This window comes from Psychromonas aquatilis (genome assembly GCF_038155185.1).
Taxonomy (GTDB): domain Bacteria; phylum Pseudomonadota; class Gammaproteobacteria; order Enterobacterales; family Psychromonadaceae; genus Psychromonas; species Psychromonas aquatilis.
Window position 1 is genome coordinate 1 of sequence record NZ_JBAKAZ010000017.1, and the last position, 53442, is coordinate 53442.

Genomic DNA, 53442 nt, shown 5'->3' on the forward strand with positions numbered 1-53442 from the left:
AAGTTATTTTAGCAAGTAAAATAGATCAGTTAATTAGTGTGATTGGTATTATTAATAAGCTCCAAAGCGACAGGAGTTCAATGAAGCTTACCATCTAGAAACGAAGAACTTTAGTCTGAGCTATCATAGGTAGATATTAGTTTGACTCAAGCCACAACAGGGGTGAATCAGTCACTAAGTCAAGGCTACAAAACTAGCTGATAGTATCGACGCGAGATCTTGTGCATTTAATTGAATCTCTAAGCCACGCTTACCCGCACTAACATAAATATCGGAATACGACTTTGCTGTTTCATCAATCACTGTGGTTAATTGTTTTTTTTGACCTAAAGGGCTCACCCCACCTAAAACATAACCCGATGAACGTAACACATCATTTTTATTGGCCATTTGTGCCTTCTTACCCTTTAATGCATTGGCAACGGCTTTCAAATTCAACTGTTCAGTCACAGGTAATATTGCCACAACCAACTTTTTATCTAGCTCAACCACTAACGTTTTAAATACTTGCTTGGGATCGACATTCATCTTCTCAGCGGCTTCTAGCCCATAAGACTCATGTTTTTTATCATGTTTATATTGATGAACTTGGAATGTGATTTTATGTTTCTCTGCCACTTTTATCGCTGGAGTCATGTTGCATCCTTTCTTTACTGTCTGTATTTTCGCGGCAACAAATCACTTTGATTACCGCATTTTAATCATTATCGACTTAATCGTTCTGTTAAACGACTGTTTCGACTGGCTCTATTTCTTACTGAACTCGCCACCAAGGCAAGATCAGCAATCAAGGTTAAACGTTTTTTAGCACGTGTGATGCCTGTATAAACCAACTCACGATTCATCACTGGTAATGCATAATCAGGTAATGCTAACAAAGTGTGTTTAAACTCAGATCCTTGACTTTTATGCACCGTCATTGCAAATACTGTCTGATGTGCTGGTAAACGGCTGGGTTGAAAATCAGAAACAGTGCCATCGGGCATCACAAAATAAACTCTCAATTGACCGTGCTCATCCTCTAAACACAACCCAATGTCTCCATTAAATAAACCAAGGTGGTAACTGTTTTCAGTCACCATCACTGGACGACCCACATACCATGTTTGTGTCATATCAAAACGACGAACCAGTAATCCCGCTTTTTGTAAAAGTTTTTCACAACGATGGTTGAGTGTATCAACACCCCATTCTTGTTCGCGCGTTGCACACAATATTTTAAAGTCATTAAATGCACTCAACAACTTTTTAGCTTGCTCACGGTTATTTTTGTTAATCACACATAACTCAGATAAATATGGCGTATACCCTTCGACCACTAGACGCTCAAAATCGGCAGCGCTTTCACTATCATTAGCATAATAAGCAAGGTCATCATATTGCTCACATAAGGCGGCCAATTTTGCTGCGGTTACGCCGCCTTTATTCACAGCACTGGCTAAATAACCAATACCAGAAAACTGATCAAAGCGATAACTTTTCCTTAACAGACATAAATTATCAGCCATAGTCGCTTGTGCATAAAAGCCTTGTGATAACAAACAATCAAAACCGGTTAATTCGGCTAATTGCTGTGCTTTTTGTTGGCTATAACCTGATTCAATAAAAGAGCAAATATCACCAAGTACCGCGCCAGCTTCAACTGAAGCTAATTGGTCTTTATCACCCAACAAAATTAAACGCGCATGGTCGGGTAACGCACTCAATAATTTAGCCATCAATGGTAAATCAACCATCGAGGCTTCATCTACTAACAATAAATCCAAGGTTAATAAATTGCCTGCATGATGGCGGAAATGCGCACTATTATTACGTACGCCTAATAAGCGATGAATGGTACTCGCATCCGTTGGAATGTTGGGAGCTTGTTGCCCCTCTATCAAATTACCTAAGTCTAATTCATCTAAAGCATTGGTGATTGATTCAGTAAGACGTGCTGCCGCTTTACCCGTGGGCGCCACCATCTTAATGATTAAGTCAGGTTGTGCATTTAATAATAGCGCTAACAATTTTACTACTGTCGTAGTTTTGCCAGTGCCCGGTCCACCGGAAATAATGCAACGAGCAGACGTCAAAGCTAACGCAGCACTGATTTTTTGCCAATCACAGCGCACTTTATTGGGAATTAATGACTCCAATAAAACTAAGTCTTCAGCTGATTTAGCATTATTAAAACATTGAGTAACGGCAGACCAGTCAACTGGCGCTTGCTCGATCACATCCAAATATTTTTCACATAACATTTGAATCGATTGATCAGTATCCGTTTGCCATGCATCCCATAAATAGCGATACTGCGGCGTAAATAACTTCTCTAGATACCCTTTGCTAGCCACATCAACTTGTACTGGGATAGGTTGTAATAATTTATCGGAAATCAACTGTTCAAACTCAGCATAACGCGCCATAAATAGCGCATTATATTGCAACCTTAGCGGAGCACCGTCACCACAACAGGCACTTTCATTGAGCTGATAATGCGTTTGCTGTTGGTCATGAAAAATACATGACACATTTAAATGCTCACTTTGTTGTTGAGAGTCCAGAGCCAACTGCAAACAGTGTTGATGAAATAGTCCACCAATTTTATCAATGGGTAAACAAATATGACCACCACCTAATTGCTGGCTGGTTAATGCCGCAGCCAATTGCATCAAATTATCTGCACCTAATTCAGCCATAAACTTTGCAAAATGAAAGTCGATTGGTCGAATTTGTTGATTTAGCTGACATTGCTTTAACAGTGTTAACATACTATTGTCCGTTGTCGTAGCTGTTGCCGGCTCACGGCCTGATGGTATTGATTGGTCTAACATGACAACTCCTCTTGCAACATCTCAGCCGTTAATTCACCGCTTAATAACTTATCTAATTTATCAATTAATTCAAATTTAGGTTTAGTAAAATATACCCCTTCGTCTGCACTGCCTTGCATCCCTCTTAAGAAAGTATAAAACACGCCTCCGAGGTGTTGGTCATAGTTATAGTCGGTAATACGTGATCGTAATAATCGGTGTAAAGCCAAGGTATAAAGCTGATATTGAAAATCATATCGATGCTCAATAATGGCTTCAGACATCGCTTGTTGACTGTAATCAGCTAACTCATCACCTAAATAATTTGATTTATAATCGAGTACAAAATATTGTCCTTGATACTCAAACGTTAAATCGATAAACCCTTTTAACATGCCTTGCACTTGTTTGAATTGCAATGCGCCTGCTTGGGCGGATAACGGATCATAATAAGCAATTAAACGATTAACCGATGTCGCCTCAATAGGTTGCATTGGCAAAAAGAATTGCATCTCAACTTTCTTTTGATCTTCACTCAATTGAGATAAGGATAAATCAGGATAAAGATCTGATTTTAAAGGGTGCGCTAAAATATTATGGACCCATTGGCCTACAATAGGAGCCCACTGTTCAGCCTCTTCGTAGTTATTTACCGTTAACCTGTCCTGTAACCAAGGGAGCAACTCTTCAGTAGGACAATCTTGAAAATCTATCTCTTCAAATAACTCATGTAAAAATGTACCGTGTTTCGCCCCTCTTGGAAAACTAAACACACTTTTTTCGGGCACATCTTTAACTAGCTGCGATTCCTTACTGGCCTCTGCTAACGCTGCTCGCTCCTCAGGAATTTTTTTGGTTTGCTTATCCTCGATAGTTGGGGCGCTATGAAAGCGTGATAGTGCAGAGTAACTGGTTACCCACCAATTTTTTTCGATCTCGCCAGAAAAGGTTTTCGGAGCGACTAATTGATCTAAAGATGGTGTCGCCACCTGATAGGTTTCACTAGGTAAATCAGGTGCATGACGAATACCAATATTCTCTGATTGCTGACACACTCCTTGTAATAACCGCAGCAAGTTTTGGTCATCGCCAGCTTGTAACTCTTCTCCTGCTTGAATGGTTAAATACCCTAAAGCACTTTTCGTTAATGGCGTAGCTTTCGCACGGCCTTTTTTGTAAGGACCAATACCTAAATAACAACGGTAGACACTGCGTGTTAAACCTACATATAATAAACGAATATCTTCTGCTAACAGCTCTTTTTGAGTCTGCTCTTTACTGCTATCACTGCTTTCTAAATCAAACACTAAACGCTGTTTTTGATCGTGAAATAAATACTCTTTTGGTTCACGGTACAAACCACTAAAAGGAATAAATACGATATCGTACTCCAACCCTTTCGATTTATGGAGCGTACTCACTTGCACTAAAGATTTTTCACTTTCTAAACGTTGCTTTTGCTCCCCTTGCTCACTTTTAGCATGGCTAATTTGCTCACTAAACCATCGCACTAAGGCAAAAGCCCCTTCATACACCATGCTATTTTTTTGTAACAACTCTGCAAGGTGTAATAAATCCGTTAAAGCGCGCTCGCCTTGATTTTGTGTTAATAAGTGCGCGCTAATTCCTTGCTCATGAAAACATTGTTGCAGCATCACTAGAATACCGCTCTCTTCCCATACCGTTTTATAACGAGCAAAATCAGCAATTTTAGTTTCCCAACTAGCCGTTTCAGAAAACGTATTATGAACTTCTAATGGGGTTAAAGAAAAAAGTTTACAGGCGATTGCCGAACGTAAATAACGCTCATTACTTGGGTGTAAACAAGCATTGAGTAAACGTAATAAATCCTGCGCTAAAGTGCTCGCAAATACACTCTCTTTAAGAGATAAATACACACTATTAATATTCTCTTCCAATAGTGCTTTACGAATGATATTTGCCTCATTACCGGTTCTCACTAGCACTGAAATATTATTAGCGTGAATTGGATGATGGTTACCCTCAACATCTTCTAGGTAAGCCTGTTTTTGTTGAGATAACAATAATAATGTTTTAATTTCATTAACCGTCGCTTGTGCACTTTGATGGCGGAAAGCATCACTGCTCAATGCACCTTTAACATGCAAAAACTGTAAAGCAGTTTGTTGATCATCATCTGGGTTATTCACCACTAACTTTTTACGTTTAATCGCTGGCGCTTGTACAGGGTGAAAAGGAATATCCTGATCATAAATAAATGGCGCAATTTTATGTTGGAAAAAACCATTAACAGCATCAATCATCTGTGCGCTAGAACGATAGTTATTATCTAAACTATAATGGGCAGACACGGCATTACGTGCCTTCATGTAAGTGAAAATATCTGCGCCACGGAAACTATAAATCGCCTGTTTAGGATCACCAATCATAAATAAGCCAGATTGATTCAAGCGTTGTGGTTGCTCGACACTGGCTTCTTCCAGATCAGTTTCGGTGTCGCAAGCATCACTATAAATTGTATCAAATATACGGTATTGCACTGGGTCGGTATCTTGAAACTCATCGATCAAGGCAATCGGATATTGTTGTTTTATTTGCTTGCCTAAATGCCCTTCTGCTGACACTTGTAATGCGTGATCTAAACGGGTTAATAAATCATCAAACCCTAATAGCATATGTTGCTGCTTAGTTGTTTGTAAGTTAGCTTTTATCCAATGCGTCGCTTTAATCAATAAGGTGTTTTTGATGGAAATATCTTGTTTAAGCAGGTCTTCAATTAACACAAAAGTGGCATGCGTAGGTGCTTCACCCTTTTTGGTTTTGGTGTATAGCTCTTCCTGCGAAAATTTAATTAAATTTTTAGGCAGCGTTAAATCAAAGCTATCGGAACAAGCCCAATCACTCACCTGCTGAAACCAATTAGGTAAGTTCTTTTTGCTGTAACTGCGTTTATCAACACCTGAGTGAGTAATGATATCTTGATAATCATCTTTACCCGCATTCCAAGCTTGCTTAACCTCGTCAATGGCGTTCAGCCCCTGCTCATATTTACTTTGGAAGTCAAAGTCTGTGATATTAGGAATAAAAGTTAAGTCATTACGTGATAACCACTGCTGAAGCTCTTTTTTAAGTGCTTCTGGATGCGCCCAATAACTATAGATAACCGCAGTTAATGGCGTTGATAATTGATAAAAATGTGCTCGCCAAAAGTCATTACAGGCCTGACTTAAAATATCTGCATCATCTTCTAATAGGGTTTGCTGAAATAAACTGCCAGATTCAAAAGCGTTTTGCTGCAACATACGTTGACAGAAACCATGAATAGTAAAAATTGACGCTTCATCCATCTGCAGTTCAGCAAAACGTAATAAACGAATGTCATGCTCAAGGTTACTGCTATCATCAATCAACTGTTGGCAATAATCATCTTTACTACTGCCTTGTACAAAAGCTAACCGTGTTTCACGAATACGGTCACGAATTCGCCCTCTTAACTCGGCAGTGGCCGCTTCAGTAAAAGTTACCACTAGGATTTTATCGACGGTTAATGGCGTTTGATGTGCCGTTTGCTGGGTTAAATCTGCGCGATCATCTACATGTTTACCGTGTCCTAGTAATAGGCGAATAAATAAACTGGCAATAGTATAGGTTTTTCCAGTACCCGCAGAGGCTTCAATTAAACGACGCCCAAACAATGGAAACGTTAGCGCCTGTAGTGGCGTAACAGCAATATCAGCCACAGAGGTGCTAGTTTTTTCCTGTGCTGACAAGTTATCAGCTTCAATCAACGATAATTGTGTTTCTTCAACCATGATTACGCCTCTCCCCATTGTTCGTAAATTAAATCATTTAAGTTGCACAATAATGGCATAAACACTTGTAATGCAATGCTTTCAAATTGTGCCCAATGGTCTTCAATATTTTCATAAACACGATTAATATAGGGATCACTGGCTTCAGAATAACCTCGACTATTATTAAAGGTTTTTAAGGCCTCTTGTTGTCCAGCCGCGCGCGTTTCAAAACTCAACTCATCCAACATATAAACGCCAGGTTGAACTTTACATACGGCATCACACCACTGAAATGCACTTTCAACGAAGAAAGGCAACGCTTGCTGTAATCCTTGTTGATATAACGCAATCAATTCAGAAAGACGTTGATGCGCATAATCCGCTGGGATCTCTTCAAAATAATGTCCTTTAGTTTGTCCAAATAAAGTGGCATTAAGGTGTTGTCCGTGGACAATGCAATAACACAAATGCTCTACCCAGAGTTTAAGGAGATCTTTGCCTTTTATATTACCTGGTTTTATGCGTACTAAACCATTTTCACAGTGATCATCTAAGGCCCCGATTAAGCGTTTATCATCAAAGGGGATATCTACCGTAACCTGCTCAATATTGCCAACAAAGTAACTACTGTAAATACTGGCTAAATCCACCATCACCTGTAAATCTTTATTAAAAATAAGCTTAGCAAATTCACCTACAGGTAACTTACCTTCTGCTTGCAACCCCACATATAAAGAGGTCAAAGCTTGATCATCCAAACCATGCTTAAACTGTTCTGTCTTTAATAGGTATTGTTGTAAATTATCTAAAGCAAAAGGTTCATCATTTTCTTGTTCAATATCATCCATCTCAAAGTAAACATTTAAACCTTGATTAAAAAAGGCACGACAAGGGTTTTGTAAAAACCGAATTAATGCAGCGAGCTCTATTTGCTCACTTTGCAATAAAGGTAAAGGACTAAACAATTCATCTTCACTGCTCACTTCTTTATTGAGGGCTGCCCACCAGCCCTGCTGATAAGTCACGTGCTTACCTTGAAAATATTGCTCACTAAAGCTTTGCATTGGATAGTGATGAGTCAAAGCCGATAATAGGTCATCCTCTAACTTGCCATTGTCCATGCTTAAATCACACTGACTGCTTAACCTAAAACTTTGTTGAATATAATTAAGTAATTCACTGACTAATACACTGGGCATTTTTTCACTGTTATCACTGATATCTTTACCAATGTAACTAATATAAAACTGCGATTGTGCTGAAAGCATGGCTTCTAAAAATAAATAGCGATCTTCATCTCGACGAGAGCGATCACCACGCTTACGATGACCGACCATTAAATCAAATCCCATAGGTAATAATGAACGAGGGTATAAACCATCATTCATTCCTAGTAAACACACCACTTTAAAAGGAATAGAACGCATCGGCATTAAGGTACAGAAGTTTACTTGTCCAGCTAAAAAGCGCTGGCTATTAGACTGGCTAGATAAGTGTTCTTGTAAGTATTCAACTAAGACTAATAATGATAAAGGTTGTTCAAATCTAGCTTGTGCCGTTTGCTCTACTAACATTTGCATTTGCTGGCGGATTTGACTGAATAAAACGCTGTTATCCTCATCTTCAAGATAGAAATCATCAATCAAGTGATTAATGAATAACTGCCACTCGGCACAACTTACTTGTTTATTTAGGCTAGCTTCTAATGCAATCAAGGTATCGACAAACTCAATGAATCGACCGAGTAAATCCCCCTGTAAACCTTGCACTTCATCATAAGGTGCGATGCCTTCAAAAAGCTCGCCACTCATGGCATAGCCAAGTAACATGCGTTTTAAACCAAATAACCAGTTATTTTGTGTTAATGCAGGCAATTCCCATTGTGTCGCAGATTGATCATTTAACCCCCATCGAATACCGCTTTCAGTGATCCAATGTTGCAATAAATCAAATTCAGATTGCTTAATAGAGAATCGATTTAAAATAGCAGGTACTTCTAATAAAGCTAAGATATCTTCTCGTGTATAGCGACTTTGTTGTAAATTCAATAGTTGTAAAAAGCTCGCTAATATCGGGTTTTCTTGCTGCGCACTCACATCAGAGATAGAGAATGGGATGCTTGTTCCTGCACCTGAGCGGCTAAATACAGCTTCAACATAAGGTGCATAAGCATCAATATTAGGCACCATCACAATGATATCTTTAGGAGTGAGTGTCGAGTCCTGCTCAAACATGGTTAATAAATTATCGTGTAATACTTCAACTTCTCGCATGACACTATGGCAAGCATGCAAGCTCAGTGAATTATCACCATCATCAATTTCAATGCGAAGTGATGGATCTTTTAATGTCTCTGTTGAGCTATCCGTTAAGTCTAAAATATCAGCCTGTAGATTATGCAATAAGCTATCGCGGTCAATATCCACAAAAGCATCAATTTCTTGTTGTTCTAGGCTGTACAATTGGTATAAAAAATCACGTCCCATTTTACCCATCGAAGCTAATAAAGGATTGCCTACTTCACTTTCAATATCACCACTACTTGCCCAAGCTAAATGGGCTTCATCTTTTTGCCAGCTGCTTGCTGTTAGTTGTTCCACTTCGCCCTTGTTAACACTCACCTTAGGGCGAGACTGTGCAAAACGTTTTGCTAATAATTTAGGGTCAACAATATCCCCCCAATAATAACGGCAAGGGTTAGTTAATAGAAAATGTACATCACAATGCTCCGCTAAACCTAGCAATGCTTGTAGATAAGATTCTGGTAAAGAGGATATCCCAAAGACAAAAATACGTTTAGGTAAATGTGTTAACTGCTCAGTCGTTTTAGTCTCTAAAGTACTTAAAAAATCTTGGTATAAACCCGCTCGATGGTAAGCTTTTCCTTGAGATTGGAAACCTTCTTTGATGCTACTCACCAATAAACGCCATAACTTAGCTTGCCAAAGGTGCGTATCTAACCATTCTGGCTGAAGATTCTCTAAACTGACTTGACTGTCTTCTAATGTTTCCCAGTTATCAATCCATTCTGGTCGATACACTAAATATTGGTCAAAAATATCGGCCACTTTACCACTTAACTGGAAACGTTTACGTAGGTGTTGATCGTCTTCTAAATACTCTTTTAACGCACTAAAGTCTTCATCTTCTAAGCAATCAGGCAGCAACTTCATTATTTGCCAAGTCATCGCTTGTTTATTGAATGGGCTATTATCAGGCACATCATCTAAAACATGTTTAAATTGCTGCCAAATAAAGCTAGCTGGTAAAGGGAAATCAATGTTTGCAGCAATACCCGTTGATTGTGCGATCTCTAATTGCAACCATTGAGCCATCCCCGGGCTTTGTACTAATACTGTTTCATTTTCAAAGGGATGACTTAAAGGGGATTGCTTCATAAGGGCAAGCAATAACTCTTTCAACAAGCTGATTTGATTGGAATGGTATACTTTAAACACAGGCAGTCACCTTTTAAAAATATATTTCAATAATACCCTTAAAATAACATAACTAAGAATATAGTATCTAAGATAGTGCTTAATTTAATGCAGAAAAGTAAATTTAATCATTGAGTTGAGTGAAAAAAGGTACGCAATTCAAGTTGGGGCTCCATATTGAGAAAGTTAAAAATAAAAGTACCTCGTGACTAAAGTGAATTAAATCCACTATAGAAGCACTCATCACCCTGCTCGCTTTATTCCGCACATTAAGCAACATCGTAAATATAATATGGGAATTGGCTTCAATATAGATAACCTTTCTAAAACGATCAGTAATTTATTAATAAACAAACTGTGCTAACAAACCTTCAATTCTGTTTCATCAATAAAGGGCTGACGAAAAACATAAAAAAGAGAATTAAGCTGGAGTAGCTAATATTTAACGGTAACGCACTCTGTGGATTAATAACAAGCAAAAAATGTAGAAGTTAATCGACAAAGCGATTATGAAAAGCTTTATCAATTAAAGCGCCCTTTAGTGGACATTCGACTAAATTACAGTCGCTATTTAAGCAGTACTAATAAAGTGTATGTCGTAAGTTGAACACCATTATTAATGATGATGACCACCTCCACGACCAGGTTTTCCACGACTAGGCTTTCCATGACCAACAGGTCCACCATGATGCCCGCCTGGTACCACAATCACACCAGAGTTATGACCTCCCCCATGGTGTGGAGGTGCAACACATCCCGCAAGCAGTAATGTTGTTAGTGCAGCTCCAGCCACCATTAATCGTGTTAATTTTTTCATAAAAACCTCAAATCTCATCCAAATTGAAAAATATACTGTATAAAATAACATAATCTAAGATAAGAACAGTAAATAAATTATAAAAATAGGAAGTTGAAACAACCTAAATCTGCATCATTAACAGTGATATTAATAAAGCTATTCACACTGCTTTAGCAGCGCCAAAAGATGCATTAAGTAAATGGTAAATTACCCACTAACCTAGCTTACGACTGCCTACCAAAGTAATGTAACCGCCCTCAATCTAATTGTGTTTGCTAACGCTAGAATGCAGAAATGCTGATACTTTATGAGTAACTTAGCACATTAAATAACTAGTGTTTTCCATGTCCTGCTGAGGCATGCTTCCCAACACCAGGTTTACTCGCGCCTCCGTCGTGATGTGAATGACCAACACACCCAGCCAGTATAAATGTTGATAAAATAGCACCAGCTATCATTAATTTTGTGAATTTTTTAATAAAAGCTCCAAATATAACCGAAGTTCAAAACGATACTTTGCAAAATAATATAAAATAAGGCAAAAATAGTAAATAAATTATAAAGTAATATACTCAAATAACCTAAAAGCCGGTTATTGTATAAACGTTATTTTTGAATAAGGGCGATCTGACTAGTTAAAAATAAACTGTAAAGGATTTAACAATGGGACGTTATTATTGGGTTAACAAAAGCGATCTCATTTTACGCAAAAACAAACTGAGAAATATCACCTTGCATTGATTTTAAAATGGCGTTGCCATTAACAATTACGTATTTTATTTACCCTTAAATAAAAAAATCCGCACTTGTAACAAGTACGGATTTTCAAAAATATATTACCAGCTTTTATTACCGCTAATAATTTTCTTAATGTCTAAACTTAAGCGTAAACAGGGTGTGCATCACAGAATTTTGCAACTTTAACTTTAACAGCTTCAATTGTTGCAGCTAATTTTTCTTCATCTTTGATTGCATCAAGAATATCACAAATCCAAACAGCTAGTTCAGCAGCATCAGCAGTGTTAGCACCACGACGAGTGAATGCTGGCGTACCAATACGTAAACCAGATGTAACAAATGGAGAACGTGGATCGTTTGGTACAGAGTTCATGTTCACAGTAATGTGAGCAAGACCTAATGCCGCATCAGCTTCTTTACCAGTGATGTCTTGAGCAATCAAGTCAACTAGGAAAAGGTGGTTTTCAGTACCGTTAGATACGATTTTGTAACCGCGATCTTGGAACACTTTAACCATTGCTTTAGCATTATCTAATACATTTTGTTGGTACTCTTTAAATGCTGGTTCAGCACATTCTTTGAATGCAACCGCTTTAGCAGCGATAACATGCATTAAAGGACCACCTTGACCGCCAGGGAAAACAGCTGAGTTTAATTTTTTCTCAAGTGCTTCATTAGCTTTAGCAAGAATAAGACCGCCACGTGGACCGCCTAATGTTTTATGAGTTGTTGTTGTAACAACATCAGCAAATGGTACAGGGTTAGGGTAAAGACCTGCAGCAACTAGACCAGCAACGTGTGCCATATCAACAAATAGGTAAGCACCTACTTTATCAGCAATTTCACGGAATTTAGCCCAATCAACAATACCTGAGTATGCAGAGAAACCTGCAACAATCATTTTTGGTTTATGTTCAATCGCTAAGCGCTCAACTTCAGCGTAGTCTAAAACACCTGTTTCTGGGTTAATACCGTATTGAACAGCTTTGTAAACTTTACCAGAGAAACTAACTGATGCACCATGAGTTAAGTGACCACCGTGAGCAAGGCTCATACCTAAAACAGTATCGCCAGGCGCACATAATGCAGCATAAACAGCGCTGTTTGCTTGAGAACCAGCATGCGGTTGTACATTTGCATAATCAGCACCAAATAAAGATTTAGCACGTTCGATTGCTAGCGACTCAGCAACGTCAACATACTCACAACCACCGTAATAACGTTTACCTGGGTAGCCTTCCGCATATTTATTTGTTAACTGACTACCTTGTGCTTCCATTACACGTGGGCTAGTGTAGTTTTCTGACGCAATTAACTCTATGTGTGCTTCTTGACGAGCAACTTCACCTGTCATTGATTGCCATAATTCTGGATCGTAATCAGCAATATTCATATCGCGGTTAAACATGTGTATCTCCTGCTAAGAATGAAAATGTAAATTTGATGCTGCGCATTTTACGCAATCTTTGTGGTAATGCCTAGTGAAAATCGACTCTAATTATAGGAAAGTAAATAAGTAAAAATATTGATAGAAAAAGTGAATCCATTAATAACAATACTCAAAAAAATAAAAAAGGATCAGAACAAAAGGAAAGTAACTGGATAAAAGTAGCTATCAAGGACAAGTATTATCGAAAATGAGACAATACTTACCCTTTATTATTAAGCCATCAAGCTAATTACACGATACGTTGTTGTGCCTGTTCTTGGGCAGGAGTAATAACAATAGCAATCGATTTAGAGTTCGGTGTAAAAGTAAAGTCACCGTGATTCGCTAATGCAACTAGCGGGTTCGCTTCAGGATAATAAGCCGCTGCATTTCCCGGCGGAATATCGAATGCAATCAATGTAAAGTTAAAGACTTTTCTGGTTACCTCATCTCCCCACAACGCCTCAATATCTACTTTATCACCTGATTTCAAACCTAATGCTTCAATATCCTTTTCATTAAGTAAAATGATATTTCTATCACCACTTAAGCCACGGTATCGGTCATTAAAACCATAAATAGTCGTGTTGTATTGATCATGCGAACGCAGTGTTTGTAAAACAAAAATAGCATTATTGGTTAATGCACGTTGCGAAGCTGAAACAATGGCATCAGGTAAATCATAATCATGGAACTGCGCTTTTTGGCTTTCAGTATTCCATTTATGCTCCGCAGCTGAATTTCCTAGATAGAAACCACCAGGCGCCGTTAAACGTTCATTCATATCAGAAAAACCAGGAATAGTTTGACTAATTAGATCGCGAATTCGGTCATAGTCATTAATCAATTCCAACCAATTTACCGGAGCGTTCCCCAATGTAGCATGAGCAATACCGGCGATGATTGCTGGTTCTGAACGCATCTGTCTGACATCACTTTTAACAACACCTTGCGATGAATGAACCATAGAAAATGAATCTTCTACTGTTATCTTTTGTGCGTTGCCCTCTTGTAAGTCAACATCAGTACGCCCTAGACAAGGGAGAATTAACGCTTCTTTACCAGGGTAAAGGTGGGTTCTATTGAGTTTAGTAGCAATATTCACTGTTAAATCACAATTGCTCATCGCACTTTGCGTGATTTCTGTATCCGGCATTGCCGCAGCAAAGTTGCCACCTAACCCCATAAAGAATTTACTATCGCCTCTCAACATTGCTTCTACTGCTTGCACTGCATTATGGCCATGCTCTGTTGGTGGGGTGAAATCAAAGGTTTTTTCTATGCAATCTAATAAAGCTTGATTTGGTTTTTCATCAATCCCCATCGTACGATCGCCTTGTACGTTAGAGTGCCCACGAACAGGACATAAACCAGCACCTTTTTTACCAACTTGACCAAATAGAAGCTGTAAACTAGCCAATTCATTAACCGTCGCAACAGAATGTTTATGCTGTGTAATGCCCATTGCCCAGGTGATAATGACGTTTTTAGCATGTTGATAAATATCAGCGGCTGATTTTATTTGCTCTTTTGATAATCCAGATTGCTCGGTAATTAAAGACCAAGTGGTATTTCGGACTTTATCTAAATAAGCCTCTAATCCTGAGGTATGTTGTTCAATAAATTTAACATCAAAAACATGGTCGCCTCTTTCAAGCGCTTGCTCATGACGCTTCAACAAGACTTTTACCATCCCGCGGACTGCCGCCATATCGCCACCTAAGTTAGGGGTGAAATATTGACTTGTTAATTTTGTAGAGCTACCAAACACCATATCAACAGGTGATTGAGGATTTGCAAAGCGCTCTAACCCTCTTTCTTTTAATGTATTAAAGGTAACAATATTCGCACCACGGTGAGCAGCATGATTTAGAGTGTGTAGCATACGCGGATGATTTGTTCCCGGGTTTTGTCCGAAAATAAAAATAGCATCTGCATGCTCAAAGTCCTCTAATGTAACGGTTCCTTTACCAATACCTATTGATTGCTTTAACCCTGTACCACTCGCTTCATGGCACATGTTAGAACAATCAGGAAAGTTATTGGTGCCGAATTTTCTAACAAACAATTGATATAAGAAGGCTGCTTCATTACTTGCACGCCCTGAAGTGTAAAACTCAGCTTGATTAGGTGATGCTAAGCTGTTTAATTTGTTTGCGATTAATGCGTAAGCGTCATCCCAGCTAATAGGGACAAACTTATCAATATCAGCTTGATAAGACATAGGTTCAGATAAGCGGCCTTGATCTTCAAGGAAGTAATCCGTTTGTTTGCGCAGTGATGATACGGAGTATTGGTCAAAAAAATCAGCTGTCAAACGACGTGATGTCGCCTCCCAGTTAACCGCTTTTGCACCATTTTCACAAAATTTAAAACGATCTTTTTTGCCTTCTTCACCCCAAGCACAACCAGGGCAATCAAAGCCGTGATCTTGATTGGTCTTTAACAGGTTTAATACATTTTTTGCTACATTTTCACTGTGTAATAAATGTTTACCTGTACTAACCAGAGAGCCCCACCCACCTGCTGCTCCTTTATATTTTTTAACTGCCATCAAAGCCTACCTATCATTATTTAGAATGAGATTTAATTAAACGAAAATCACCATGATAAACATTGCAAGTGGCATTACTTACAAATCCTATCAAGGTGATGTTAAATTGTTTTGCAACGGCAATTGCGAGACTTGATGGAGCCCCTATTGCCACAACCACGGGGATTTTTGCCGCTACCGCTTTCTGCATCAATTCAAAGCTTACTCGACCGCTTAGCATTAATATATTATGGGCTGTCAATAAACCATCGACCATGGTTTCGCCAATCACCTTATCAACAGCATTATGTCGCCCAACATCTTCTTTTACCGTGATACAATTAAGCGTATCAAATAGCCCAGCACTGTGTACCCCACCTGTTGCTGTGAATAACGTTTGATGCTCTCTTAGCCTCGCTGAAAAAGTAAAAATCGTTGATAAAGGTAACCATTCACTTGTTTCATCAATATCCATTGCAAATGTTTGCGCCAATTTTTTGATATTACTGGTTCCACAGATGCCACAACCAGAATGACTAATAAACTGCCGTGTTAAAGCGCTCCAATCTAATTGAACGGATTCATCTAAACTGACATCGCACTGGTTAAGCTCTTCACAAACAATTGCGGTTATTTGTTTAACGCTATTTATGATGCCGTAAGCATTTAATAACCCAATAACCAACGATGAATCATCGCCTGGTGTCCTCATCGTAACCATAAAGGTTTTTTCTAGATTCTCACCTGTTGTTGAACAAATCCAATGTAAGACTATTTTTAACGGCTCTTCACTAATTACTGAGTCTTCACTTAAACTCATTTCAATCGATTGATCAGCTGCTAATCGATAGCGTTGACGATTAACAGTCTGATATGCAAGCTTACTCATTAAACAGCCTATAGTGGTAAAAATGAGGAAAAATAACTAAAACTGATGGATTTATATCCATCATTTTCACTTTATGTAAGGAGCATATATATAACATAATATTCATAAGAATTTTAGATATAAAGCGCGTTATACAGTCAAATTTTTGTATTTTTTAACAGAACATTGACTATTTAATAAAAGTGGCACTCATATCAATCAAAAACAGTATTTTTATTCAGCATTGATAAGCCTATTTCACTATATCAAAGCCATTTCATTGACGTGCCTATTTACACCCATCTACAATAGCCATCAATTAAGTTAAACCATTATTTAAAAAGGTATTCGAATGGCTCTTCCAGATAAATTTATTTTTTCAATGAATCGAGTGAGTAAGGTAGTTCCGCCTAAACGCACTATTTTAAAAGATATTTCATTAAGCTTTTTTCCTGGTGCTAAAATTGGTGTCCTAGGCCTTAACGGTTCTGGTAAATCAACATTATTACGCATTATGGCAGGTGTTGATCAAGAGTTTGAAGGTGAAGCTCGCGCCTTAACCGGTACTAAAATCGGTTATTTACCTCAAGAGCCTGTTTTAGATCTTGAGAAAAATGTACGTGAAGTGATTGAAGAAGCCGTCGTTGAAGTAAAAACAGCATTAACAGAGCTCGACGCTGTTTATGCTGCTTATGCAGAAGAAGATGCTGATTTTGATGCATTAGCAAAACGCCAAGGTCAACTAGAAGATATTATTCAAACCCATGATGGCCATAATCTTGATAACCAATTAGAGCGTGCTGCTGATGCACTACGTTTACCTGCTTGGGATCAACCAATCAAAGTATTATCGGGTGGTGAGCGTCGCCGTGTTGCATTGTGTCGTCTATTACTAGAAAAACCAGATATGTTATTACTAGATGAACCAACTAACCACTTGGATGCGGAATCAGTTGGCTGGTTAGAACGTTTCCTACATGACTATGAAGGAACCGTTGTGGCTATTACCCATGACCGCTACTTCCTTGATAATGTAGCCGGTTGGATATTAGAGTTAGACCGAGGCCATGGTATCCCATGGGAAGGTAATTACTCTTCATGGTTAGAGCAAAAAGATGAGCGCTTAAAACAAGAAGCTTCTCAAGAAAAAGCACGTCAACGTCAAATTGAACAAGAGCTAGAATGGGTTCGTTCTAATGCTAAAGGACGCCAATCTAAAAGTAAGGCACGTTTATCACGCTTTGAAGAGCTTAATAATCAAGACTTCCAAAAACGTAATGAAACCAATGAATTATTTATTCCTACAGGCCAACGTTTAGGTGATCAAGTTATTGATGTAAACAATCTAACTAAGTCATTTGATGGTCGTGTATTAATCGACGATTTAAGCTTTAGTATCCCTAAGGGCGCGATTGTAGGTATTATCGGTGCCAATGGTGCAGGTAAATCAACCTTATTTAAAATGTTAGATGGCTCTGAACAACCGGATTCAGGTGAGGTGATTATTGGTGAGTCGGTGAAAATGGCCAGTGTAGATCAATTCCGTGATCACATGGACGACAAGGTTTCTGTATTTGAAGAGGTATCTGGCGGAAGTGATATTATCCAAGTCGGCAATATCGAAATTCCAAGCCGTGCTTATTTAGGTCGTTTCAACTTTAAAGGGTCTGATCAATCTAAAATTGTCGGTGATCTTTCTGGTGGTGAACGTGGTCGTTTACATCTTGCTAAACTATTAAAATCAGGCGGAAATTTATTACTGCTTGATGAACCAACCAATGATTTAGATATTGAGACACTACGTGCTCTTGAGAATGCCCTACTTGGCTTTGCTGGCTGTGCAATGGTGATATCGCATGACCGTTGGTTCTTAGATCGCATTGCAACGCACATTATTGATTATCGTGATGAAGGAAAAGTTAACTTTTACGAAGGTAACTACAGCGAGTATGAAGAGTGGATGAAGAAGACGTTTGGTGCGGCTTCTATTGAGCCAAAACGTATGAAGTACAAGCGAATCAACTAACCTTAATTTAGTGTATTCAATAAGCTTTGTAGTAAACAAGCTATAAAAAAAGCCCTTACTTTTCACCAGTAAGGGCTTTTTATTATGTCCGCTTTTTTAGTACTCGATGACTCAATTAAGCTATTTAGTGATTGTAATGCCGTTTGCTGCAATCACAATATGACCTTGTTTATATAGTTGGCCAATGGCTTTTTTAAAGTTACCCTTGCTCATTTTTAATATTTTAGCAATTTGCTCTGGGCTACTTTTATCAGACAAAGGTAAAAAACCATCATTCTGTCTTAAGCTTAATAAAATACGGTCAGACAACCCTTCGACTTTTGCATAACCGGTTTGTGTTAAACCTAAATCTATTTTGCCATCTTCACGGATACGGCGAATGTAACCTTTACATTTTTTGCCAATTCCTAAATCACCGAAGACATCGCTTTCAAAAATAACGCCCCAATGTTTATGGTTAATAATCGCTTTAAAACCGATATCAGTACGGTCAGCAATAATTAAATCAACCTTTTCACCCACTTTATAAGTCGCAGGCACTTTATCTAGGAAGCGATCTAACTTTGAAGATGCTAATAATCGTTCACTGATATCATCTTGATAAACATAAACTAAATAGCCATAACCTGTTTTCATGGCTACTTTTTGTTGGTTAAAAGGCACCAATAAATCTTTAGGTAACCCCCAATCTAAAAATGCACCAGCTCGATTAGTATCAACCACTTTTAATGAAGCAAACTCACCCGCGACTGCTTTTGCATGTTGCGTCGTTGCGATTAAACGGTCTTCTGAATCGTAATATAAGAAGACAGACACGCTCTGCCCTATACGCATCTCATCTGTGATGTAGCGTTTTGGTAATAGGATTTCACCAAAGTCATAGCCGCCATCTAAGTACAACCCAAAATCTACCTCTTTAACGATTTTAAGCTCGTTATAAGTACCTACTTTAATCATAATTTCTCTTTTTAAATAACCTTCATTGTGAAGGTGTTAATGTTTTGGTTTATCAATGACCGCCACAGTAAGTCGTGATGTGCACACTAACTGTTGGCGTTCATTACAAATTTCTATTTGCCAAATTTGAGTACTGTAACCAATGTGAACCGCTGTTGCTGTTCCCGTTACATGCCCCTTTTTAATAGGACGGATATGATTCGCATTGACCTCTAAACCAACACAAACCTTATCATCTTCCACCATCAAATTAGCAGCAACACTGCCAATCGTTTCAGCCAGCACAACCGATGCGCCACCATGTAATAAACCATGTGGCTGATGTGTACGATTGTCGACAGGCATAGTTGCCTGTAAAAAATCAATTCCAATGGCGGTATACTCAATACCCAGCAATGCAATAATAGTGTTTTCACTAAGTGCATTTAAACGGCTTAAATCAGTATTCTTTTTCCAAGTATTCGCCGTTTTTTTCATAAAATTGCTCACCTTTTCTAGATCACAATAGCGTTAATAAAGCCTGTACCGGATGTTTAAGTGTTTCACCTTCAATCCGTTTCACCTGGCTACGACAAGAATACCCTGTTGCTAAACATTGCGCTCTATCATGCTTGGCAATTTCCGCTTCCCAACTTAGGCTATAAATTGCTTTAGAATCAGCTAATTTTCCAGCATCATGCCCATAAGTACCTGCCATACCACAACAACCCACAGCAACATTCGATAACGTACCACCGAAGTGATTGAAAATAGTTGCCCAATCATTGCCTGATGTTGGCTCAGCTGTTTTTTCAGTACAGTGCCCTAGCAAGTAAAATTCACTACCTTGTGAGGCTTTTGCTTCACCTGGTAAACGTGTTTTCAGCCATTCTTGAAATAACTGAACATTAAACTCACCGCGCTGCTCACCTAACGCTTGTTTATACTCATCACGATAACACAATACCATCGCAGGATCTGTCCCTATCATGGCAATATCTAAGGCCGCCATTTGGTTTAAAAACGCAGCAGAATCTTTCGCTGTTTTCGCAAATTTAGCTAAAAAGCCTTTGATGTGTTGCGGTTTACCATTAGGTTTAAAAGGCAGTAATACGGGTTTGTAACCTAATTTTTTAATAGTTAAAAACAAGTCTCTAACCACATCAGCATCATAAAAAGTAGTGAATGGGTCCTGTACTACAAGCACATATTGTTGACGCTCTTCTTCACTTAAAGCTTGTAATTTAGCTAAGTCAAATTCAGCAATATCATTATCTTGTAATGCTGTTTTTAACGTCGGTGAAGACAGTTGTGGAATATCAACCATACCAACAACTTTCTCTGTTAATACCGAAGTCACTTTTAAATCAGTAAAAAAGTTAAAGAAACGCGGCATTTTACCCATTAACGGCGCATATTGTTCTACATAAGCAACAAAATAGTCTTTCACTGGACGCATATAGCGATCGTGATACAAGTGTATAAAACGCGATCTAAAGGTTGGTACATCCACTTGAATTGGACATTGGCTACTACACGCTTTACACGCTAGACAGCCCTGCATCGCTTCCATCACTTCGTGAGAAAAGTCATATTCGCCTTTGCGTTTTGCTAATGTATTTTTAAACTTAGTGAAAATACTGGCATTTTTTCCAGCGTATAAATCATTTTCTAGTTGCAGAATATCAATTTCGTTATTTGCTAATTGACGTAACCACTCTCGCATTAACCCGGCGCGCCCTTTTGGCGAGTGCACTCTGTCTTTTGTTACCTTCACAGAAGGACACATTGGCGACTTTGTATCATAATTAAAACATAAGCCGTTACCATTACAGTCTAAGGCCTGTGCGTAGCTCTCACGTACTTGAATTGGTATTTGACGGTCAAATGTGCCGCGTTTAACTGCATCAACACTCACCAATTGCTCACTTGAGTCAATTGGCGTACAGATTTTACCTGGATTAATACGGTTATTAGGATCAAATGCGCTTTTAATTTTTCTCAGCTCATTAAATAAAACTTCACCAAAGAACTCTGGTCCGTATTCACTACGGAAGCCTTTACCATGCTCTCCCCACATTAAACCTTTATATTTCGCAGTTAATGCCACCACTTTGTCAGAAATATCACGCATCAAGACTTCTTGCTCAGGATCGCACAAGTCTAACGCTGGGCGAACATGTAAAACACCAGCATCAACATGCCCAAACATGCCATAATGTAAGCCTTTTTCATCTAATAGCTTTCTAAATTCGATGATGTAGGGAGCAAGGTTCTCAGGAGGAACACAAGTATCTTCTGCAAATGGAATCGGCTTTGCACGTGTGTCGGCTTTACCTAACAAACCTACGGCTTTTTTACGCATTCCGTAAATTTTATTAATATCCGCTAAGTCACTACAAATTTGATAACCTATTACACCCGCTTGTTTATTTTCGATTAAGCCATCTAACATCTCAATCAAGGCATCAATTTTTTGTTGAACAATCGCTTCATCAGATTCAGCAAATTCAACAATATTAATACCATCAAGCACTTGTCCGGGTACATCGCTAATCAATTCTTTAACGCTATGCCAAACAATATCTTTTTTCGCTAAGTTTAAAACCGTCGAATCCACTGTTTCTACAGAAAGCGCATTCGCTTTGACTAAGAAAGGAGCATTCTGTAGTGCCGACTGAAAACTATCGTATTTAATATTAAACAATGTACGGAATGTTGGTATTTTTTGTACATGCAGTTTCGCTTCGGTAATGAAAGCTAATGATCCTTCTGCACCACATAAAATACGCGTTAAATCAACAGTCCCCGTCTCGTGATCATAAACGTGCTTTAAGTCATACCCAGTTAAAAAGCGGTTTAATTTCGGGAAGGTGTTTTCAATATTTTGTTGTTGAGTTTCACAAGTATCGATGATTTGACGGTAAATATTACCCACTAAATCATTGCGCTCAACTTGATCAATTAAATCAACTGCAGTTAATGGTTTAGTTTCTAACAATGTGCCATCAATTAACACTGAAGTGAGGCCTAACACATGATCACTTGTTTTACCGTAAGTTAATGACCCTTGTCCTGATGCATCATTACTGATCATGCCACCAATGGTTGCACGATTACTCGTTGACAGATCAGGGGAAAAGAATAAACCGTGCGGTCTTAGGATATCGTTTAACTGATCTTTAACCACCCCTGTTTGTACCCGAACCCAACCCGCTTCAACATTTATTTCCAATATATTATTCATGTGTTTAGATAAATCTAACACAATATCATTGGTTAAAGATTGACCATTAGTTCCTGTACCACCACCTCGAGGTGAGAAGCGAATATCAGCGAAAGCATCAGACTGAGCAATTTTACAAATCGCAATGATATCTTCTGTCGACTTAGGGTAGATAACGGCCTGTGGTAAACATTGATAAACACTGTTATCCGTTGCGGCAGATAAGCGACTTGCATAGCTTTTGGCAATTTCACCTGAATAATCACTTTCATTCAAGGCTTTAAGAAAAGCAAAAGTATCCTGCTTAATATTTTCTTGGTGGTTTAAGTTTGGGATCATCTGTTAAACGCTCTAATTCAGTTTTGATATTTTGAAGAAAAAATAGACGCTGATAATAGCATAAATAACAAAAAAACGGCGTATAAAATAACGGGCTTTATGGGTCATTTAAGAATTTATTTTACAAAACAACCTGTTGATAGTTGTTTAAAGAAGTGGCTACTTGATTGAAAAAAAAGGTAAATAAGAATGACTCTTATTTACCCTAATCATTTAAAAAACAAATTTAGTTATATTTTGCGGGAATTCATTTTCATTTTCGACAGGTTCTGCAACAGGTGCTGTGGCCGGAGCGCTTGGCTGTTGTATTACTACTTCGGGAAGTTGTTCATAGATAGCTTCTTTTTCATTTAAACAAGAAAAAACCAAGGTTGTTTTACTGTCTCCACCGAAGAAATTAAAGTATTCATTTAACACTCTCACTTCCATATAACGTTCTTTCTCTATGCAATAATCATTTGCCTGAGAGAGGATAGAAGCTAAAAGTTCATCTTCGTTATTAGAAAATGTTGAAGGCTCTTTGCTAATTAAATAACTGTCTTGGCCAGCCGGTACTGGGCCAACAGAACTACTTGAACAAGCCATTAATAGTGAAAAACCAGATAAAACGAATAGTATTTTTAAACCCATAAACAACATTTCCCACTTAAAAGCCAATCTCAATAAGTATAAATTACCTAAAAGCGCCGATTATACGGAAAAAAAGTTAATTTCACACTTTAAAACACTTCTTTTTTGATAATAAAAAGCCAATATTTAAATAAAATATTGGCTTAATGAGTAATTCCAATCACACTAATTAATAGCACTATTTTACTGGTTAAAATAGCTTATTTCAGTAATAAATCACTGATAGTTTCAATGCCATGGCCTTTACCACCCGCTGACCATAAACCGTTAGCCGTCAGTGAATAACTACCAGACAAGTCAAAATGTAACCAATTGCTTTCAGGCTGTTTAACAAATTTAGCAAGGAATGCAGCGGCCGTTGATGCACCTGCCATACTTTCTCCACCACTATGGATATTAGCAATATCAGCAAATGATGATCCTATTTGTTGTAAATGGAATGACTCTAACGGTAAACGCCATAATTTTTCATTGGTCTCTTTTGCCGACGCTAATGCTGACTCAGCAAATTCATCATCCATACTTAATACACAATTGTAATCACGGCCCACTGCAACTTTAGCTGCACCCGTTAAGGTAGCTGCATCAATAATCTGTTTTGCACCATCTTCTTGTGCTGCAATTAGCCCATCAGCTAAGACTAAACGCCCTTCTGCGTCAGTATTTAATACTTCAACAGTAACGCCATTTTTATAGGTGATCACATCACCTAATTTAAAGGCTTTATCACTGATCATATTCTCTGCACAACATAAATATAACTTAACGCGTTTTTGTAACCCGTTAGCAATCGCTAATGCTAATGCACCAGTGACGGTTGCTGCGCCGCCCATATCGCTTTTCATTGCTGCCATTGAAGCACTTGGCTTTAAGCTATAACCACCTGAGTCAAAAGTAATCCCTTTACCTACTAAAGCAAAATCAATGGCTGCGTCGGCATCACCAGTTGGATTATAATCAATCTGTAGCATACAAGGTGCATTAACACTGCCTTTACCTACGGTATAAATACCAGTAAACCCTTGTTCAATTAAGGCTTCACCTGTAATTTCCTGTTGCGTTAACATGCTGCTATCAGGACAAACTTCAGTTAATAAAGCGCAGGCTTTTTCACTTAATACTGTTGGTGCTAGTGCATCAGGCCCTAGGTTAATGGTATTTCTTACCCATTCACTGATATGTTTTTTCGCTTCTAAAGCTTCCATTGCTTCTTGGTCAAGCTCTGGAAACAATACTTTCGCACCACTTTTTGCGTTGTAAAAGCCTTGGCTAAATGCCCAGCATAATTCAGAGTTCCACTGTTCGCCGGCTAATTGAATAGAAGGTAACGACATTCCATCTAATTTACGCGCAGCACTTTGTACCTGCGATAAAACATCATTTTGATAATTAATATGAATGGTTGCTTGTTGTTGATCAAAAGATAATAAAGCATTTTCACCCCAAACTGGGTTTGCTTTTTGATCCGATAAGTTTACTAAAAATGCTTGGCTCATAATATTCCTAGGTTGAAAGTGGTTATGTTTATATTAACTGTGCCGATAGGTTTTTAGCAAAAGAAGTTGTTTAAGTAATGTACCTAAAGACACATTGTAAGTTTTACATAGAAGTAATAGAAAGTGTAAAGATTGCTGAATTAATGACTTTTTTCAGCAATCTAGTGTAGTGAACCATTTAAAAGCTCACTCTAATTTTAGTGATTAGCAATACCGTCTTTGAATGCATTCCATAACGGTGACATTGCGCGTAAGCGGCCAATATTTTCATGGATAATTTTAATTGCGTAATCAATTTCAGCTTCTGTTGTGTAACGACCAATGCTGAATCGAATCGAGCTATGTGCTAAATCATCCTCTAGGCCGATCGCTCGAAGTACATAAGATGGTTCAAGACTTGCCGAGGTACAAGCACTGCCTGAGGACACGGCTAAGTCTTTTAGGGCCATTACCAGTGATTCACCATCAACAAAATTAAAGCTGATATTAAGATTACCGGCAACGCGATCCGTTAATGAGCCATTAATGTAAATTTCCTGCATATCTTTTAGGCCATTTAACAGGCGCTCACGTAATCCAAGAATACGCTGGTTTTCACTGTGCATCTCTTCTTTGGCAATACGAAAAGCTTCTCCCATTGCAACAATTTGATGCGTTGCTAATGTGCCGCTACGCATACCTCGCTCATGACCACCACCATGCATTTGTGGTTGTAAACGAATGCGTGGTTTGCGACTCACATACAGTGCGCCAATACCCTTTGGACCATAAACTTTATGAGCAGAAAATGAGATTAAATCAACTTTCATTTTTTGAATGTCAATACCAACTTTACCAGCACTCTGCGCTGCATCAACATGCAAAATAGTATTATTTTCACGACATAACTCACCAAATGCAGCAATGTCTTGAACCACACCGACTTCATTATTCACATGCATTAAACTCACCAATATGGTGTCTGCACGTAAGGCAGCCTGTAACTGCTCTGGACTAATAATACCGTCTTGCTGTGGCACTAAATAAGTGACTTCAAAGCCTTCACTTTCTAGTTGTTCGCAGGTATCTAAAACAGCTTTATGTTCTGTTTTAGCAGTAATAATGTGTTTACCTTTATCTTGATAAAAATGTGCTGCACCTTTAATGGCTAGATTATCAGATTCTGTCGCACCAGAGGTAAAAACAATTTCACGAGAATCTGCATTAATCAGCTCAGCAATTTGTTCACGAGCTATATCCACCGCCTCTTCAGCTTGCCAGCCATAACGATGTGAACGAGATGCCGGGTTACCAAAATCACCATCCATTGACAAATATTGGACCATTTTTTCAACCACTCGCGGATCCATTGGAGTCGTTGCTGCATAATCAAGATAAATTGGTAGTTTCATTTTTTTCTCCACTGCTCTTATTAAGTGAATATATTAAGCAGCTTGCTATTAATAAACTTATTACTGTTTTCTGTTACGAATAACATAGATTGGCTGCCTATATTCACAGTGTTAGGTGAATTTCATTTAGCGGATATATATTAATATGCTAAATACGACAGCCGAGGGGAAGTCATTTTTTATAATTTATTCGATGCTAGTGCTTATTGTCACTGTCATCATTGCGCGAACGGTCAGGATTGTTTTCAACCGATTTTTGCATACTACTAAAAATGCCTCGAAGCATTCTTAATTCATTTTTTTCAGGTCTTGCTCTGTTAAATAAACGACGCAGCTTCTCCATTACTAATCCTGGGTGAGCCGGCACAATGAAACCTATTTGGAATAATGTTTTTTCCAAATGCTTTAGCATTCCTTCAAACTCTTCTGCTCTTGGGTATTCCTCGACCACTGGAGGGAATGCTTCAGAAGCAAGAAAAGCCATTCGTGTTTCATAGCTCAATGTTTGAACAGCCATTGCTAGGTTTAATGAGCTATAGTCAGGATTTGCAGGAATAAACACATGAAAATGACACTTTTGAAGTTCATCGTTAGTTAAACCGCTATTTTCACGACCAAAGACTAAAGCAACCTTATGCTTCTTACCTTCACTGGCTACTTTTTCACCCATTTCTCTTGGGTCAAGCATAGGCCAGTCAAGCGTTCTAGGGCGAGCACTTGCTCCAACCACTAAACCACAATCAGCAATACCTTCATCGAGTGTTTTATAGACTTTATGATTTTTTAATACGTCACTTGCACCTGCAGAGAGTGCAACAGACTTGCCATCAACCTCACATTCGGGATCAATCAACACTAAATCAGTCAAACCCATTGTTTTCATTGCTCTAGCTGCGCTGCCGATGTTACCAGGGTGAGAGGTACCAATTAATATAATGCGTACATTGTCTAGCATTGTTCTTCCTTCGAGATTCAGTAATTTTTCGAGCGCGAAGTTTACCACTGTTTTATTAACAACTAAACCACTCAGATGGTGTTCAGATACATTTAAGGTTAAAATTTAAACAATTAAATCATTGCACAATAGTGTGATCTATGTATAATCTTGCGCCGAAGGAATTTCCCTTCACGTTCTTTTAAAATCTAATGGTGGTCCTACTATGCATCCAATGTTGAATATTGCGATTCGTGCCGCGCGTAATGCCGGAAAAGTTATTGTTAAAGGTTATGAAAATCTAGAATCGGTTGAAGTTGAAGAAAAGTCTTTAAATGACTATGTCAGCAGCGTTGATAAAGAAGCTGAAGTTGCAATAATTGGTACATTACGTAAATCTTACCCTGATCACAGCATTGTTGCTGAAGAGTCAGGTATCGATAACGGTAAAGATACTGACCACCAGTGGATTATTGACCCATTAGATGGGACATCAAACTTCATTCACGGTATTCCTCATTTTGCTGTTTCAATCGCTTTAAAAATCAAAGGCCGTACTGAAGTTGGTATCGTATTCGATCCTATTCGCAACGAGCTATTCTCTGCAGTACGCGGTCAAAGCGCACAAATCAATGGTTACCGTACTCGTACAAGTACTTCACCTAAACTAACAGGTACATTGTTAGCAACTGGTTTCCCATTTAAACAAAAATACAATATTGAAACTTACTTAAATATCTTCCAAGACTTCTTTACTGATGTTGCTGATATGCGTCGTGGCGGTAGTGCTGCACTTGATTTAGCATACGTTGCAGCTGGCCGTATGGATGGTTTCTGGGAATTTGGTTTGAAACCATGGGATATCGCAGCAGGCGAGCTATTATTAAAAGAGTCTGGTGCAATGATGACTGACTTTAACGGTGGTAACGATTATTTCAAAACAGGTAATGTTGTAGCAGCAAACCCTAAACTATTAAAAGAGATGCTAACGGTTATCCGTAAACATAACGCTTAATTTTAATTAGTTAACCATTAGATGTTAGCCAGAACTTATGTTCTGGCTTTTTTTTAGCTATTTTTCAACAACTACATAATTCCCCTACATTTCCTCTTTATACTCTTAATATCTATAACCTTCCCTTGTTTGATATTAATCGGATCTTAACTATGAATAAAATCTGGATAAGCACAATCACTTTACTTTGCAGTGTATTGCTTAGCGCTTGTAATGATCTAAGCAACCAACAAACCAAGTTCACCGTCAGTAGCTCGGTTATGCAAGACGGTGGCACACTCCCTAAACTGTATACCTGTGACGGCGAGAGTATTACGCCACCAATAAGTTGGCATGATGCCCCTGAAGGTACAAAATCCTATGTTGTTATCGTGCATCATAATGCACCTGAAGGTATCCATACCTACTTAACGCTATATAACTTAGCTGCCAATATCAGCAAACTAGACAGCGACCTCTCCTTGAATACAGAACAAGTAACGCAAGGTATTAATAGCATTAATGAACACACTGAATATGCACCACCTTGTTCAAAAGGACCTGGAAAAAAAGCATACACCTTCACTGTTTATGCGTTATCTGACCTGCTTGAGTTAAGTGATAATACACAGGTTGATAGAGCGACTTTATTAAAGGCGATGGAAGGTATCACCCTAGCATCGGCTAACATGTCAGTTACCTACCAACGCGGTGAAACAGATCAACAACATGCACCTGAACCACCGATAAAAAGTACTCAACCTATGCCACAGGATAATGACTCTCAACGATGCCAAGTCATAGAGGACTCAATCAAAGAAGCAGGATTTGCAGATAGTGTTAAGGTCACTTGTGATCAAGAATATGCTTATGTCAAATCATCTACCTATCCAGATCACCCAATGATGACAGGTATTACTGGCACTAATGAACAAGTTCCAGTACCCGCTGAAAATTATGCAGCACCAATTAAATTACACCCTCAAAAAGCAACTGAAATAACAACCATTGATGCCGCTGTTGGAGTTGCAGTTAACGGTGTTCCAATTTATGACTATTCGTCTCAAGGCGAGCTTTCTGTTAATCAGTATGACGCTAGCCATGACACATTAGCACTTGGGCAGTTAGATATTTGCGGCGGTCATTCAGGACGAGGTGATGATTACCACTATCATGTTGCTCCTACTTGTATGATCGATGCAATGAAAAACCAAGGTAGTGATGCCATTATTGGTTGGGGATATGATGGTTACCCTTTATACGGTAATGAAAACCCTGATGGCAGTACAATTGCTGAAGGCAGTCTAGATGTATGTAATGGTCAAACTGATGCGCAGTTTGGTTACCGTTATCACACCTCGACTAAACCACCTTATATTATCCAATGTTTAGTCGGAGAAGTAGATACTAGCGAATTACCAAGAGTTGCACCATTAAGCGGTGATACTCAAGGAATAAGAGCAGACCTTAAGCCTCCAAGGGGCGGAGTTGATGATCTACAATACATTACAGAAGAAGATGGAAGCCGCAGTATGCGCTATAGCTATCAAGGTGAAAGTTACTTTACAACCTATCGAGCAAGCGAGCAAGGCGAGCAATGTTACGATTTCGAACAAAAGACCATTAGCAATGAGGGGAAAATAGAAACCGGTACTTTTTGTAGAGGCCCCCAAATGAGTGATCAGAAAGTTAACCTAAAGAAGTGATATCAAAATGACTCATAAAATGAAATCTGTCCGCTGGCTATGTTTATTCTTTGCAGTCTGTTTTAGCAGTGTAATCAGCGCACACACAATAAAAGAAAGCACCGCGCAAGTTATCTTACGTGACGGGCAAGTTGCTATAAAAATTATCACTCAAGAAGATCATTTAGTGATTGCCCTGCAAAACAATCTTGCTTGGTTAATGGGTGACTTACCTGAAGTGATGCCTGATGACTTAACTGCGAGTGAGCAAAAATCCTTTATCGAAAAAGCACTATTGGCAACCATCAGCTTACAAGTGAATAAGCAGAAAATAAGCTTACAAAGAGCAGATATTGTGTCACAACAAAAAGGTGAAATGGTTATCCTACTACAAGCTAAGCACACCGTTGCCAATGTCACTGATATCTCGGTATCTTTCTCTAAAACCTTAGGAATAGTGCACGCTAGCTTTGTAAAGCCTCAATATCAATTGCTTAAAGCAGGCGAAAGCGCAACCGCGCATTTCTAAGTAAGGTTAACTAATGAAATATCCAACTAAAAGGCAAACAACTCAAAAATTGTCTCACGATCATCAATATGCAATACTGCCAACGATTAACAGCAGACGATAAGTCTATGAGTAACGAGAAACCGTGAAATTAATACATAAGTTTTTTCTTGCCTTTTTTATTACAAACATCACCCTAGTAGGAGTGATGTTTGTATTCATTTATCTTAATTTCACTTCTGAGTTTAACCACTTTATTGAAAAGCAGGAGCAGAAACACTCCTCTCAAATAAAACAACAGCTGACTCAATTTTATAGCAAAACAAACAGTTGGGAGGCGGTTGCTTATAATAATCAATTATGGCGTTCCCTTGTCGAACCACAACAAAACAGCCAAGATCAAGCGACTAAACGCAATCCCCCCTCTTTATTATGGATTGAAATGCCTGGAGATTTACTCAAAACAGGACGCCGGATCAGTTTATATAACCAGAAAAAACAAGTCATTGTCGGTCGTAAAGCGATCAATGAAAACGCACTCATTGAACCTATTTTATACAATGATAAAGTGATTGGTTGGCTTGGATTAGTTCCCTCTAAACTTGCAACAAATAGTCCTACTGAAGCCTTTTTAGAAGCACAATTACACAACTACATTATCATTACATCGTTAGTCATTTTACTGGCTTTTATAATGGCGATTGTACTTGCTAAGCATTTGATTAAACCTATTCAGCAAATTGTCGAGGCTACCAATGAACTCAATAATGGTAATTTTACAAATAGAATAACTCCCCTCTCCCAAGATGAGCTAGGGACGTTATCTAATAACTTTAATGAGCTTGCTAACACGCTACAAGCAAATCAGAAAATGCGTTTCCAATGGATGTCTGATACCTCACATGAATTAAGAACACCATTAACCGTTTTACGTTCGCACTTAATCGCGGTACAAGATGGAATATTTGCTGCCGATGAAAAACGTATCAAGTTATTGATTGAGCAAGTCAATAATTTAAACCTGATCGTGGATGACTTATCACAGCTTGCACACAGTGATACCGCCAGCTTAAGTTATCAATTTAAAACACTTAATATCGCAACATTGTTACAACATACAATAGATACTTATAGTGCCCGATTTACGCAGTGCCAACTTCATCTCGCCCCGCTACGATTAGACAATTCAGCGAACTATCAAATACATGGAGATCAGGAGCGTCTGCAGCAACTATTTATTAACTTGTTAGAAAACACCTGCCGCTATACGAACCCAGGTGGTCAACTGCAAATAACCCTAAAGCAAGTTAAACAGCAGATCGAAGTAACCTTTGCAGATTCTGCGCCAAGTGTTAACGAACAAGATAAACAAAAATTATTTGAGCGATTTTATCGTGTTGAAAAATCACGTAGTCGTGAATATGGCGGTTCAGGGCTTGGGTTGGCCCTCTGTAAACAAATATCAGAGGCACACAAAAGCCAGATTACCTTACAAGATTCGCCCTTGGGTGGCTTGCAAGTCATATTAACACTTCCACAAATAGGCTAATTTAAATGAATAACAAAAACATTTTAATTGTTGAAGACGAAGAAAATATTGCAGAGGTATTAATCGCCTATTGCCTACAACAGGGTTATCACGCTCATCACTTAGACAGTGGCTTCGGTGTGATTGACTACATTAAGCATAATACTGTCGATTTAATTTTACTCGATCTAATGTTGCCAGCAGTAGATGGCTTGAGTTTATGTAAACAGATCAGAAGTTTCTGTGACTTGCCTATTATTATGGTAACGGCAAAACAACAAGAGCAAGATAGATTGATTGGTTTAGAAAGCGGTGCCGACGACTATATTGTTAAACCTTTTAGTCCTAAGGAAGTGATGGCAAGGATTAAAGCTGTCCTACGTAGAACAAACCAAGCCTCTCTACACACTATTAATCATGCTGGATTTCAATTAAATGCTGAAGGTTATGTGGCTTTATTAGAACAAAAAAACATCGATTTCACCGCCGTAGAATTTAAAATATTCCTATTATTTATAACCAATATAGGCCGAGTTTTTAGTAGAGAGGATATTATCCAACATATCTATCAAGAAAATGCGTTAGACGTCTCTGACCGCAATATTGATACACATATAAAAAATATTCGTAAGAAGATTCACACAGTCAAAAAAGACTGTAATCCAATCGCCTCAGTGTATGGTGTCGGTTATAAGTTTATCGATTAAAGTTATTTTTGGGTGACAATCAAAAAACTAAAGTAAATCATGACAGCGCCAGATAAGCGTTCAGTCCACAGGTTCAACCAAGAGCCTTGACGTTGTTGCAACCCTTTTAGTTTATCCACCAAAACAATCAATAAACTAAACCAAGATACAATTAAAAATGCATGAATCCCAACGAGTAAAAAGGCAGCAGTAACATGTTGTTGATCAAAATGAATGAATTGTGGAAAAGCAGCTAAATAGAACATCGATACTTTAGGGTTTAATAACTGCGTCAAAAAACCTTCATTAAAACAACGCATGAAACCATGATGACGCATTGATTTTTTGGCTAATCCTGCTTTGGCGATAGTCTCTTGAGGTCGGTGTAACGCACTTTTTTTAGCTTTTTTAAAGGAGCTATACAATGCTTTAAAACCAATATAAAACAGATAAGCAGCACCTAGTAATTTAATCACCATAAATAATTCAGCGGATTGCATTACTAAAGCTGATAAACCAAAAATAGAAAAGCCACCGTGCATAAAAGTAGCACAAGCAATCCCTATTAAATTGATCAGTGCCGCTGATTTAGGTTGGCTAGCCATTGTTTTTAGCATCAGCACGCCATTAGGGCCCGGAGAGATCACTAACAATAACGCCACTAAACTAAAGGTAACCACCTCGTTCATCTTTTATCTTACCTTTTTACTTTTAGCTGACTATCAAACAATAGCTTATTATTCTCTAAGCGTTAAACCAATACTTACGACAGCATGATCAGTACTTTCGCCATCGATGTCAAAGCTTGGGTTTATTAAATGTTTATCGGTATTCACATACTCACTCACTGCAAAGAAGTTAGATTGTGCTTTGGGGTCAAACTCACTGGATAATAAAATATAATCTAACACCGAGCTACCTTGGCCAAAGTAATGTGTCGGTGAACGTTTCAAAGTTTGCTCTGAAGTTAGCGCATGATGACTTTGATAAAGATCCCAAGCATCACGTAACGCATAGAATTGCATTAATTGTTGCTGTTGTTGATCATTATTAAATAACAACTTATCGGTAACTAAATGCGCTAAAATACCATCCTGTAATGGGTTATTAAAGTCTCCCATCAATAACATTGCATTACCTGTTTTAGCGCGTCTTTCAACCATCTGCATCATCAATAAAGTAGCTTCACTACCACGCTGTATCGAAGAAGCCCAACCACCAGCAACCTGGGCTTTAAACTGCTCAATCACTTTCCCTTCTAATGAAGTAAGGGCTTCAGGCTCCGCCTGCCAGGCTGCCCGTTTCGACTTAAAATGAACCACATAGCAATCACACAAGCCAAGATGAGGAAACTCAACAGTGGCCCTCACCACTTGTCGACTAAAATCAAACTCAGCAGTTAATCCTAGTTGTAATACCAGATCGCTATCGACAGGCACTGAAGAAACATCGACAATCGGAAATTTACTGGCTAGCGCCACAACAGGATCGCGATAAATAAAATCATCAATAACAGTCGGTTGATCCACTACAGCAAAATGTTGATACCCCGAATCAGCCACCAAAGCTTGTAAGGACTCAATGCTAAACACTTCCTGAAAACCAATAATATCAGGTTGATGTTCTTCTAAGTAAGCACTTATCCAACGTTGCTTTTTCTGCCATTGCTCAGCCGAATAAATACGATCAAAGTCATAAAAAGCATCGGGTGGCGCAAGGTAATTAAACAGGTTAAACGTCGCTATTTTGAATTGTTTTTGGCTGTTTAGAGGTTCGTAAACATTATTCGTTGCATTAGAAGAAGTGGACACATCAAATCTCGTTAATAAGTTAAGCCCTCAACAGTACCTTACAATCGAATAAGATTAAACTAATTAATATATCCTTATCAAAACAACAAATGAAACTGAATAAATAGAAGTTTGCTTAATAACACTATCAGATATACTAAGGCTACCCTTGATCTCGGTGAACGAATATTTGCTTAATTGGACTAATATCATTTAACTGCTTTATCTAAAAAGGTCGGCATATGCAATCCTCTTCAAAACAAACATTTAACAATGCAGTGATTGCAACTCAACGCTTTTCATTAGGGGCCCGTGCAAATGATTTGAAGCGTATTCAAAAAATAGAAAAGCAATGGTTATTAAATCAACTCAACTTCCAGCCTGCAGTGAACTTTAACACGGCTTTGCCGCACTCAAACAACATATTAAAAATTCAATCTGACTTTAGAACGGCGCAAAGAGCCTATAGAAAAAAGGTCAAAGAAGCTGAAAAGCTGAACTTAACAAGTGACTCGCAAAATAAACAGCAACAAAGTGCAATAGTAAAAAATATCAAAGCACCTAAAAACCCAAATGGCCCATTATATAGAAAACTAATACAAGATACGCTTAAACAAGCAATCACAGCAGATAATAGTTTTAATTGGCGGTGCTTAGACTTTTTTTCAAATCATTTTAGTGTAACTGCCCAAAATAGTACTATGAGAGGTTTATGCGCTACCTTAGAACGAGAGGCAATTGCGGCACATTTATTTTCGTCATTCGAAGAACTCATTTTAGCAGTGTATCAACACCCGGCTATGCTTATTTATCTCAACAATGAAACATCAATAGGCCCTTCAACACGTTATGCCAAAAATAATAGAGGCTTGAATGAGAATCTAGCAAGAGAAATTATGGAGCTACATACCTTAGGGGTAAATGGCGGCTATCAACAACAAGATGTGACCGAGTTAGCGAAAGGAATTACCGGCTGGAGTGTGGGCAGGCCCGGTAAAGATAAAAAACAAGGATTTATTTTTCGAGCTAAAATGCATGAAACCGGTGTACGCACTTTAATGGGCAAAAAATACCCAAGTGATGGCATCAATCAAGGCATACAAATGCTAAAAGATATTGCAAATCATCCAAACACAGCAAGATTTGTATGTACAAAAATAATCCAGCATTTTATCAATGATCAACCGCCTGAAGCATTAATTAATCACTTAACACACCACTGGCATAAAAGTCATGGACAATTGAAAGTTGTCTTTCAGGCTCTTATCAATCACCCTTTGAGTTGGCAAGCACCGCTACAAAAATATAAAACGCCAAGAGAATATGTCATTTCTACTTATCGAGCGATTACCTTAAAAAATATCCCGATCCAACAAGTCGAGAATGCCCTCACTGTATTAGGGCAACGGCCATTTCAGGCAGGCTCCCCCGCTGGTTATGGCGATCTGCAGGAGGACTGGGATGGTGCCAGTGCATTAATGGCTAGAATTAACTGGATATCCAACTTAATGACCAAAAAACGCTTACAAAAAATTAATGTAAAAAAACTCATTGAAACACTGTTTGCTGACACCTTAAGCGAACATAGCTATCAAATGATCACACGTGCAGAAACACGCCATCAGGCATTAGTATTACTGTTTCTAAGCCCTGAATTTTTAAGGAGGTAATATGTTACGTCGTGATTTTCTTAAAGCTATTGCAGCCACATTAGTCGTTTATCAATCGCCTCTATTAGCAACCTCATCAAAGGTTAATAAAAACCAACCCAAAGTGGTTTGGTTAATGTTAAAAGGTGCCCTCGATCCTCTGCATACATTAGTGCCCACTTTTGAAACTGCATTAAAAGATTTGAGACCAAACTTATATAAAAGCATTGACGGTCAATGTTTAGCTTTAGACAAAGGCTTTGCATTACATCCTTCATTAGCCAATTTACATCAGTGGTATCAAAACAAACAACTACTCCCTATTTCCGCTGTCTACTCAGGCTTTAACAAACGTTCACACTTTGATGGTCAAGATTACTTGGAAAGCGGTTTAGCAGCCCCAGACCTAGAAAATGGCTGGTTAGCTCGTGCCATTCAAGTTAAAAATAAACAAGCGATTTCTATTTCTCAATCGACACCAATCAGCTTACGTGGCGCACAACAACAAGCAAAAACCTGGTTTCCCTCTTACTTACCCGATGCTGAAACAGAAACCTACCAAGCACTACAAACGCTATATCAAGATAACCCTTTACTTTTAAGCCGTTTACAAGAAGGTTTAGCAGTTGATGAATTACTAGCAGAGCAAAGTGTCATAAATAAAAACAAGGGCAATTTCATTAACCTGAGTCGCTCTTGTGGACAATTATTAGCTGAAAAAGGCACTGATTGTGCAATGCTTACTTTAGGCGGTTGGGATTCACATAAAGCGCAAGCCGGCCAACTAAAACGACAGTTAAGTCTTTTAGATAAAGGGTTACAAGCATTAAAAGTAGCACTCGCAGAACAATGGGATAACACATTAGTTATTGTTGCAACGGAATTTGGTCGCACAGTGAGAGAAAATGGTACACGTGGAACTGATCACGGTACCGCTAGCGCACTATTTCTAGCCGGTGGAAAAGTTAACGGAGGACAAGTATTAGGTCAGTGGCCTGGTTTAGCCGACGATCAGCTTTACCAACAAAGAGATTTGCAACCTACCAGCAATAGCTTTGACTGGATAGCGGCTGCATTACAACAACACTGGCAATTAAATCAGCAACAAATAAAGCACGTTTTTCCAGCCCATACACCTTATAAAGGGAAACTATTCAGAACTTAATAAAGAAGTTGGTTTAACAACCATGATTAACTAAAGTTTGAAACCAGTGTTGCTTGCTGCTCGCTAATATCGCCAATATATTGTTTTACCCACAGCGGATTATAATAGGTTTCACTATAACGCTCACCACTGTCACATAATAAAGTGACAATGGCACCCTGCTCTCCTTGTGCTTGCATTTTTTGGGCAATTTTTAAGACACCTACCATATTGGTTCCGGTACTCGCACCGACTTTTTTACCCAATAATTGGGTTAACCACAACATCGCTGCGATAGACTCCTTGTTCTCGACAGGCAACATATTATCAACAACCGAAGCAATAAATGATGGTTCTACTCGTGGACGACCAATACCCTCAATTAAACTGACTTTTTTATTAAGTAACTTGTTATTGGCTGTTTTAAAGTAGTCATAAAAAACAGAGTTTTCAGGATCAACCACGGTAAGCTCTGTGGGTAATTGATTATAACGAATATAACGGCCAATGGTTGCACTTGTTCCCCCTGTTCCGGCACTCACCACAACATGCTTAGGCACACAATGTGGCTCAAGTTTCATTTGCTCAAAAATAGAGTCGGCAATATTATTATTACCACGCCAGTCAGTCGCTCTCTCAGCATTCGTAAACTGATCCATATAATAACCATTGAGCTGTTTTGCTAACTCTTCTGATGCTTCATAAATCAAATCAGTAGAGTCAACTAAGAAACATTCACCCTCATAACGTTTTATTTCATTTATTTTTTGTAAGCTGGTGGATTTTGCCATCACAGCAATAAAACGTAAGCCCAACAATCGCGCAAAATACGCTTCAGAAATGGCAGTGCTACCGGATGATGCTTCGATTATCACAGTATTTTCTGTTATTTTTCCATTACAAAGTGCATATAAAAATAAAGACCGCGCCAACCTGTGCTTTAAACTACCTGTTGGATGAGTGCTTTCATCTTTTAAATAAATATCAATGCCAGTAAATCGTGGTAAATCAACTTTAATTAAATGTGTATCTGCACTGCGTTGGAAATCAGCTTGAATTTTTGCAATAGCATTAGCAACCCATTGACGTGACATTTTCACTCCCTAAAACGATTAAGATAATAGGCTTATCTTAACCACTAAAAGTGAGAATTAATCTCTAAAAAATCTTGTATAAACAACTTAAATGGAATAATTTTCTTTAAAAACAATAAATAAAAGAAATTTATTTTAAACACGGTGAATAACTTATGAATTTTGATAGTACAGATAAAAAACTAATGGCTTTGTTACAACAAGATGCATCACTTTCCATCCAGCAACTTTCAGAAAGATTAAACTTAACGAGTACTCCCTGCTGGAACAGGGTAAAACGTTTGGAAAATGAAGGATTTATTAACAAAAAAGTCGCGCTAGTATCAGCTGAAAAAGTTGGATTAGAGTTAATTGCCTTTGTGCAAATTAAAACACAGCAGCATTCAGATAGTTGGTTGCAAGACTGTGTTCAGCAGGTCAAGGGGTTTTCACAAGTTTTAGAGTTTTATAGAATGGCTGGTGAATATGATTATCTATTAAAGGTTATCGTAAAAGATATGCGCAGTTATGATCAGTTTTATCAAAAGCTAGTTAATGATGTTAGCGGCTTAACCGACGTTAATACTAGTTTTGCCATGCAACAACTTAAATATACGACTGAACTACCCATTGTTTGAATAAACAATAGATGATCCGGAACGCTTAACCTATTACACTGTCTATACTGATAAAGTAATATAAAATCGCCTCTTTTTCTCTCTAGTAAGGATAATTTTAATGAAATTGTTTCTAAAATTTGCCGCCGGCCTGCTCAGCTTACTCATACTTGCAGTGATCGTTGTGATCATGGTTATTGATCCGAATGACTACAAACAACAAATACAAGATCAAGTTAAACAACAGACCAACAGAGACTTAGTCATAACAGGTGACTTAGGATGGAGCCTATATCCATTATTAGGTTTTAAAAGTGGCGAGCTCACTTTATCTAACACCGCTGACTTTGAGGAAAAGACCTTATTAAATGTAAAAGAAGCGTCTGTCTCTATTGATTTACTCCCTCTGTTTTCTAGTGAGTTACAAATTGGTGAAATTATTTTAGATGGCGTTGAATTTAACTTTATTACCAATAAAGATGGGCAAACTAACTTAGATAATCTGCAAGCAGAAAATGAAACAGAAGCGACAGCAGAAACAACAACAGAAGAGTCCGTAAAAGAAGAAGAACCAGCGACTACAACATCAGAAAAAGTCGATTTATCGAAATTTGTACTATCTGGTATTAATATCAGCAATGCCGAAATCAATATCATTGACCATCAAACATCGGCGTCTCAACAAATTACCTTAAAAAGCTTACTCTTAAATGAATTTGCTTTAGGTAAAAAAGCACATTTCAGCTTAACGACAGCATTAAAGAATGATCAGTTGCAAGCCGACGTATCAGTAGAATCTGATATTTTTGTGGATACACAGCTTACTACGATTGATTTAACTAATCTGACCATAGAAAGTAAGATACTAGCTGATGCGCTATCAGGCAGTACCTTAAACACTACTTTTACTAGTGGCGTCAAATATCAACTAGAAGATAAGCAGTTAGATATCAAAGCGATAACTTTAAATAACTCATTCAGTGGTGAGTTTTTAGATGGCACGGTTTATGTTAATAGTAGCGATATCAATATCCAAAACCTTAATCAAGTTTCACTGGGTAAACTGACATTAACCAGTAGCCTGACCGGTAGTGCTTTACAAAATAATAAACTAGAAACCAACCTAGAAAGCAACCTGGCTATGAACATTGAAAAGCAAACAGCCACTATCGATACTTTTGAAGTAAAAAATAAAGTATCAGGTGATGCTCAGGGTGACATTAATATCTCCTTTAAAGAATTAACCGTCACAGACTTTAAAAATATATTGATAAAACAATTTGAAATGGCCAGCCAATTGACCTTGTCAGCGATAGGTGATGAGCAAATAGTAGGCACTGTTAATAGTGATATCAGCTATGACTTAGCACAGCAGAAACTTAATTTAACATCGCTAAAAACCAAGATAAATGACATTCAATTAGACGGCCAAATAAGTGTTGTTCAAAAGGCTATTCCTGAAATTCGCTATAGCCTCCAAGGTAATGTATGGGACTTAAATCCATACCTTGCCGATACAGGTTCAGAAAAACAAGATCAGGAGCAAGTTGAAACAGCTGATAATAGCGCCTCTGAATCATCAGCGGAACCAGACTTAAGTATACTTAAAGAACTGGATATTAAAGGTGACTTAACCATTGCCGGCCTAGTATATGAAGATATTAACGTCGGTAAAATCACCAATAATTTAACGGTTAATAACGGACGTGCAATGGTTAAACCGCTAACAGTGAACTTATATGACGGTACTGTTAATGTGAATGGTTGGGTAGATGAAAGTGCAGCTAAAAATCAATACCAAGCAACGATTAATGCGAGCAATATTGTTTTAATGCAACTGTTAAAAGACCTCGCGCAAGTTGACTTATTAAGCGGTACTGCAAATCTTAATGTAACCGCTAATGGTCAAGGCCTTGCCGCAGATAAACTCAAACAAGGCGTGAATGCGACTGGTGACTTTAAAATAGTAAATGGTGAGTTATACGGTATTAATATTCCTTATGAGATTAGAGTGATAAAAGCTAAAATTAAAGGCGAAACCATTGAGCCCGATAAACTGGTTAAGAAAACCGACTTTGCATCTTTAACTGGCGATTTCACTGTTAAGGAAGGGGTCGCAACAAATCAAAAACTGACTATGCTTTCTCCTGTGATTCGTTTAGATGGAAACGGCGCAGCAAATCTGATTCAAGAGTCAATTGATTATAAGTTGGGTATCACACCACTTTCTAAAGAAGATGAAAGTACCAGTTATGCAGATCTTTCGGGTATTTCAATTCCACTTCGCATTAAGGGAACTTTTGATCAACCTTCGTTTACTTTAGATACTGAAGGCGCTTTAAAAGCACAAGTAGAAGCTGCGAAACAAGCAGTTCAAGATAAAGCGAAGCAAGTATTAGATGATAAAGCAAAAGATATTCTTTCAGGTAAAAAGATCTCTAAAGATGATTTAAAAGATGAAGCAAAAGAGCTAGGAGAAACCTTAAAAGGGTTATTCTAAAAACTAATAGATAGATTACTGCTTTAATAAAATAGCTGGTCAGTGAAAAAACTGAATCAGCTATTTTTTTGCCTATCCTATTAGCGCGCAGACTGTAAAATATTATGTTAATCCCAGTCGTTAACTGCAGATAAAAATAATACCAATCACACTAATTAACTGATCTATTTTACTTGCTAAAATAACTTATTTCTTCGTTGTAATTTTCGCAAATAGAACAACTATTTAACTCAAATTACGCCTTAAACTAAGTCATTTTTTCTGCGCAAAATTTAGATCACTTATTTAATATAATTGGTATAACAAACTAAAAGATAACCGTGTATGCGAAGCAATTAGTATTGCACTTGATAACAGCCTTCCTTGCTAATTATCACCTTACAAACCTCAAATACAGACAATTAAACCGTAAGTGTATTCATTGCATCTTGCAGTTGTTGTTGAAGTGCTGGGTGAGATATTTTTCCAGCTTTAACATCAAAGTTATCAAAGAAACTAGGTACTGAAAGACTCGCTTTCACATCGCCAGCAAAAAAAGGTGAAGACGCAACCGCACCAGCAAGTACACTTTGAGCACCACCAGGCCCTGGTGATGTACTCAGTAACACCATAGGTTTACCTTGGTATAGTTTTTGTTCAATACGAGAAACCCAATCAAAAATATTTTTAAATGCAGAAGTATAAGAACCATTATATTCAGCAAAAGAAACAACAATTGCATCAGCGTTAGTGATTTTGTCAAAAAAAGCTTGAGCTAACTCAGGAACCCCCGATGCTATTTCTCTATCAGCACTATAAATAGGCATTTCATATTCATTTAAATCTAGAATCTCTACTTCAGCCTCAACCAACTGTGTTGAATAAGTGACTAATTGTTTGTTGATAGATTGACTGTTATTACTCGCCGCAAACCCTAATATTTTCATTTTTTCATTTCCTTAAAAGTGAATTCCATTGTAGATAAAGTAACGCTATTGATTAAGCTAGTAAATCAATAATGATTGTTTCCATATAACTTGCCTGTATTTTGATAACATCCAATAAATTAGAAGGTTCCAACTGACTTATTCAATACTTTTAAACACTGAAGGCGTGGGTATTGCCTCTCCTGACCATTTAGCAGAGTACAGCATACCAACAACACCACAAGCATTAATCAATCATAAAACCATTAGCTATAGTAATATCAAAGCAAGCAAACATTTGGAGATTTATAGACAGTAATGGTAAATCATCCGTTGTAAAAGTAGATAGTCATGTATTAACCAACAGCTCAGAAATAGAAATAGCCCTATGTTTAGCCAGAAAGGAATTACTCGTCTCCCCTCTTTTAATTTACACGGTGAAATAAAAGAAGGCCGATTAATCGAGTTATTTCTAACTTATCAAAAGCAACAAATTGATGTTCATCTTACCTACCCAAGTCGGCGTCATATATCTTCAAAGGTAAGGTCATTTATCGACTTTGTCGTTAACAACCTAAGTGATCAAGACCATCACAACAGCACACTCTGATGACATAAGTATTTTATTTTCAACAATCTTTATTTACTGTTAAAAAAGTAAGTACAGTGCGATGTTATTAAGAGCAAATAAAAATTCTCAATACAAGATGCTAAAAACATAAGCATCATGTTAAGTTTACTCATAAACAATCAGATTATAAGGATAAATAGAGTGAAAATGATCAGCGGACTAAACGATATTATCGATACTTTTGATACCTTCATTCTTGACCAATGGGGAGTGTTACATAATGGTGGGAAAGCTTTTCCTGAAGCTATCGAAGCCTTAAACTTTTTAAAAGAAAACAACAAAAAAGTGGTCATTTTATCGAATAGTGGCAAAACAGGTAGTTTTTCATACGGGCGCTTAGCAGACTCAGGTATTTCACGCGATTTATACCTTGATGTCTTAACGTCTGGTGATCATATGCGCCATAACTTCGAAACCGGTCAATTTAAATCGCTCGGCAGCAAAGCATTACATTTCACATGGGATAACGATCAAAGTGTATTAGATGATTGCGGCCTCACAGAAGCAAAAGTTGATGATGCTACCTTAGTGCTATGTTGCGGTGTAGACAGAGGTAGTGTTGATGCTTATATGGATGATTTAGCCATCGCGTATCAAAATAAATTAGAGCTAGTGGTAAGCAACCCTGATTTAGTGGCGATGACCCCAGAAGGTAACCTAAAAACCTGCCCAGGATCGATAGCGATGGCCTACCAAAAGATGGGGGGAAAAGTGCATTGGCATGGTAAACCTCAGCTTGAATTATATAAAATGTGTAAAACATTAGTGGGTGGATGGGATAAAGCAATAGCTGTAGGCGATAGTCTAGAGCACGATATTGCTGGCGCAAATACAGCAGGAATAAGTAGTTTATTCATTACCAGTGGGATACACGCTAAAGCAATTTCAGATCAAAATAGCATCGAAAAACTCAGCCAAGACTACGAGGTAAAAGCAGATTTTTCTGTTGATTGGTTTAAGAAGTAATAGTTATTTCTGCTAAAAATCAGTACAGATAGCGATGATTTACGCAGTATATGCTCAGTAATCAAAGATCACCATCACTGTTATTAAGTCCAGTGATGGTTCAATATTTAAACGATTAAGATCAAGTTTCACAATAATAAGAAAGGCCAATTTAATTTTAAAATTGCGACTTAGATCACCATGGAAATTAAATTTTTAACTTATTTGTGAATTAATGGATGAATTCATATAGATTGATTGGCGTGATTTAAAGTGACATGGACAGTTTACAGATCATCTGCAGCATTCATGAGCACTTCTTTTCTCATCTAAACTATAACATTTAAATATGACAAACTTTAAATGCCTCAAAAAATAGGAAAGATAAATATGAAATTTAACAAATATTTACTAACAATGACTTCTGGTCTTATCATCTCTGCTCCGCTTTCTGCTGTAAATTTATACAAAACAGATACTCAAGAATTCAATATTGGTGGCCGTGTAGAAGTACGTGGTAACCTTACTGATGGCGATTACTCTGATAAATCACGTGTACGTTTAAATGTAAACGGTAAAAATAAATTAAACGAAGACTTAACTGTTTTTGGTCGTTACGAATTTGAAATCACTGAAAATGAAGATGACAATGACGCTAACTTAAATACACGTCACTTATATGTGGGTGCAGAAACAAAAGTAGGTTCATTTATCTACGGTCATCAAAATAATGCTGTGACTTACTTAACTGACTTCACCGATTTAGCGGAAACATTCAGTGGCTACATTAATGAAAACACAGAAACGTCAGCCGACCGTTCAAAAAATACATTACGTTATATTTATGAAGATAATGGTCTAATGTTGCAAGCATCAGGCACTAAGAATGCAAACAACGAAGCCGATGGTTTTGGCTTAATGGCGGCATACAAATTAACAAGTGAACTTGAACTAGCTGCTGGTTTAACAAGCAGTGATCAAGAGTATGGCAATGATACTGACACTGAAACATCAAACTCTTACCTAGTCGCTGCACGTTACTCTAAAGGTGACATTTACTTATCTGCGATGGGTATGACAGGTGATATTTCAGCTGCTGGGATTGCAGATTCTGATTTTGTCGCAGTAGATGCATTTGCAGCTTATTACTTTGGTGACAATCAAGAAAACATGATTAATACAAGCTACAGCTACTACTCAGCGGATGATATTGATGCACTAGATACAAACTTTATCGGCGTTGAATACGCGCGTTATATGGGTAACTTTGCGGTATACGGCAGCTACAAGTTCGCATTAAACAACGATAACTCTAGCGGTCAAGGTCGTGAAAATGAGCTACAAGTAGGCGCACGTTACGGCTTCTAAATATTGATTAAAGCGATACACTTTTAAAGCACTCTTCAGAGTGCTTTTTTCATGGTAAATTAAAACTTAATCATTAGCTAAACGGATAATTTCGCTGATTTTTGAACTAGGTGATATTCATCTTTATGTAAAGCTCAACCAATAGTTCATTGATCAATATCCCACTCATCTATTTAATCATCATGGGCACTCAATATGAAACGATCGAATATAATACCTCTTACTTTGATGGCAGCACTAAGCCCACAAGTGATAGCAGAGATTAATTTAACAGTCCCTTCTCAAGTAACATTAGAAGTTATTAATGGTGCGGAAGCTAAACAGCAAAAAGCAATCACCTTAAAGGATGGTAAGAACCAAATTGCTTTTCAATATGAAGGAAATTATCGTAATGGAGGTGAAATTACCTATTTCAATACCGATATTATTTTAATGACCTTTGATGGAGAAAACCAAGACTATACACTGAGCTTACCAAGACTAGACTCAGATAAACAAGTAGCACAATTTAATGAGCAACCAGCGTTAACATTAACAGATAGTAACGGTAATGCAGTGTCTTTTGAACAAGGTAAATTGATGAAAAATGGTATTCAATTTAACCGAGATCTGGTCGCAGAAATGCGTGTATATAATCAAACAGAACAACCTGCCTCATTAAATCAAGTCGCTTCCATTATCATCCCTGAAAATGGCCAAACTGAAGGCGAAGTTGCCGGCAAAATGCTCGATTATTGGTATAGCAAAGCCGACCAAAAAACCCGTGATCAATTTAAAGCCCGTATTAATCAATCTAATTAGTTTTAATTAAACCTAACGCTCTACTTTCATAGGTAGAGTTTCCCTCTTTCTAAAGCTTTGTTATTTAAGAACAAAGTATCAAATAAACCAATCCGTATATTGTTTATTAATATGCGCATTGCACTTTCACTTAAAGTTGTTATCATTTGCCACACAAATAGTCGGGGAGCCGAAGGCTGAGAACGTTTGCGAAACTGGATAGTATTGCATAGATACCCGTTGAACCTGATACAGTTAGTACTGGCGCAGGGAACTATGAAAAAACTTCCCATAGAATACTGGTCTGTCTTTTGTTGGGGTTTCATTAGTTTCGATGCGTTTATTCGGAGCAGTGATGACTCAATTAACAGCAACACCTACTACCCCTTTAAAATCATCGGCTAAGCCACCTATCGTATTAACCATTGCCGGATCTGACAGTGGCGGAGGTGCAGGCGTACAAGCAGATATTAAAGCTATTTCTGCAACAGGCAGTTATGCTTGCTCAGTTATTACCGCGATCACGGCCCAAAACACCTTAGGTGTTTCCGATATTTTTTCCATTCCACTACAACATGTAGAAACACAACTTGATGCAGTCTTTAGTGACCTAAATATTGTTGCCGTTAAAGTCGGTATGCTAGCAGACTCTGACATTATCCAATTAGTGGCTAACAAGCTGAAACAGTACGCCCCAGCGTTTTTGGTCGTTGACCCTGTGATGGTGACAACCAATGGTGACCTTTTATTAGAAAAATCAGCGATTGATACCTTAAAAAATGTTTTATTTCCCCTTGCCGATATTATCACTCCCAACCTACCAGAGGGAGCTGCATTAATTGATATTGAAACACCGAGTGCTCAAGAAGGCATGTTCACTATGGTGCCTGCATTACGTGAAGTGGGCGCAAAGGCCGTGCTCTTAAAAGGCGGACAATTAGAAAACGACCAAAACAGTAATGACCTATTAATTACGGAAGATACAGTGGAGCAACTTAAGGCTAAGCGAGTTGCTACCAGCAATAACCATGGGACTGGCTGTAGTTTATCAGCCTCTATTGCTTCTTACTTAGCGCAAGGGTATCCGCTAAACACAGCAGTCAGGTTAGCAAAACAATACATTACTGAAGCATTAAAACATGCAGACCAACTTAATATTGGTGAAGGACGTGGCCCAGTTCATCACTTTTATCAATTACATCAGAGTCAATTATGATCCACTCTGATAGTCAAAAAATGAAGGAAAATGCACCCAGCATTGTTATTGATGATGGTTATTTGCATTACTTAAATAGTAAACAGCCTGTTTTAGACAAGCTCAATATGCATATCCCCTGTTCAAAGTGGACTTGTATTTTAGGACAAAGCGGTTGTGGTAAAACAACCCTTCTCCGTTACCTTGCAGGGATTATCAATGAGCAAGTGGTCTGGAATGGTGACTTAAGTATTAGCAATCAAATACCGTTACAGGGGCAAGTTGCTTATATGGCACAACAAGACTTATTAATGCCTTGGTTATCGGTCTTAGAAAATGTCTTGTTAAGCGATAAGTTTTCTCAACGGTCGCGACAAAAAAACAAACAACAAAAACAGCAACAAGTAGAAAAGGCAACTTACTTATTACAACAAGTTGGCCTTGCTGATAAAGCACAACAGCGCCCACAAAACCTCTCAGGTGGAATGCGTCAACGAGTCGCACTGGCAAGAACACTGATGCAAGACAAACCAGTCGTATTAATGGATGAACCCTTCTCTGCATTAGATGCAGTAACTCGTCATAAATTACAAAATTTAGCCCATCAATTATTAAAAGATAAAACCGTTATATTGATTACCCATGAACCACAGGAAGCAATTCGTTTAGCAGATCAATTATATATTCTACAGGGACAACCCGCTTCCGCTAAGGTCTTGACGTTACCAGATACAGTAGCTCCTCGCGCATTTTCTGAAGAAACCGCTTTATTACAACAAAACATTATCGAGAGTTTAGAGCAAAGCGATATTCAGCCAAACAATCCGGAGAAAATACATGGATAAGTTAACGCCTTTGACTCAGCTAACGCCACATATTAAACCTGCAGAGAAACCATTCAATAAATTTTTTAGAGCTGCCTTAACCTTATTTATGTTAATGGTTACCTGGCAAGCAATTGTCATGATCTTCAAATTACCTGCTTTCATCTTACCGGAACCACTTGCTGTTTTTGAACGATTAATTGCTCGCTCCGATGTGCTACTTAAACACAGTTGGGTGACCACTCAAGAAATAGTACTTGGCCTGTTATTAGGCTTATCCATGGGGTTATTTTTTGCTTTACAAATGCTGTTGTTTAAACCCATTAAACAATGGCTACTACCAATATTAATCGCCAGTCAAGCGATTCCAGTTTTTGCAATCGCCCCTATTTTGATGATCTGGTTAGGTTACGGAATAACATCAAAAATAGTGATGGCCGCTATGATTATCTTTTTCCCAGTGGTGACTTGTTGTTATGACGGACTGAAAAACACCCCAACAGGCTACCTTGACTTAGTTCAGACAATGCAAGCAACAAAATGGCAAACACTTCGTCATATCCAACTTCCAGCGTCCTTACCAACATTGGCATCAGGCATTAGAGTCGCAGTGGTGATCGCACCAATTGGCGCCGTCGCCGGTGAATGGGTTGGCTCTAGTGAAGGACTTGGCTATTTGATGCTACAAGCTAATGCAAGAATGTTAATTGACGAGATGTTTGCTGCATTATTTATTCTGTCAGCTATTTCAGTCTGTCTTTATTTTATAACGGATAAGTGCTTGGACAGACTGATCCCATGGCAACACTAACAAAATGGAATGTTCATTTTATTTTTTAACTTACAAGGAAAGATCTACCATGACCAAACACTTTTTAATTAAACCTTTACTCATCATAGCAACATTACTTTCATTTTCAGCTCAAGCTGCTGATAAAAAAGTAACCTTGATGCTTGATTGGTTTGTTAACCCAAACCACGGCCCGATCGTGATCGCCCAACAACTAGGCTACTTTAAAGATCAGGGTTTAGAGGTGGTGATTCAGGAACCTGCTGATCCAAGTATGCCGCCAAAGCTTGTTGCCGCAGGTAATATAGATTTAGCAATTACTTACCAACCAAATTTAATTCTTGATATTGCAGAATCTTTGCCTTTAGTACGCTCAGCGACGTTAATTGCAACGCCATTAAATACATTAATGGTATTAGATAACGATAAAATGAATACATTAGCTGACTTTAAAGGCAAAAAAGTTGGTATTGCCTTTTCAGGTAGTGAAGAAGCAACGATAGGCAGAATGTTAGAAACCGCAGGGTTAGCTTTTTCTGACATAGAAATTATTAATGTCGGCTGGGCGCTTTCTAGTTCACTGGCCTCTGGTAAAGTTGATGCCATTTGGGGTGGCTTACGCAACTTCGAAGAAAACCAACTGTTATTAGAAGGCTTCAAAGCAAAATCTTTCTTCCCTGAAGAACATGGCGTGCCAGCGTATGATGAACTTGTTTTTGTAGCTAATGCAAATAACTATGACTCAGCGATGATCAATGCTTTCAATAAAGCATTACAACAAGCCACTATCTATATTATGAATCACCCTCAAGCAGCATGGAATGAATTTGTAAACTATGCTCCAGACACTTTAGACAATGAGCTTAATAAAAGAGCTTGGAATGATACATTAACTCGTTTTGCCCTCCGTCCTGCCGCGGTTGACTTGAAACGCTATGATGATTATGCGCAATTTATGTTTGACAATAAACTCATTAAAAGCCTGCCTAAAGCGAAAGATTACATGCCAACATTTGATTAATTACGGAGTACCAAACGATGAAACATCAAGACTTAATTAACGCTTGTTTACCTGACTGGCAAACCTATATTACTCATCCATTTGTGATGAAACTAGCAGATGGAAGTTTGGATCGACAGTGTTTTTTACATTACTTAAAGCAAGACTTTTTATTTCTAAAACAATACGCTCGTGCCTATGCATTAGCGATTTACAAGTCCAACTCACTCAGCGATATGCGTAAAGCATTACCGGCAGTAAATACTTTATTAGACGGTGAAATAAATCATCATGTAACTTATTGTAAGAATTGGGGTTTAACAGAAACTGACTTAGAAGCGGAAGATGAAGACTTTGGTACTGTTGCTTATACCCGTTATGTATTAGATGCAGGTATGAGCGGTGACTTAGTGACTTTATACGCAGCTTTAGCGCCTTGTTCCATAGGTTATGCAGAAATTGGCCGATACTTAATCAACCATGAAAATACTAAAGTAGAAGACAATGAGTTTGCTAGTTGGATTGAGCTATATAGCGGCGATGAATTTCAAAAAAGCATACAGGAAAGTACCGAGCACTTTGATCAACTATTAGCTGAAATACCGTTAGATAGTCAACGAGGCCAACAGCTTATAAACGTATTTAGAACAGCAACTCGAATGGAAGTAGCCTTTTGGCAACAAGGCTTAGATGCTAATAAACAAATTGATGATAGAGATAAACAATGAAAAATACAGAGAAGATAACATTAATCAACGATGCATTAGCGACATTAAGAGCTCAAAAGCCTCTTGTTGTTAACATCACAAATTATGTTGTAATGAATAACACAGCAAATGCATTATTAGCTATTGGCGCTTCCCCAATCATGGCTCACTCACGTCAAGAAATGGCTGAAATGATGTCTTTTTGTGGCGCGCTAGTGATTAATATAGGGACGCTAGACAGCCAATGGGTGCCACGAATGATCTACGCCGTTGAACAAGCTAACCTCAATGACAAAGTAGTCGTTTTAGATCCTGTAGGTTGTGGTGCGAGTAAACTGCGTACTGAAACCTCTCGCCAAATCGCACACCTTGCTAAACATTTAATTATTCGAGCTAATGCCTCAGAGGTAATTGCACTCGCTGGTGCACAAGCTCAAAGTAAAGGAGTGGATGCAATGGATAGCAGTGATATGGCACTCGATGCAGCTCACTCGCTCGTTAAAGAATATCACTGTAATGTGGTTATTTCTGGGGAAACAGACTATATCGTTAACTCAAATGAAGTGATTTCCTTACACAATGGCCATGCCATGATGCCACATATTACAGGGATGGGTTGTAGTTTGAGTGCTTTAACAGGAGCCTTTGCTGCCATTGGCGAAAAAACAGGATTAGCTGCTGCGGCAATATTAGGTATTGCAGGTGAATTAGCGGCAAAAAATTCGCTAGGCCCAGGCAGCTTGCAAGTTAACTTACTTGATACCCTATATCAGCTAGATGAATCGGCAATTATTGAACACCTGCGTTTAAATGTTTAACTTTGAAAGCTAAAAGCTTAAAATATAAAGCATTAAATATAATAATGTTTTGAAGATACAGCAGAACTAGATAAACTCCTTACTAAGATTCTGCTTGTATCTTATTTATATCAACGAGCACCTCACACAGGAAAAGTCATGAGCCCATATCGTTTGTATTTAGTCACCGATGATCAACAAGACCTAAAAACACTTGTTCACGTCGTCAAAGAAGCCGTAGCCGGCGGTGTCACTATGGTACAAGTGAGAGAAAAAGGGAATGATATTCAATCCTTCATAAAACGAGCGCAAGCAGTAAAAGCAATATTAGAAGGCACTGGCGTAGCACTTATTATTAACGACCGTGTGGATGTTGCATTAGCAGTTGATGCTGATGGAGTACATTTAGGCCAATCGGATATGCCCGCGAGCATTGCTCGTCAGCTTATTGGTCCGACAAAGTTGTTAGGTTTATCTGTGGAAACCGACCAACAGTTACTTGATGCAAATGCTTTACCGCTAGACTATATCGGCTTAAGTGCCATTTACTCCACTCCCACAAAAACCGATATAAAAAAACAATGGGGTTTAATAGGCTTATATGGCGCACTTAAAAAGTCTAAGTTCCCAATCGTTGCCATTGGCGGCATTAACCCGGGTAATCTTGATCAAATCATTAAAACAGGTGTTGACGGCGTTGCCTTAGTCTCTGCTATTTGCCACGCACAAAGCCCTAAAATTGCAACACAAGAAATATTAAGTCAGATAAAAGCAGCAGAGTAAATCGGCTTGCCCCTTCCAGTTATGCTCTTAACGACTTATTTATTGATGATTTTGGCTCACTACAAAATGACTTATTAATAGCGTCAGCTATCTTGAGCCAGTTTATACTGAGCAAAAACTTACCTTTAAGATGCCAATCCAGTATTATCATTGCCAGTAATTTACGCTTTCAACAACTCTATCCTATAAAAACTGTGGCTAATTATGAATATCACGCTTAAGCAATTACATGTATTTATTACTATCACACAAGAAAAAACCTTAACTAATGCAGCAGAGAAATTGTTTTTAAGTAAACCGGCGGTCAGTATGGCGCTGGCTGAATTAGAAAAGCAGCTTGGCCATAAGTTATTTGAGCGTGCCAATAATCGCTTATTAATTAATGAAATGGGTAGAGCATTATTGCCTTTAGCAGACGAACAAATAGAACGAAGTCAGGCGATAACCAGCTTATTCGATAATCAAAACTTTCAGGGTAAATTACGTATTGGCTCTAGTAATACAGTAGGAAACCATCTTGTACCACTCATCCTATCTGAGTTTAAAAAACATACTGATCATCATGACCAATCCCTATGCATCGACAACAGTACCAGCATTGGCCAACAGCTAATAGATTATGAGTTAGATATAGCACTGGTCGAAGGGTTATTAATTGATAAACAATTACATATACAACCTTGGTTAAAAGATGAGATGGTGATCGTTTGCGATCCACAACACGCATTAGTTAATCAGCGCGTCACACTGCAAGACTTAAAGTCACAAACTTGGATTTTACGTGAACCCGGATCGGGCACGCGAGGCTTCTTCATTGATCATATCGGGCAATATATACCAGGCCTTCACATCGCCTTTGAGCTAAGCTCAACCGAGGCAATCATCAATTGTTGTGCTGCAGGGTTAGGTTTATCCTGTATGTCTCGTATTGCTGCCTATCACGCTTTACAAGATAAACGTTTAGTTATTTTAAGCATTGATATTGATATGTCGCGTGACTTATACCTTGTTTGGCATAAAGAAAAATATCAAAGCCCTGTTTTAAAAAAATTCATAACCTATTGCGAACAATGGAAGCTACCTAGAGCGACTTAATAAAAGCCCCTTCTATCCTGAATGTTAATGGCTTAGCATTGTTATACCAATTATATTAAATAAGTGATCTAAATTTTGCGCAGGAAAAATGACTG

At 38.1% G+C, this 53442-nt stretch carries 41 protein-coding genes and 1 riboswitch; of the genes, 22 read left to right on the plus strand and 19 right to left on the minus strand.

Translation table 11 applies throughout. The features are described 5' to 3' along the window. Positions 1–174: 174 nt before the first annotated feature. The 8 genes from ybaK to fdhD all read right to left on the minus strand — a co-directional run bounded on the left by ybaK (position 175) and on the right by fdhD (position 16396). Positions 175–636 carry a Cys-tRNA(Pro) deacylase gene (ybaK, locus tag V6256_RS06220; protein ID WP_341597212.1) on the minus strand — a complete coding sequence of 154 codons (462 nt, stop codon included), beginning with the start codon at positions 634–636 and terminating at the stop codon, positions 175–177. A 68-nt stretch (positions 637–704) separates the two neighbouring features. Then, positions 705–2816, minus strand: a complete 2112-nt coding sequence (gene recD, locus V6256_RS06225; RefSeq protein ID WP_341597213.1) for an exodeoxyribonuclease V subunit alpha — start codon at positions 2814–2816, stop codon at positions 705–707. After that, a complete protein-coding gene (recB, locus tag V6256_RS06230; RefSeq protein WP_341597214.1) occupies positions 2810–6589 on the minus strand; it encodes an exodeoxyribonuclease V subunit beta in 3780 nt (1259 codons plus the stop codon). The genes recD and recB overlap by 7 nt, the downstream gene beginning before the upstream one ends. 2 nt (positions 6590–6591) lie before the next feature. After that, the gene (recC, locus tag V6256_RS06235) at positions 6592–10029 is read right to left on the minus strand and encodes an exodeoxyribonuclease V subunit gamma (RefSeq protein WP_341597215.1); all 3438 of its coding nucleotides are present in this window, start codon (positions 10027–10029) and stop codon (positions 6592–6594) included. 595 nt (positions 10030–10624) lie between these two features. Next, on the minus strand, positions 10625–10825 hold the full coding sequence (locus V6256_RS06240) for a hypothetical protein (RefSeq protein WP_341597216.1): 201 nt from the start codon (positions 10823–10825) through the stop codon (positions 10625–10627). An 862-nt stretch (positions 10826–11687) separates the two neighbouring features. Then, positions 11688–12953 carry a serine hydroxymethyltransferase gene (gene glyA, locus V6256_RS06245; protein ID WP_341597217.1) on the minus strand — a complete coding sequence of 422 codons (1266 nt, stop codon included), beginning with the start codon at positions 12951–12953 and terminating at the stop codon, positions 11688–11690. 271 nt (positions 12954–13224) lie between these two features. After that, on the minus strand, positions 13225–15528 hold the full coding sequence (locus tag V6256_RS06250; protein WP_341597218.1) for an FdhF/YdeP family oxidoreductase: 2304 nt from the start codon (positions 15526–15528) through the stop codon (positions 13225–13227). A gap of 16 nt (positions 15529–15544) precedes the next feature. Beyond that, positions 15545–16396 carry a formate dehydrogenase accessory sulfurtransferase FdhD gene (gene fdhD, locus V6256_RS06255; protein WP_341597219.1) on the minus strand — a complete coding sequence of 284 codons (852 nt, stop codon included), beginning with the start codon at positions 16394–16396 and terminating at the stop codon, positions 15545–15547. A 331-nt stretch (positions 16397–16727) separates the two neighbouring features. Here fdhD and ettA point away from each other — a divergent pair, with 331 nt between their 5' ends. Further along, positions 16728–18401, plus strand: coding sequence for an energy-dependent translational throttle protein EttA (gene ettA, locus V6256_RS06260; protein WP_341597220.1), 1674 nt, complete (start codon positions 16728–16730; stop codon positions 18399–18401). A 120-nt stretch (positions 18402–18521) separates the two neighbouring features. On the opposite strand, the gene V6256_RS06265 is transcribed toward ettA, so the two are convergent. From V6256_RS06265 to trmJ, 7 genes are all read right to left on the minus strand, one after another. Beyond that, the gene (locus V6256_RS06265) at positions 18522–19358 is read right to left on the minus strand and encodes a CvfB family protein (protein WP_341597221.1); all 837 of its coding nucleotides are present in this window, start codon (positions 19356–19358) and stop codon (positions 18522–18524) included. A 36-nt stretch (positions 19359–19394) separates the two neighbouring features. Continuing rightward, positions 19395–19835: a hotdog fold thioesterase gene (locus V6256_RS06270; RefSeq protein WP_341597222.1), complete on the minus strand. Its 441-nt coding sequence runs from the start codon at positions 19833–19835 to the stop codon at positions 19395–19397. 22 nt (positions 19836–19857) lie between these two features. Continuing rightward, complete coding sequence (gene ydiJ, locus V6256_RS06275) at positions 19858–22902, minus strand: D-2-hydroxyglutarate dehydrogenase YdiJ (RefSeq protein ID WP_341597223.1); 3045 nt, start codon at positions 22900–22902, stop codon at positions 19858–19860. A gap of 213 nt (positions 22903–23115) precedes the next feature. Beyond that, the gene (locus tag V6256_RS06280) at positions 23116–23532 is read right to left on the minus strand and encodes a hypothetical protein (protein ID WP_341597224.1); all 417 of its coding nucleotides are present in this window, start codon (positions 23530–23532) and stop codon (positions 23116–23118) included. A 200-nt stretch (positions 23533–23732) separates the two neighbouring features. Then, complete coding sequence (gene pepB / locus V6256_RS06285; RefSeq protein WP_341597225.1) at positions 23733–25028, minus strand: aminopeptidase PepB; 1296 nt, start codon at positions 25026–25028, stop codon at positions 23733–23735. A 197-nt stretch (positions 25029–25225) separates the two neighbouring features. Next, positions 25226–26419 (minus strand): IscS subfamily cysteine desulfurase, encoded by a 1194-nt coding sequence (locus tag V6256_RS06290; protein WP_341597226.1) that lies wholly within the window; start codon positions 26417–26419, stop codon positions 25226–25228. A 196-nt stretch (positions 26420–26615) separates the two neighbouring features. Continuing rightward, a complete protein-coding gene (gene trmJ / locus V6256_RS06295; RefSeq protein WP_341597227.1) occupies positions 26616–27374 on the minus strand; it encodes a tRNA (cytosine(32)/uridine(32)-2'-O)-methyltransferase TrmJ in 759 nt (252 codons plus the stop codon). 205 nt (positions 27375–27579) lie between these two features. Between trmJ and suhB the strand changes: the two genes are divergently transcribed. The 5 genes from suhB to V6256_RS06320 all read left to right on the plus strand — a co-directional run bounded on the left by suhB (position 27580) and on the right by V6256_RS06320 (position 32775). Then, positions 27580–28368, plus strand: a complete 789-nt coding sequence (suhB, locus tag V6256_RS06300) for an inositol-1-monophosphatase (protein ID WP_341597228.1) — start codon at positions 27580–27582, stop codon at positions 28366–28368. A 152-nt stretch (positions 28369–28520) separates the two neighbouring features. Continuing rightward, positions 28521–30053 carry a YbhB/YbcL family Raf kinase inhibitor-like protein gene (locus tag V6256_RS06305; protein ID WP_341597229.1) on the plus strand — a complete coding sequence of 511 codons (1533 nt, stop codon included), beginning with the start codon at positions 28521–28523 and terminating at the stop codon, positions 30051–30053. Positions 30054–30060: 7 nt separating this feature from the next. Beyond that, entirely contained in the window at positions 30061–30561 is a 501-nt protein-coding gene (locus V6256_RS06310) for a hypothetical protein (RefSeq protein ID WP_341597230.1), read from the plus strand. Positions 30562–30748: 187 nt separating this feature from the next. Then, complete coding sequence (locus V6256_RS06315) at positions 30749–32089, plus strand: ATP-binding protein (protein WP_341597231.1); 1341 nt, start codon at positions 30749–30751, stop codon at positions 32087–32089. Between the two features lie 5 nt (positions 32090–32094). Then, complete coding sequence (locus tag V6256_RS06320) at positions 32095–32775, plus strand: response regulator (protein WP_341597232.1); 681 nt, start codon at positions 32095–32097, stop codon at positions 32773–32775. Positions 32776–32777: 2 nt separating this feature from the next. On the opposite strand, the gene V6256_RS06325 is transcribed toward V6256_RS06320, so the two are convergent. Next, the gene (locus V6256_RS06325) at positions 32778–33443 is read right to left on the minus strand and encodes a LysE family translocator (RefSeq protein WP_341597233.1); all 666 of its coding nucleotides are present in this window, start codon (positions 33441–33443) and stop codon (positions 32778–32780) included. 48 nt (positions 33444–33491) lie between these two features. Next, positions 33492–34565, minus strand: a complete 1074-nt coding sequence (locus V6256_RS06330) for an endonuclease/exonuclease/phosphatase family protein (protein WP_341597234.1) — start codon at positions 34563–34565, stop codon at positions 33492–33494. Positions 34566–34786: 221 nt separating this feature from the next. Here V6256_RS06330 and V6256_RS06335 point away from each other — a divergent pair, with 221 nt between their 5' ends. Beyond that, complete coding sequence (locus tag V6256_RS06335; protein ID WP_341597235.1) at positions 34787–36214, plus strand: DUF1800 domain-containing protein; 1428 nt, start codon at positions 34787–34789, stop codon at positions 36212–36214. A 1-nt stretch (position 36215) separates the two neighbouring features. Next, complete coding sequence (locus V6256_RS06340) at positions 36216–37358, plus strand: DUF1501 domain-containing protein (protein WP_341597236.1); 1143 nt, start codon at positions 36216–36218, stop codon at positions 37356–37358. A gap of 26 nt (positions 37359–37384) precedes the next feature. Here V6256_RS06340 and V6256_RS06345 read toward each other — a convergent pair whose 3' ends face one another. Beyond that, positions 37385–38431: a PLP-dependent cysteine synthase family protein gene (locus tag V6256_RS06345; RefSeq protein ID WP_341597237.1), complete on the minus strand. Its 1047-nt coding sequence runs from the start codon at positions 38429–38431 to the stop codon at positions 37385–37387. A 155-nt stretch (positions 38432–38586) separates the two neighbouring features. Here V6256_RS06345 and V6256_RS06350 point away from each other — a divergent pair, with 155 nt between their 5' ends. Then, positions 38587–39048, plus strand: a complete 462-nt coding sequence (locus V6256_RS06350) for an Lrp/AsnC family transcriptional regulator (protein WP_341597238.1) — start codon at positions 38587–38589, stop codon at positions 39046–39048. 100 nt (positions 39049–39148) lie between these two features. Beyond that, on the plus strand, positions 39149–41527 hold the full coding sequence (locus tag V6256_RS06355; RefSeq protein ID WP_341597239.1) for an AsmA family protein: 2379 nt from the start codon (positions 39149–39151) through the stop codon (positions 41525–41527). A gap of 401 nt (positions 41528–41928) precedes the next feature. Here the strand turns inward: V6256_RS06355 and V6256_RS06360 are convergent, their stop codons facing one another. Then, positions 41929–42453 (minus strand): NADPH-dependent FMN reductase, encoded by a 525-nt coding sequence (locus V6256_RS06360; RefSeq protein ID WP_341597240.1) that lies wholly within the window; start codon positions 42451–42453, stop codon positions 41929–41931. 367 nt (positions 42454–42820) lie between these two features. Between V6256_RS06360 and V6256_RS06365 the strand changes: the two genes are divergently transcribed. The 12 genes from V6256_RS06365 to V6256_RS06420 all read left to right on the plus strand — a co-directional run bounded on the left by V6256_RS06365 (position 42821) and on the right by V6256_RS06420 (position 53347). Beyond that, positions 42821–43042, plus strand: coding sequence for a type 2 periplasmic-binding domain-containing protein (locus V6256_RS06365; protein WP_341597241.1), 222 nt, complete (start codon positions 42821–42823; stop codon positions 43040–43042). A gap of 168 nt (positions 43043–43210) precedes the next feature. Further along, the gene (locus V6256_RS06370) at positions 43211–44029 is read left to right on the plus strand and encodes a TIGR01459 family HAD-type hydrolase (RefSeq protein WP_341597242.1); all 819 of its coding nucleotides are present in this window, start codon (positions 43211–43213) and stop codon (positions 44027–44029) included. Positions 44030–44398: 369 nt separating this feature from the next. After that, the gene (locus V6256_RS06375; RefSeq protein WP_341597243.1) at positions 44399–45376 is read left to right on the plus strand and encodes a porin; all 978 of its coding nucleotides are present in this window, start codon (positions 44399–44401) and stop codon (positions 45374–45376) included. Positions 45377–45571: 195 nt separating this feature from the next. Continuing rightward, entirely contained in the window at positions 45572–46177 is a 606-nt protein-coding gene (locus tag V6256_RS06380; protein WP_341597244.1) for a YccT family protein, read from the plus strand. A gap of 152 nt (positions 46178–46329) precedes the next feature. Beyond that, positions 46330–46446, plus strand: a riboswitch (TPP riboswitch). 65 nt (positions 46447–46511) lie between these two features. Beyond that, positions 46512–47372, plus strand: coding sequence for a bifunctional hydroxymethylpyrimidine kinase/phosphomethylpyrimidine kinase (gene thiD / locus V6256_RS06385; RefSeq protein WP_341597245.1), 861 nt, complete (start codon positions 46512–46514; stop codon positions 47370–47372). Beyond that, entirely contained in the window at positions 47369–48196 is an 828-nt protein-coding gene (locus tag V6256_RS06390) for an ABC transporter ATP-binding protein (protein ID WP_341597246.1), read from the plus strand. Before thiD ends, V6256_RS06390 begins: the two co-directional genes overlap by 4 nt. Next, a complete protein-coding gene (locus V6256_RS06395; protein ID WP_341597247.1) occupies positions 48189–48986 on the plus strand; it encodes an ABC transporter permease in 798 nt (265 codons plus the stop codon). Before V6256_RS06390 ends, V6256_RS06395 begins: the two co-directional genes overlap by 8 nt. Before the next feature lie 49 nt (positions 48987–49035). After that, complete coding sequence (locus tag V6256_RS06400) at positions 49036–49986, plus strand: ABC transporter substrate-binding protein (protein ID WP_341597248.1); 951 nt, start codon at positions 49036–49038, stop codon at positions 49984–49986. Between the two features lie 17 nt (positions 49987–50003). Next, a complete protein-coding gene (gene tenA, locus V6256_RS06405) occupies positions 50004–50693 on the plus strand; it encodes a thiaminase II (RefSeq protein WP_341597249.1) in 690 nt (229 codons plus the stop codon). After that, positions 50690–51490 carry a hydroxyethylthiazole kinase gene (gene thiM / locus V6256_RS06410; RefSeq protein ID WP_341597250.1) on the plus strand — a complete coding sequence of 267 codons (801 nt, stop codon included), beginning with the start codon at positions 50690–50692 and terminating at the stop codon, positions 51488–51490. The genes tenA and thiM overlap by 4 nt, the downstream gene beginning before the upstream one ends. Before the next feature lie 138 nt (positions 51491–51628). Further along, positions 51629–52252, plus strand: a complete 624-nt coding sequence (thiE, locus tag V6256_RS06415; RefSeq protein ID WP_341597251.1) for a thiamine phosphate synthase — start codon at positions 51629–51631, stop codon at positions 52250–52252. A 204-nt stretch (positions 52253–52456) separates the two neighbouring features. Further along, the gene (locus V6256_RS06420) at positions 52457–53347 is read left to right on the plus strand and encodes a LysR substrate-binding domain-containing protein (RefSeq protein ID WP_341597252.1); all 891 of its coding nucleotides are present in this window, start codon (positions 52457–52459) and stop codon (positions 53345–53347) included. The last annotated feature ends 95 nt before the right edge of the window (positions 53348–53442 follow it).

Bases quoted from the DNA above. Each gene is read 5' to 3' on its own strand.
- ybaK (WP_341597212.1), bottom strand. From the start codon at position 636: ATGACTCCAGCGATAAAAGTGGCAGAGAAACATAAAATCACATTCCAA.
- recD (WP_341597213.1), bottom strand. From the start codon at position 2,816: ATGTTAGACCAATCAATACCATCAGGCCGTGAGCCGGCAACAGCTACG.
- recB (WP_341597214.1), bottom strand. From the start codon at position 6,589: ATGGTTGAAGAAACACAATTATCGTTGATTGAAGCTGATAACTTGTCA.
- V6256_RS06240 (WP_341597216.1), bottom strand. From the start codon at position 10,825: ATGAAAAAATTAACACGATTAATGGTGGCTGGAGCTGCACTAACAACA.
- glyA (WP_341597217.1), bottom strand. From the start codon at position 12,953: ATGTTTAACCGCGATATGAATATTGCTGATTACGATCCAGAATTATGG.
- V6256_RS06250 (WP_341597218.1), bottom strand. From the start codon at position 15,528: ATGGCAGTTAAAAAATATAAAGGAGCAGCAGGTGGGTGGGGCTCTCTG.
- fdhD (WP_341597219.1), bottom strand. From the start codon at position 16,396: ATGAGTAAGCTTGCATATCAGACTGTTAATCGTCAACGCTATCGATTA.
- ettA (WP_341597220.1), top strand. From the start codon at position 16,728: ATGGCTCTTCCAGATAAATTTATTTTTTCAATGAATCGAGTGAGTAAG.
- V6256_RS06265 (WP_341597221.1), bottom strand. From the start codon at position 19,358: ATGATTAAAGTAGGTACTTATAACGAGCTTAAAATCGTTAAAGAGGTA.
- V6256_RS06270 (WP_341597222.1), bottom strand. From the start codon at position 19,835: ATGAAAAAAACGGCGAATACTTGGAAAAAGAATACTGATTTAAGCCGT.
- ydiJ (WP_341597223.1), bottom strand. From the start codon at position 22,902: ATGATCCCAAACTTAAACCACCAAGAAAATATTAAGCAGGATACTTTT.
- V6256_RS06280 (WP_341597224.1), bottom strand. From the start codon at position 23,532: ATGGGTTTAAAAATACTATTCGTTTTATCTGGTTTTTCACTATTAATG.
- pepB (WP_341597225.1), bottom strand. From the start codon at position 25,028: ATGAGCCAAGCATTTTTAGTAAACTTATCGGATCAAAAAGCAAACCCA.
- V6256_RS06290 (WP_341597226.1), bottom strand. From the start codon at position 26,419: ATGAAACTACCAATTTATCTTGATTATGCAGCAACGACTCCAATGGAT.
- trmJ (WP_341597227.1), bottom strand. From the start codon at position 27,374: ATGCTAGACAATGTACGCATTATATTAATTGGTACCTCTCACCCTGGT.
- suhB (WP_341597228.1), top strand. From the start codon at position 27,580: ATGCATCCAATGTTGAATATTGCGATTCGTGCCGCGCGTAATGCCGGA.
- V6256_RS06305 (WP_341597229.1), top strand. From the start codon at position 28,521: ATGAATAAAATCTGGATAAGCACAATCACTTTACTTTGCAGTGTATTG.
- V6256_RS06310 (WP_341597230.1), top strand. From the start codon at position 30,061: ATGACTCATAAAATGAAATCTGTCCGCTGGCTATGTTTATTCTTTGCA.
- V6256_RS06315 (WP_341597231.1), top strand. From the start codon at position 30,749: ATGTTTGTATTCATTTATCTTAATTTCACTTCTGAGTTTAACCACTTT.
- V6256_RS06320 (WP_341597232.1), top strand. From the start codon at position 32,095: ATGAATAACAAAAACATTTTAATTGTTGAAGACGAAGAAAATATTGCA.
- V6256_RS06325 (WP_341597233.1), bottom strand. From the start codon at position 33,443: ATGAACGAGGTGGTTACCTTTAGTTTAGTGGCGTTATTGTTAGTGATC.
- V6256_RS06335 (WP_341597235.1), top strand. From the start codon at position 34,787: ATGCAATCCTCTTCAAAACAAACATTTAACAATGCAGTGATTGCAACT.
- V6256_RS06340 (WP_341597236.1), top strand. From the start codon at position 36,216: ATGTTACGTCGTGATTTTCTTAAAGCTATTGCAGCCACATTAGTCGTT.
- V6256_RS06345 (WP_341597237.1), bottom strand. From the start codon at position 38,431: ATGTCACGTCAATGGGTTGCTAATGCTATTGCAAAAATTCAAGCTGAT.
- V6256_RS06350 (WP_341597238.1), top strand. From the start codon at position 38,587: ATGAATTTTGATAGTACAGATAAAAAACTAATGGCTTTGTTACAACAA.
- V6256_RS06355 (WP_341597239.1), top strand. From the start codon at position 39,149: ATGAAATTGTTTCTAAAATTTGCCGCCGGCCTGCTCAGCTTACTCATA.
- V6256_RS06360 (WP_341597240.1), bottom strand. From the start codon at position 42,453: ATGAAAATATTAGGGTTTGCGGCGAGTAATAACAGTCAATCTATCAAC.
- V6256_RS06365 (WP_341597241.1), top strand. From the start codon at position 42,821: ATGTTTAGCCAGAAAGGAATTACTCGTCTCCCCTCTTTTAATTTACAC.
- V6256_RS06370 (WP_341597242.1), top strand. From the start codon at position 43,211: ATGATCAGCGGACTAAACGATATTATCGATACTTTTGATACCTTCATT.
- V6256_RS06375 (WP_341597243.1), top strand. From the start codon at position 44,399: ATGAAATTTAACAAATATTTACTAACAATGACTTCTGGTCTTATCATC.
- V6256_RS06380 (WP_341597244.1), top strand. From the start codon at position 45,572: ATGAAACGATCGAATATAATACCTCTTACTTTGATGGCAGCACTAAGC.
- thiD (WP_341597245.1), top strand. From the start codon at position 46,512: ATGACTCAATTAACAGCAACACCTACTACCCCTTTAAAATCATCGGCT.
- V6256_RS06390 (WP_341597246.1), top strand. From the start codon at position 47,369: ATGATCCACTCTGATAGTCAAAAAATGAAGGAAAATGCACCCAGCATT.
- V6256_RS06395 (WP_341597247.1), top strand. From the start codon at position 48,189: ATGGATAAGTTAACGCCTTTGACTCAGCTAACGCCACATATTAAACCT.
- V6256_RS06400 (WP_341597248.1), top strand. From the start codon at position 49,036: ATGACCAAACACTTTTTAATTAAACCTTTACTCATCATAGCAACATTA.
- tenA (WP_341597249.1), top strand. From the start codon at position 50,004: ATGAAACATCAAGACTTAATTAACGCTTGTTTACCTGACTGGCAAACC.
- thiM (WP_341597250.1), top strand. From the start codon at position 50,690: ATGAAAAATACAGAGAAGATAACATTAATCAACGATGCATTAGCGACA.
- thiE (WP_341597251.1), top strand. From the start codon at position 51,629: ATGAGCCCATATCGTTTGTATTTAGTCACCGATGATCAACAAGACCTA.
- V6256_RS06420 (WP_341597252.1), top strand. From the start codon at position 52,457: ATGAATATCACGCTTAAGCAATTACATGTATTTATTACTATCACACAA.